At 69.2% G+C, this 55,942-nt stretch carries 48 protein-coding genes and 1 pseudogene (2 of these 49 only partly in view); 28 read left to right on the top strand and 21 right to left on the bottom strand.

Annotated elements, in window-relative coordinates:
* Window positions 1-541: the 3' portion of a GlsB/YeaQ/YmgE family stress response membrane protein gene (locus tag ACN469_RS40205; protein ID WP_498777111.1), read on the top strand. Its footprint begins 212 nt before the window's first position; the window shows 541 of its 753 coding nt (coding positions 213-753); its start codon lies beyond the left edge, outside the window; the stop codon is at window positions 539-541.
* Between the two features lie 94 nt (window positions 542-635).
* Here the strand turns inward: ACN469_RS40205 and ACN469_RS40200 are convergent, their stop codons facing one another.
* Together ACN469_RS40200 and ACN469_RS40195 are read right to left on the bottom strand one after the other, a co-directional pair.
* Window positions 636-2,168, bottom strand: a complete 1,533-nt coding sequence (locus tag ACN469_RS40200; RefSeq protein ID WP_498777109.1) for an MBL fold metallo-hydrolase — start codon at window positions 2,166-2,168, stop codon at window positions 636-638.
* The gene (locus ACN469_RS40195; RefSeq protein ID WP_498777107.1) at window positions 2,165-3,460 is read right to left on the bottom strand and encodes an HD domain-containing protein; all 1,296 of its coding nucleotides are present in this window, start codon (window positions 3,458-3,460) and stop codon (window positions 2,165-2,167) included. Before ACN469_RS40195 ends, ACN469_RS40200 begins: the two co-directional genes overlap by 4 nt.
* A gap of 148 nt (window positions 3,461-3,608) precedes the next feature.
* Between ACN469_RS40195 and ACN469_RS40190 the strand changes: the two genes are divergently transcribed.
* From ACN469_RS40190 to ACN469_RS40180, 3 genes are all read left to right on the top strand, one after another.
* Window positions 3,609-4,688, top strand: coding sequence for a D-alanine--D-alanine ligase family protein (locus ACN469_RS40190; protein WP_498777105.1), 1,080 nt, complete (start codon window positions 3,609-3,611; stop codon window positions 4,686-4,688).
* Window positions 4,600-5,067 (top strand): GNAT family N-acetyltransferase, encoded by a 468-nt coding sequence (locus tag ACN469_RS40185; protein ID WP_498777104.1) that lies wholly within the window; start codon window positions 4,600-4,602, stop codon window positions 5,065-5,067. Before ACN469_RS40190 ends, ACN469_RS40185 begins: the two co-directional genes overlap by 89 nt.
* Window positions 5,068-5,130: 63 nt before the next feature.
* Window positions 5,131-6,636: a transglutaminase-like domain-containing protein gene (locus ACN469_RS40180; protein ID WP_498777102.1), complete on the top strand. Its 1,506-nt coding sequence runs from the start codon at window positions 5,131-5,133 to the stop codon at window positions 6,634-6,636.
* 59 nt (window positions 6,637-6,695) lie between these two features.
* Here the strand turns inward: ACN469_RS40180 and ACN469_RS40175 are convergent, their stop codons facing one another.
* A complete protein-coding gene (locus tag ACN469_RS40175; protein ID WP_498777100.1) occupies window positions 6,696-8,789 on the bottom strand; it encodes a thioredoxin domain-containing protein in 2,094 nt (697 codons plus the stop codon).
* 124 nt (window positions 8,790-8,913) lie between these two features.
* Here ACN469_RS40175 and ACN469_RS40170 point away from each other — a divergent pair, with 124 nt between their 5' ends.
* From ACN469_RS40170 to ACN469_RS40125, 10 genes are all read left to right on the top strand, one after another.
* The gene (locus ACN469_RS40170; RefSeq protein WP_498777099.1) at window positions 8,914-10,284 is read left to right on the top strand and encodes a glycosyltransferase family 39 protein; all 1,371 of its coding nucleotides are present in this window, start codon (window positions 8,914-8,916) and stop codon (window positions 10,282-10,284) included.
* Between the two features lie 84 nt (window positions 10,285-10,368).
* Window positions 10,369-11,070: a C40 family peptidase gene (locus ACN469_RS40165; protein ID WP_498777097.1), complete on the top strand. Its 702-nt coding sequence runs from the start codon at window positions 10,369-10,371 to the stop codon at window positions 11,068-11,070.
* Window positions 11,071-11,140: 70 nt separating this feature from the next.
* Complete coding sequence (locus tag ACN469_RS40160; protein WP_498777095.1) at window positions 11,141-11,683, top strand: DUF350 domain-containing protein; 543 nt, start codon at window positions 11,141-11,143, stop codon at window positions 11,681-11,683.
* Between the two features lie 40 nt (window positions 11,684-11,723).
* Entirely contained in the window at window positions 11,724-12,584 is an 861-nt protein-coding gene (locus ACN469_RS40155; protein ID WP_498777093.1) for a transglutaminase domain-containing protein, read from the top strand.
* Between the two features lie 343 nt (window positions 12,585-12,927).
* Entirely contained in the window at window positions 12,928-15,249 is a 2,322-nt protein-coding gene (locus ACN469_RS40150) for a S8 family serine peptidase (RefSeq protein ID WP_498777091.1), read from the top strand.
* Between the two features lie 129 nt (window positions 15,250-15,378).
* Window positions 15,379-17,292 (top strand): AAA domain-containing protein, encoded by a 1,914-nt coding sequence (locus ACN469_RS40145; protein ID WP_498777089.1) that lies wholly within the window; start codon window positions 15,379-15,381, stop codon window positions 17,290-17,292.
* A gap of 223 nt (window positions 17,293-17,515) precedes the next feature.
* A complete protein-coding gene (locus ACN469_RS40140; protein WP_498777087.1) occupies window positions 17,516-17,695 on the top strand; it encodes a hypothetical protein in 180 nt (59 codons plus the stop codon).
* Window positions 17,696-17,739: 44 nt separating this feature from the next.
* A complete protein-coding gene (locus tag ACN469_RS40135) occupies window positions 17,740-18,597 on the top strand; it encodes an alpha/beta fold hydrolase (RefSeq protein WP_498777085.1) in 858 nt (285 codons plus the stop codon).
* A gap of 219 nt (window positions 18,598-18,816) precedes the next feature.
* Window positions 18,817-21,825, top strand: a complete 3,009-nt coding sequence (locus ACN469_RS40130; protein ID WP_498777083.1) for a choice-of-anchor D domain-containing protein — start codon at window positions 18,817-18,819, stop codon at window positions 21,823-21,825.
* A 116-nt stretch (window positions 21,826-21,941) separates the two neighbouring features.
* Window positions 21,942-23,339, top strand: coding sequence for a serine/threonine protein kinase (locus ACN469_RS40125; RefSeq protein WP_498777081.1), 1,398 nt, complete (start codon window positions 21,942-21,944; stop codon window positions 23,337-23,339).
* A gap of 4 nt (window positions 23,340-23,343) precedes the next feature.
* Here the strand turns inward: ACN469_RS40125 and ACN469_RS40120 are convergent, their stop codons facing one another.
* Genes ACN469_RS40120 through ttcA form a run of 4 tightly spaced genes read right to left on the bottom strand, consistent with a single transcriptional unit; the run spans window position 23,344 to window position 26,271 of the window.
* Window positions 23,344-23,706, bottom strand: coding sequence for a GFA family protein (locus ACN469_RS40120; protein ID WP_498777080.1), 363 nt, complete (start codon window positions 23,704-23,706; stop codon window positions 23,344-23,346).
* A 60-nt stretch (window positions 23,707-23,766) separates the two neighbouring features.
* Entirely contained in the window at window positions 23,767-24,591 is an 825-nt protein-coding gene (locus tag ACN469_RS40115) for a phosphate/phosphite/phosphonate ABC transporter substrate-binding protein (protein ID WP_498777078.1), read from the bottom strand.
* A 13-nt stretch (window positions 24,592-24,604) separates the two neighbouring features.
* Entirely contained in the window at window positions 24,605-25,429 is an 825-nt protein-coding gene (locus tag ACN469_RS40110; protein WP_498777076.1) for a TerB family tellurite resistance protein, read from the bottom strand.
* Window positions 25,408-26,271: a tRNA 2-thiocytidine(32) synthetase TtcA gene (gene ttcA / locus ACN469_RS40105; protein ID WP_498777074.1), complete on the bottom strand. Its 864-nt coding sequence runs from the start codon at window positions 26,269-26,271 to the stop codon at window positions 25,408-25,410. Before ttcA ends, ACN469_RS40110 begins: the two co-directional genes overlap by 22 nt.
* Window positions 26,272-26,336: 65 nt before the next feature.
* Here ttcA and ACN469_RS40100 point away from each other — a divergent pair, with 65 nt between their 5' ends.
* Together ACN469_RS40100 and ACN469_RS40095 are read left to right on the top strand one after the other, a co-directional pair.
* Window positions 26,337-27,506, top strand: a complete 1,170-nt coding sequence (locus tag ACN469_RS40100; RefSeq protein WP_498777072.1) for a ribonuclease D — start codon at window positions 26,337-26,339, stop codon at window positions 27,504-27,506.
* Between the two features lie 130 nt (window positions 27,507-27,636).
* The gene (locus ACN469_RS40095) at window positions 27,637-30,366 is read left to right on the top strand and encodes a M1 family metallopeptidase (protein ID WP_498777070.1); all 2,730 of its coding nucleotides are present in this window, start codon (window positions 27,637-27,639) and stop codon (window positions 30,364-30,366) included.
* Here the strand turns inward: ACN469_RS40095 and ACN469_RS40090 are convergent.
* Window positions 30,360-31,010, bottom strand: coding sequence for an O-methyltransferase (locus tag ACN469_RS40090; protein ID WP_498777068.1), 651 nt, complete (start codon window positions 31,008-31,010; stop codon window positions 30,360-30,362). The two genes, ACN469_RS40095 and ACN469_RS40090, sit on opposite strands and share 7 nt — an antisense overlap.
* Before the next feature lie 94 nt (window positions 31,011-31,104).
* Between ACN469_RS40090 and ACN469_RS40085 the strand changes: the two genes are divergently transcribed.
* On the top strand, window positions 31,105-31,461 hold the full coding sequence (locus ACN469_RS40085) for a four-helix bundle copper-binding protein (RefSeq protein WP_498777066.1): 357 nt from the start codon (window positions 31,105-31,107) through the stop codon (window positions 31,459-31,461).
* 57 nt (window positions 31,462-31,518) lie between these two features.
* Here ACN469_RS40085 and ACN469_RS40080 read toward each other — a convergent pair whose 3' ends face one another.
* A complete protein-coding gene (locus tag ACN469_RS40080) occupies window positions 31,519-33,012 on the bottom strand; it encodes a carboxypeptidase M32 (RefSeq protein ID WP_498777064.1) in 1,494 nt (497 codons plus the stop codon).
* 68 nt (window positions 33,013-33,080) lie between these two features.
* On the opposite strand from ACN469_RS40080, the gene ACN469_RS40075 reads away from it, so the two are divergent.
* Complete coding sequence (locus ACN469_RS40075; protein ID WP_498777062.1) at window positions 33,081-33,623, top strand: hypothetical protein; 543 nt, start codon at window positions 33,081-33,083, stop codon at window positions 33,621-33,623.
* A 10-nt stretch (window positions 33,624-33,633) separates the two neighbouring features.
* Here the strand turns inward: ACN469_RS40075 and ACN469_RS40070 are convergent, their stop codons facing one another.
* The 3 genes from ACN469_RS40070 to ACN469_RS40060 form a co-directional block, all read right to left on the bottom strand.
* Window positions 33,634-35,487: a HEAT repeat domain-containing protein gene (locus tag ACN469_RS40070; protein WP_498777060.1), complete on the bottom strand. Its 1,854-nt coding sequence runs from the start codon at window positions 35,485-35,487 to the stop codon at window positions 33,634-33,636.
* Window positions 35,488-35,511: 24 nt separating this feature from the next.
* A complete protein-coding gene (locus ACN469_RS40065; protein ID WP_498777058.1) occupies window positions 35,512-37,944 on the bottom strand; it encodes a hypothetical protein in 2,433 nt (810 codons plus the stop codon).
* A 194-nt stretch (window positions 37,945-38,138) separates the two neighbouring features.
* Complete coding sequence (locus tag ACN469_RS40060; protein WP_498777056.1) at window positions 38,139-39,764, bottom strand: peptide chain release factor 3; 1,626 nt, start codon at window positions 39,762-39,764, stop codon at window positions 38,139-38,141.
* A gap of 116 nt (window positions 39,765-39,880) precedes the next feature.
* Here ACN469_RS40060 and ACN469_RS40055 point away from each other — a divergent pair, with 116 nt between their 5' ends.
* The 5 genes from ACN469_RS40055 to sitI6 all read left to right on the top strand — a co-directional run bounded on the left by ACN469_RS40055 (window position 39,881) and on the right by sitI6 (window position 42,986).
* Window positions 39,881-40,276 (top strand): RidA family protein, encoded by a 396-nt coding sequence (locus ACN469_RS40055; RefSeq protein WP_498777054.1) that lies wholly within the window; start codon window positions 39,881-39,883, stop codon window positions 40,274-40,276.
* Between the two features lie 81 nt (window positions 40,277-40,357).
* The gene (locus tag ACN469_RS40050; protein WP_498777052.1) at window positions 40,358-41,260 is read left to right on the top strand and encodes a helix-hairpin-helix domain-containing protein; all 903 of its coding nucleotides are present in this window, start codon (window positions 40,358-40,360) and stop codon (window positions 41,258-41,260) included.
* A 44-nt stretch (window positions 41,261-41,304) separates the two neighbouring features.
* A complete protein-coding gene (locus tag ACN469_RS40045; RefSeq protein WP_498777050.1) occupies window positions 41,305-41,475 on the top strand; it encodes an addiction module protein in 171 nt (56 codons plus the stop codon).
* 91 nt (window positions 41,476-41,566) lie between these two features.
* Window positions 41,567-42,238, top strand: coding sequence for a SitA6 family polymorphic toxin lipoprotein (gene sitA6, locus ACN469_RS40040; RefSeq protein WP_498777048.1), 672 nt, complete (start codon window positions 41,567-41,569; stop codon window positions 42,236-42,238).
* 13 nt (window positions 42,239-42,251) lie between these two features.
* Window positions 42,252-42,986 carry a SitI6 family double-CXXCG motif immunity protein gene (gene sitI6 / locus ACN469_RS40035; RefSeq protein ID WP_498777046.1) on the top strand — a complete coding sequence of 245 codons (735 nt, stop codon included), beginning with the start codon at window positions 42,252-42,254 and terminating at the stop codon, window positions 42,984-42,986.
* 51 nt (window positions 42,987-43,037) lie between these two features.
* Here sitI6 and ACN469_RS40030 read toward each other — a convergent pair whose 3' ends face one another.
* The 5 genes and pseudogenes from ACN469_RS40030 to ACN469_RS40010 form a co-directional block, all read right to left on the bottom strand.
* Entirely contained in the window at window positions 43,038-45,218 is a 2,181-nt protein-coding gene (locus ACN469_RS40030; RefSeq protein WP_498777044.1) for a kelch repeat-containing protein, read from the bottom strand.
* Between the two features lie 200 nt (window positions 45,219-45,418).
* Window positions 45,419-46,222, bottom strand: a complete 804-nt coding sequence (locus ACN469_RS40025) for an ABC transporter permease (RefSeq protein WP_498777042.1) — start codon at window positions 46,220-46,222, stop codon at window positions 45,419-45,421.
* 4 nt (window positions 46,223-46,226) lie between these two features.
* Window positions 46,227-47,033 carry an ABC transporter permease gene (locus ACN469_RS40020; RefSeq protein WP_498777040.1) on the bottom strand — a complete coding sequence of 269 codons (807 nt, stop codon included), beginning with the start codon at window positions 47,031-47,033 and terminating at the stop codon, window positions 46,227-46,229.
* A complete protein-coding gene (locus ACN469_RS40015; protein WP_498777326.1) occupies window positions 47,030-47,395 on the bottom strand; it encodes a hypothetical protein in 366 nt (121 codons plus the stop codon). The genes ACN469_RS40020 and ACN469_RS40015 overlap by 4 nt, the downstream gene beginning before the upstream one ends.
* Before the next feature lie 15 nt (window positions 47,396-47,410).
* Window positions 47,411-47,929: pseudogene (locus ACN469_RS40010) on the bottom strand (ABC transporter ATP-binding protein); the annotation flags it as partial.
* Between the two features lie 232 nt (window positions 47,930-48,161).
* Between ACN469_RS40010 and ACN469_RS40005 the strand changes: the two are divergent.
* Window positions 48,162-49,376, top strand: a complete 1,215-nt coding sequence (locus ACN469_RS40005; protein ID WP_498777038.1) for a small ribosomal subunit Rsm22 family protein — start codon at window positions 48,162-48,164, stop codon at window positions 49,374-49,376.
* A 216-nt stretch (window positions 49,377-49,592) separates the two neighbouring features.
* Here ACN469_RS40005 and ACN469_RS40000 read toward each other — a convergent pair whose 3' ends face one another.
* On the bottom strand, window positions 49,593-49,784 hold the full coding sequence (locus ACN469_RS40000; protein WP_498777036.1) for a hypothetical protein: 192 nt from the start codon (window positions 49,782-49,784) through the stop codon (window positions 49,593-49,595).
* Window positions 49,785-50,036: 252 nt separating this feature from the next.
* On the opposite strand from ACN469_RS40000, the gene pip reads away from it, so the two are divergent.
* A complete protein-coding gene (gene pip, locus ACN469_RS39995) occupies window positions 50,037-51,005 on the top strand; it encodes a prolyl aminopeptidase (protein ID WP_498777034.1) in 969 nt (322 codons plus the stop codon).
* Between the two features lie 16 nt (window positions 51,006-51,021).
* Here pip and ACN469_RS39990 read toward each other — a convergent pair whose 3' ends face one another.
* Window positions 51,022-51,894, bottom strand: a complete 873-nt coding sequence (locus ACN469_RS39990; protein WP_498777032.1) for a CPBP family intramembrane glutamic endopeptidase — start codon at window positions 51,892-51,894, stop codon at window positions 51,022-51,024.
* 119 nt (window positions 51,895-52,013) lie between these two features.
* Here ACN469_RS39990 and ACN469_RS39985 point away from each other — a divergent pair, with 119 nt between their 5' ends.
* From ACN469_RS39985 to ACN469_RS39975, 3 genes are all read left to right on the top strand, one after another.
* Window positions 52,014-52,457 (top strand): DUF697 domain-containing protein, encoded by a 444-nt coding sequence (locus tag ACN469_RS39985; RefSeq protein WP_498777030.1) that lies wholly within the window; start codon window positions 52,014-52,016, stop codon window positions 52,455-52,457.
* A gap of 405 nt (window positions 52,458-52,862) precedes the next feature.
* Window positions 52,863-54,059, top strand: a complete 1,197-nt coding sequence (locus ACN469_RS39980) for a DUF2380 domain-containing protein (RefSeq protein ID WP_498777028.1) — start codon at window positions 52,863-52,865, stop codon at window positions 54,057-54,059.
* Window positions 54,056-54,526, top strand: a complete 471-nt coding sequence (locus ACN469_RS39975; protein ID WP_498777026.1) for an NUDIX hydrolase — start codon at window positions 54,056-54,058, stop codon at window positions 54,524-54,526. Before ACN469_RS39980 ends, ACN469_RS39975 begins: the two co-directional genes overlap by 4 nt.
* A 346-nt stretch (window positions 54,527-54,872) precedes the next feature.
* Here the strand turns inward: ACN469_RS39975 and ACN469_RS39970 are convergent, their stop codons facing one another.
* Window positions 54,873-55,706, bottom strand: coding sequence for a YhfC family intramembrane metalloprotease (locus tag ACN469_RS39970; protein WP_498777024.1), 834 nt, complete (start codon window positions 55,704-55,706; stop codon window positions 54,873-54,875).
* A 96-nt stretch (window positions 55,707-55,802) separates the two neighbouring features.
* On the bottom strand, window positions 55,803-55,942 hold the 3' end of the coding sequence (locus ACN469_RS39965) for a M20/M25/M40 family metallo-hydrolase (protein ID WP_498777022.1). Its footprint extends 1,252 nt past the window's final position; only the last 140 of its 1,392 coding nucleotides appear in the window; the start codon falls outside the window, past its right edge — the gene reads right to left on this strand; the stop codon is at window positions 55,803-55,805.

Raw genomic sequence — 55,942 nt, 5'->3', positions numbered from 1 at the left:
CCCCGAAGTCACAGAGCAGGCCAAGCCGAGTCGCAAGGTCGCCGTGGAAGACCCGGTGCCCCGCGTCGCGGTGGAGTTCGTGGGAGGAACCGCGGGCGGAATCGCGGGCGGGGCCGTGGGCCTCGTCGTGGGTTACCTGCTCGGCGCGCCCACGGTGGGCTGTGACGAGTGTCAGGTCGTCTCGCTGGTGGGAGGACTCACCGGCGTGGTCATCGGCATCCCCGCCGGCACCTGGGCGGGCGGGCGGCTCATGGACGGCAAGGGCACGCTGCTCGCCACCGTCGGAGGAAGTCTGGTCGGCTGGGGTGGCGCGCTCCTGGGCTCGCTCATCCTCGGGGCCAACGACGACGACAAGGCGCTCGCCGCGCTGCTGCTGCTGCTCCCCGTCGCGGGCGCCACCACGGGCTACGAGCTGTCCCATCAGTCACAGCGCCCGGTGTCACCGCCCGCTCAGACGCGGCATGACTCCGGCGTGCGGGTGCTGCCCGTCGCGGGGATGACCGAGCACGGCCCACGACTGGGGCTGATCGGGCGATTCTAAGAGCCGCACCGCTGGCTCACGCTCCGTCGCGGGGATGACCGAGCACGGTCCACGGCTGGGGCTGATAGGGCGGTTCTGAGGCCGCCCCTCCGACTCACGCTCCGACGCGGAAGTACTGCAGCGACTCCTCGCGCACGTGACCTTCGGCCATCAGCTTCTCCAGCGTGGCCAGCGCGCTGCGCTCCGCCACCGGGTGCATCAACGGCGGCGTGTCCGCATAGGCCCGCTCCACCAACTGGGCCAACGTGATTCCCTCGGGAGACACCGCCGCGAGGATGAGCGCCTCGCGCTGGGCTCGGTGGTTCAGATACTCCTGGAGCTTCGCGGGCCCGTCCGGCAACGGCTGTCCATGCGCGGGATACAGCGTGCCCACGGGCCAGTCGCGCAGCCGGGCGAGCTGCGTCAGGTAGTCGCGCATGTTGCCCTCGGGCGGGTCGATGACGATGGAGCCCACGCCGGCCACCATGTCACCCACCACCGCCGCGCGGCTGCGCTCGTCCACGAGGCAGACATGGCCCCGCGCATGTCCGGGCGTGTGCAGCACCCGCCAGCGCTGGGGCACCTCTCCCGCCAACTCCAGCACCTCGCCGTCCTCCAGCAGTCGCTCGACGGGGAAGTCCAGCCACTCCGCCGTCTTCGCATGGCACCACAGCGGAATGCCCAGCCGCTCCTTCACCGCGCGCGCTCCGCCCACGTGGTCGCCGTGGTGATGCGTCAGCACCACCGCCACCGGCTTGAACCCGTCCGCCTTCAGGCTCGACACCAGCGACAGCAGCTTCGCGTACTGCTTCACATCCCCGGAGCCCGGGTCCACCAGCAGCAGCTCGCCGTTGCCCAGCACATACGCGTTGGTGTGCGTGGCCGGCGGCAGCGTGGGCGTCTCCAGCGCCACCACACGCACGCCCTGCTGGAACTCGACGCGCTGGGCAATGAAGCCCGGGCAGTACGGCGGCGTCGTCAGCCGCGCCCTCGCGTCCGCCTCGTCGGTGAACGTGCCCAGGACCTGGAGCGCATGCACCGCTGGCGGGTGCAACAGCGCGGTGCCGTCCGCCCAGCGCCCCAGCGCCAGCGAGGGCGATACCCACGCGCCCTCCGACAGCTCTCCGGGCCACAGCTCCGTGCGGGCATGCGGCGGCAGCTCCACCAGATAGAAGTGCGTGTCGAAGCGCACCGGCACCGCGTGCGGGGTAATCCACCGCCCCGCGGCGCGGAAGTCATCGGCGCGCAGCGTCAGGCCCTCGTCCCGCAGCAGCTCGCCCCACCCGCGCTGTCCCGCGAGCAGCGCCTTGCGCAGCGCGTCCTGCTTCTCTTGCGAGAGCGCCTCGGCGCCCTCGGCCACCAGCACACCGGCCTCCTCGAACAGCTCGCGCGCGGCGGCCGAGCGCAACGCGGCCTCCTCCCCACTGGCACCCCGCACCGGGACCTCCGCGTCCGCCGCGTCCAGCTTGCCGCCAGGGAACGCGTAGAAGCCGCCCGCGAAGGCCAGCGCCTTGCCGCGCTTCACCCAGTACACCTCCACGCCCGGACCCACGCGGCGGTAGAGCAGCGCCACCGCGGAGGCGCGCGGCTCGACGGGGACATGGCTCAGGTCCAGACCGAGGCCCAGACCGGGAAGACGCTCACTCATGATTGCACCGCCTGACCGAGGAGCTGGCCCATCAGCTCGTGCGCTGCTTCCGACTGGTCCGGCCGCACGAACAAGCGCGTGAGGCGGACCGCGCCACTGTAGCGCTGGTACAGCGCGGTGTAGCGCGCCACCTCCGTCAACCGTCCGGTGGACGCGTCGATGATGAAGAGGCTCGGCCCCGTGCCCGTCGGCCCGGAGGCGTACTTGCTGAGCACGTTCACCGACTCCACGACGTAGTGCTCGAAGCCCGACGAGACGAGCGCGCTGCGCAGCACGTCCAGGTCGTACCCGGTATCGCGCTCCGTGTACTGCGCCAGCAGCTTGAAGCCCTGACGGGTGATGATGCGCTGCGCCCACTTGTTGCGAGAGCGGCGCAGCGTGTACCAGAGCGCCGAGTCGTCACAGAGCAGGAAGTCCTCCGGGTCCGACGGAATCTCGAACTCGCCGGGCGACTCCTCGTAGTAGCGCCGCAGCATGTAGTCGAAGCTCACCGACGTGTGGTGCAGGTAGACCGAGACGAACATGTGGTAGCGGCTGAGGAGGAAGTCCTCGAAGGCGAACGCCGCCGCCCGGCTCAGCGCGAGGTAGGCCCGCCCGTCCTTCACCGCCGGGTTCAGGTTGCCGATGATCCAATCCATGTCGTACCGGCCGTAGTTGACCCCCGTGTAGAAGGAGTCGCGCAGCAGGTAGTCCATGCGGTCCGCGTCCAGCTCGCCGGAGACGATGGCGCGCAAGAGCGGCGACCAGTCCACGCCGTCCCACGTGAAGCCCGGGTCCTTGGGCGGACGGGCTCCCGAAATCAGCGCCACCGCCGCCATGGGGGTGATGCCCAGCGCCCCGAACTCCCGCTCGATGATGGGCGTCAGCGAGCTGTCGAGCAGGATCTTCGCCGTGTAGTCCTCATGCGTCGCCTGCTCGCCCTCCGCCACCGAGTCCAGCCAGCCGGGCAGGCGCAGCAGTGAACGCTTCGGGGCGATGCGCTCGGAGGCGTGCGACAGCGGCATGTGGCCCAGGTCATGGCAGAGGACGGCCAGACGCACCGCGGTGCAGAAGCGCTCGCGCACGTCCTCGGGGAGCGAGGAGCGGGAGGCCACCGCGCCGAACACCCGCGAGGCGACGTGCATGGCGCCCAGGGAGTGGATGTGTCGGGTGTGCGTGGCGCCAGGGAAGGCCAGGTCGCCGAAGCCGAGCTGCCGCACGTAGCGCAGCCGCTGATAGTGGCGGCTGTCGATGACGGCCTTCTCCGACTCGCTCACCGGGATGGTGCCGTGGATGGGGTCGCGGATGCGCATGGTGCCCTTTCCATACTCCTGAGTACCCCTATCGGAGGTAGTCCACCGTACCGCAAGCCCTTCCGGGAGGTAGCCCAGGAGGTAACCAACCGTCACCTGTGGACTGGGCTCGGAACGGGGGACGTGCTAACCCTCCCGCCACCTCCGAATGCACCTCATTCTGCTGCACAACCGCGACCACGAGCTCCTCCAGGATGACCCGGGACGGGAGGCCCGAGAGGACGTGGTGCGGGTCGCCGCGGCGCTCTCGGAGGCCCTCACCCACGGCGACACCGTCGCCGAGCCACTGGCCATCGAGGGTGACCGGCTGGACTTCGTGGACATCCTGCGGCGCCGGCAGCCGGACCTCGTCGTCAACCTGTGCGAGTCGCTCGCCGCCGACAGCCGGGGAGAGATGGCGGTCCCCTGCCTGCTGGATGCGCTGGGCCTGGCCTACACCGGCTCGTCCGCCCTCTCGCTCGGGCTCGCGCTGCACAAGCCCAAGGCGAAGGAGCTGCTCAGCGCGCGCGGCGTGTCCACGCCCGCCTTCCGCGTGGTGGAGCGACTGGAGGACGCGCTGGCGGTGGACCTGCCCTGGCCCCTCATCGTCAAGCCCGCGCGCGAGGACGCCAGCATGGGCGTGACGGGAGACTCCGTCGTCTACGAGCGCGCCGCGCTGGTGCGCGCCTGCGAGATGGTGCTGCGCGAGTTCCACCAGCCCGCGCTCGTGGAGCAGTTCATCCCCGGCCGCGAAATCTACGTGCCGCTGTTGGGAAACCAGCCGCGCCGTGCGCTGCCGTTGACTGAAATCCACTTCGGTCGGACCTTCGAGGACCGGCCGAACATCGTGTCGTACAGCGCCAAGTGGGAGGAGGGCTCTCCCGAGTACCGGGATACGCCCGCCGGGCCGTGCCAGGTGGATGCGGCGCTGGAAGCTCGTTGTGTGCAGGTCGCGCTGGAAGCCTTTGCAGCGCTCGACTGTCAGGACTATGGACGGGTCGACCTTCGGGTGTCTCCGGAGGGTGTGCCCTACGTCATCGATATCAACCCCAACTGCGACCTCCATCCGGGAGCAGGGTTCGCCAGGGCCGCGGCTGCCGCGGGCCTGGACTACCCAGCCCTCGCCGCCCGACTGGTGGAAGTCGCTTCCGAAAGAGCCCATGGACATCCGTCCCATCGAAGGAAAGGATCGGGAGCCGCTCGCCGCTCTGATTCGAAAGATCGAAACCTTCTCGCCGCAGGAGGTTGAGGTCGCCATCGAGCTGGTCGGCATCGCGCTTACGCCGGGCAACACGGACTACTCCGTCGTTGTCGCGGACCGGGACGGCCAGCTGGTCGGCTACATCTGTTACGGCCCCACGCCGATGACGGAGGACAGCTACGACCTGTACTGGATTGCGTCCGCTCCGGACGTCCGCGGTCAGGGCGTGGGCGCGGCGCTGGTGTCCAACATGGAGGGTGACCTGCGTCGTCGCAACGGCCGGCTCATCCGCGTGGAGACGAGCGCCACGGAGGCCTACGGGCCCACGCGCGGCTTCTACGCGTCCATGAAGTACGGCGAGGAAGCGCGCATCCGCGACTTCTACAAGGTGGGGGACGACCTCATCATCCTCACCAAGCGGCTGTAGGCCACCGCACGGGGTGTGGGGCGGTTGAAGACTTTGACCGCCTCCCCCGTTAGAAGGGGCGTGATGACTCGCACGCCCCGACCGATGTTCCTGGCCCTCGCGTCCCTGTGCGCCCTGCTGGCGGGCGCCCCCGCCGCCTGGGCCGGTGCTCCCGCGGCCTCCAAGGCCGTCACCGCCCCCACCAACGTGTCCGATGTGGTGAAGGCCCCTCGCCCTCAAGGTGGGGAGTTCTTCGGCCTTTACCTCATGGACAAGAAGGTGGGCTGGCTCTTCACGGACCTGGTGGTGATGCCCGGCGAGCCCGCGCGGGTGAAGAGCATCAACCAGCTCGTGTTCAAGGCCCTCGTGGGGACGCGACTGTCGGAGCGCAACCACCGCGAGGAGCGCATCTACGAGGCGAAGCCCGGCGGCCGGCTGCTGTCGTTCAGCGTGGTGCAGCGGGGCGACGGTGGAGACCAGACGCTGGAGGGAACCACCACGCCGGAGGGCGGAATGAGCGTGGTGCGCAAGCGCCTGGGCCACGCGGACGAGGTGCTGCCCGTGCTGCCCGCGACGAAGGAGCGCGTCGAGGACGTGGACCAGGCGCGCGTGGCGCTGGCTCGCAAGGCGAAGGTGGACGGCTTCGTGCTGGATGGCATGGACCTGGAGACGTACGGCCTCAGCACCACCGTGGAGCCCGCCGAGCAGCGGACGGTGAATGGCGTGAAGGTGAAGCTGGGCAAGGCCAGCAGCATTTCGCAGAAGGAGAACGTGCCGGTGGTCTCCTACGTCACCCAGCGCGGGGAGATGGTGCTGGTGGACTTCGGCCAGACGATGCAGGCGCGCAAGGAGACGGAGGCCGTCGCCAAGCGCATGGACCTGGTGGAGGTGTTTGGCCTCACCCGCGTGGTGCTGCCCAAGCCGCTGCCGGAGTCCGCGCGGGCGGTGCCCGGCAACGTGAAGCTGGTGGTGACGGGGCTGCCGGAGAAGTTCCGCGTGGAGACGTACCGGCAGAAGTTCGCCGCGCGGCCGGATGGGAGCGTGGAGGTGACGTTGCAGGCCGCGGCGCCCTCGGCGACGGCGCGCAAGCCGCGTCCCGTGGCGGACCCGGACGGAGGGAAGAACCTCAAGTCCGACCTCATCGTGGAGAGCGATGCCCCGGCCATCCGCGAGCAGTCGAAGAAGATTGTCGGTGACGAGAAGGACGCGTACCGCGCGGCGCAGAAGGTGAACACGTGGGTGGCCACGCATCTGGAGAAGGACTACGGCGCCAGCGCGGACCGGGCCACGGATGTGCTGCGCCAGAAGCGCGGGGACTGCACGGAGCACTCGCTGTTGTCGGTGGCGCTCTTGCGCGCGGCGGGCATCCCCGCTCGGCGCGTGGACGGCGTCATCTACATGGTGAACCAGGACGGCGTGCCCGCGCTCTACTGGCACGAGTGGGTGGAGGCGTTCGTGGGCGAGTGGACGCAGCTGGACCCGACGTTCAACCAGCCCGTCGCGGACGCCACGCACTTCGCCTTCGGCTATGAGGGGAACGCCGAAATCACGCCCCTCATCGGCACGCTGAAGGTGACCGAGGTCAAGTAGGCCTCGGCTCGAAGGTGCCTCACGGAAGCGCGCGGGCCCCGCCGGCCCGCGCTCGCCGCTCAGCCCTGAGAGGGCGTCTCCACCAGACGCTCGGCCAATTCCTTCGCGTCCGTGCGAGGCCGCTCGCAAGCGAAGCCTCGGCACAGGTACGCGGCGCCCTGACCGCCCACGGGCTCGCGTCCCTCGAACAACTCCTTGAGCAGCGCGGGCGCGGGCTTGCCCTCCTCCTTCCAGCCGAAGGCGAAGGTCGGCGAGTACACGTGGTTCGCCGCGCTCAAGAGCGGCGCCACCGCGTCACGTGAGCCCGCGAACGTCACCCCCGCCGCGCCGTCCAGCAGCGAGTCCGCCGCGAGCCCCAGGTAGCCATAGCCCATCGCATTGGCCACCAGTCCCTCGCGCATCTTCCCCACGTACTTCGCCGGCAGCTCCAGGTGGCGCTCGTTGCCCGTGAGCGCCGCCAGCGCCACCTGCGCCTCCGTCAGCGTGGACGCACCGGACGGAAACGCGTTGTCGAACAGGCCATACGTCGCCACCACCAGGTCCTTCTGGCCGCGAGGCGCGGTGAAGTACGCCCGCTTCTCCTCGTCCCAGAACAGCTCCACCGCGCGCCTCACCAGCGCCTCGGCCGCCTCCAGGTACTTCACGTCGAACGTCACCTGATAGAGCGCGGTGAGCCCCGAGGCCAGGTCTCCGTAGTCCTCGAGGAAGCCGTCGATGCGAGCCTGGCCCTCCTGGTACGAGCGCGCCAGCCGCGTCCCGTCCCACATCTTCGCCAGCACGAAGTCCGCGGCGGACACCGCGAGCTTCGTCCAGTCCGGACGCTCGAACACACGCGCGGCCAGCGCCAGCCCGCGAATCATCAACCCGTTCCAACCCGCCAGGAGCTTGTCGTCGCGGCCCGGCTTCACCCGCCGCTCGCGCGCCTCGAACAACGCCCGCCGAGCCTCCGCCAGCTCGCGCTCCACCTCCTCCACCGGAAGCCCGCGCTCGCGCGCCAGCAGCTCCGCCGGCACCACGACCTCCAGCACGGTGGCGCCGTGCTCGAAGTTGCCCTGCGGCGTGACGCGGAAGTGGCGCGTCACCAGCTCCGCGCGCTCCGGAGACAGCACCGCCTGGAGTTCCTCGGGACGCCACACGAAGAACTTCCCTTCCTCCCCTTCGCTGTCCGCGTCCTGCGCCGCGTAGAAGGCGCCGCCCGCGTCCGTCATCTCGCGGCGCACGTACTCCACCGACTCCTCCACCACCTTGCGCCACAGCGGCCGGGGCTCCACCTGCTGCGCCTCCGCGTACAGGTGCACGAGCTGCGCGTTGTCGTAGAGCATCTTCTCGAAGTGCGGCACCAACCAGCGCGCATCCACCGAGTAGCGATGGAAGCCGCCGCCGAGCTGGTCATAGATGCCACCCAGCGCCATGCGCTCCAGCGTGAGGAACACCGCGTCCCGCAGCGGCGCGCCGCCTCCGCGTCTCCATGCGCGCAGCAGCAGGGAGAAGTTCATCGGGTTGGGGAACTTGGGCGCGCCGCCGAAGCCGCCATGCACCAGGTCCACCTGCTGCACCATGCGCTTGCCCATCGCCACCACGTCCGCCGCGGTCAACACGCCGGGCGCCGCATCCAGGCCATACGCGGCCAGCTCGCCCAGCCCCTCCTCGAACTGCTCGGCCTGCCGCTTCACTTCCTCGCGCTTGTTCTCCCACGTGTCCCGCAGGGCCATCAGCAGCCGGGGGAAGCCGGGGCGGCCGTAGCGGTCCTCGGGCGGAAAGTAGGTGCCGCCATAGAAGGGCTTCAGGTCCGGCGTGAGGAACACCGTCAGCGGCCAGCCCCCGCCCTGCCCCAAGAGCTGCACCACGCCCTGATAGATCTGGTCCAGGTCCGGCCGCTCCTCGCGGTCCACCTTGATGTTGATGAAGCCCTCGTTCATCAGCCGCGCCGTCTCGGGCGACTCGAAGGACTCGTGCGCCATCACGTGACACCAATGGCACGCGGAGTAGCCCACGGAGAGCAGGATGGGCTTGTCCTCCGCGCGCGCTCGCGCGAGCGCCTCGTCCCCCCAGGCATACCAGTCCACGGGATTGCCGGCGTGCTGGCGCAGGTACGGCGACGGCTCCTGGGCCAGGCGGTTGGAGGAGCCAGACGACGGAGGGTGGGAGGACATGCGGACTCCAAGCGAGGGACGACGTCGGCACGGCATATGGAGCCCGGGAAAACAGGGCAAGCCCCAAGGGTACAACCCTCCACTGGAGAACGGGAGCGAGGTACGCTGGCCCCAAGACGTGAGCATGGTTTCCCTCGCCCCCGCCCCGCCCACCCCCGTCGGCCTCGCCCTCAAGACGTGTCTCGCCCTCGTCGGCGTGGCCCTCGTCGTGCGGACCGCGCTCGCGCTGGGCACCGACGTCTACTTCGACACCGCCTACTACTGGCAATGGGCGCAGCGGCTCGACTGGGGCTACTACGACCATCCGCCGCTCATCGCCTGGCTCATCGCCGCGCTCGGCATCCACGGCACCGCGGTCCTGTGCGGCGTCGGCACCCTGGCCGCCGTGTGGGGCCTGGCTCGCGATGTGTACCAGAGTCGTGAAGCGGCCTGGCGCGCGGCGGCCCTGTGGAGCGCGGTGCCCGGGGGCATGGTGGCCGGCGTCTGGGCCACGCCCGACTCCGCGCTGCTCTTGTTCTGGACACTGGCGCTGTGGGCGCTGTGGCGCGAGCGCTGGCTGTGGGCGGGGCTCGCCTCGGGCCTCGCGCTGCTGGCCAAGTTCCCCGCGGTGCTGCTGGGCGTGGCCTTCCTCATCACCGCGCTGAAACGCAAGCGCCTGCCCCGGGGCGCCTGGGGCACGGGCGCGCTGGCCCTGTTGTTCCTCGCGCCGGTGCTGCTCTGGAACGCGCGGCACGAGTGGGTGGGCATCGCCTTCCAGCTCCGACATGGCCTCGAGGGCCAGGGTGGGTGGAAGACGCTGGGCGAGTTCGTCGGAGGCCAGTTCGCCTTCGGGGGCCCTGTCCTCTTCCCGCTCGCGCTGGTGTACGCCTTCAGGGGCCCTCGCGAGCAGCTCCTCCTGCGCATGGCGGCCCTCGTGCCGCTGTTGTTCTTCGGCTACGCGTCGTCGCGCGCGCGAGGCGAGGTCAACTGGACGACCATGGCCTACCTCTCCGTGTGCATCGGCGTGGCGGGCATGCGGCGACCCTGGCAGCGCGCGGCGGCGTTCTCTGGCCTCGCGGTGGTGCTCGCGGTGACGCTGCACCTGTTCTTCCCCATGGTGAGCTTCAAGCGCGATACGGCCCTGTGGCGCATGCATGGCTGGGAGGTGCTGAGCGCGCTCTCCGCCCCGGAGAAGCTCTTTCCCCAGATGAAGCCCGGGGACGTGGTCGCCGTGTACGCCGGCAACTACCAGCTCGCCTCCCAGATTGCCCGCTACGCCCGAGTCCCCGTGGGAACCGCGGGCCTGGTGCGCTTCAGCCAGTACGACGTGTGGCCCGAGCCTGTCGTCCCTCCGGGAAAAGATGTGCTCTGGGTGGAAGAGGACGGACCGCTCCCGCCCGCGGCGTTGACGGACCGCTTCGAGGTGATGGAGGAGCTCGCTGAGCTGGAAGGAACTTTCCAGGGCCGCCGTCTGCATTACTTCCGGGTGTGGTGGGTGCGGGGCAAAAAGCCCTGACCACCCTGGAGGGCATGGCAACTTCCAATCGCAGTCATCGATAACCAGGGAAACCGTTTTCGCTCAGTAAGCGGGGTCCCCCTCATGTCGACTGTGTCCAGTGCGGCTTCGCGCCGTGTCGCCACCACGTCGTCCGCCGCTTCGTCCACGCCTCCCACCGTGCGCCAGGGCTCCAAGGGTCCCACGGTGACCACGCTGCAGAAGAAGCTGGCCGCCGCGGGCTTCAGCCCTGGCCCCATCGACGGGGACTTCGGGCCGAAGACGCGCGCCGCGGTGCTGTCCTTCCAGAAGGCGAAGGGCCTGAAGCAAGACGGAATCGTGGGCCCGAAGACGTGGGGCGCGCTGAGCGCCGGGGGCGCGAAGCCGCCGTCCAAGCCGCCGCAACAGGGGACGAAGGGCACCGCGGAAGCCTTTGTCCAGAAGGCGCTCGCGCAAAAGGGAGACAGGTATGTCTTTGGCGCGGAGACCAACCTGAACGACCCCAACCCGTCGAAGTTCGACTGCTCGGAGCTGGTGCAGTGGGCCGCGCACCAGGCGGGCGTCTCCGTCCCCGACGGCACGATGAACCAGGTGCCGTACTTCAAGCAGAAGGGCACCACCATCTCCGTCAACGAGGCCCTGCGCACGCGCGGCGCGCTGCTGTTCCGGCCCGGCCACGTGGCCATCAGCCTGGGCGACGGGCGCACCATCGAGGCGAAGGGCAGCGCCTACGGCGTGGGCATCTTCAACGCCAACGGGCGTGGCTGGACGTCCGGCGCGCTCATCCCCGGCCTCAAGTACGGGTGAGCCGGGCACGGCGGGTCAGGACGTGTAGAGTGCGGCCTCCGGCGCGCCCATGGCGCCGGAAGTGCTCCGCATGGACCTCACCCTCCTCCTCGTCGGTCTCCTCAAAGTGGTGCTGGGCGGCCTTATCGCCGCGCTCGGCATCTGGCTCGCGCTGCGTGGCCTGAGCCGCATCCTCGGCACCAACCCGGTGGAGGAGCTGCGCCAGGGCAACACCGCCGCCGGCATCGTCCACGCCACCAGCCTCGTGTCGCTGGGCCTGCTCGTGCAGCACGCGGTGCAGGCCACGTCGGACGCGGTGGACCTCACCGTGCGCGCGCAGCCCTTCCATCCGTTGATGGCGGGCAAGCTGCTCGCCGTGGCTGCGCTGCACGTGGGCCTGTCGCTGGGCGTCGGCGTCGCGGTGCTCGCGCTGGGCATCCTCCTGTTCGACCGGATGACCCCCGGCATCGATGAGCTGGCGGAGGTGCGCAAGGGCAACCTGGCCGCCGCGCTCATCCTCTCCGCCATCCTGCTGGTGCTCGCGCTCCTGACGGCGCCAGGGCTCCAGGCCGCGCTCAACGGGCTCATCCCCTTCCCCCAGCTCCCCGAGGGAACGATGCTCGCTCCCGGGTGACGCGAGGGGGCCCGTCGCGACCATGTCCACCAGCTCCGGCATGAAGACACTCTTCAAGCTGCTGCTCGGGCTGCTCGGCGCGGCGAGCTGCCTGTGCTGCTGCGGCCTGGGGATGATGAGCCAGCTCGCGGAGCTGAACGTGCGCTCGCCCGTGCCGGGCCTTCCAGTGGGCGAGGGCGCGGGCGCGGTGGAGCTGGGCACCGTGCTCATCCCCGCCGACGCGTCGCCCTCACGCGCCCAGACGTATGACTGGAAGGTTGCGACCCTCCACCCTCCGGGAAACCGGCTGACGTACGGCCTGGGCGACACACTGGACGCGTGGCTGGAGGACCAGCACAAGGCCTTCGGGCGCAGGCTGCGCTACCGCTCTCTCGGCGGGGAGCGCTTCACGTATCAGCCTCCGCGCGGCTGCTCGGCCGACATGCGGTGCATCTACGAGGAGCTGATTCGCAGCAACGAGGGGCCGGTGAAGGCGCTGGGCGAGCGCTTCGTCGCGTCCGTGCGAGAGCGCAAGCTGGACTCCGCGCAGGCCGCGCAGCTCATCCTCAACTTCGTGCAGCGCATCCACTACGAGCTGCCCACCGACGAGCCCTTCGGCATCATCCCCCCGGCGCTGGTGCCCGCGCGCAACAAGGGCGACTGCGACTCCAAGGCGGTGCTCGCGGTGATGCTGCTGCGGCAGGTGGGCATCGACGCGGTGATTCTCTACTCGGACCCGCTGGCCCACGCGGCGGTGGGCGTGGGGCTGCCGGGCACGGGCACCCGCATGCGCCATGGCGGACGCACCTACCAGTACGCTGAAGTCACGGCCGAGGGCTGGCCGGTGGGCATGATTCCGCCCAAGTACGACAAGCCCCGGCTGTGGCGGGTGATGGCGCTGGAGTCCAGCACCTCCGGCTAGCGCGCCTCCGACGAGGACGCTGCGAGTACGTCGCGCATCGTGCGTGAAGGACACCGTCCGCCCGTCCAGCTCGCGCGCGGCCTGCGCCCGCCCACTCCTGGCACGGGAGACCTCCGAGGGCAGGCCGCTCCAGGCGCGCGCGTCTACCCAAGCCTTGGCGAGATGTGAGGCGTTGCACAGCCCGCGCGCCCCGCACCGCGATTGTGTTGCCCTGAACCGATTGTCTCGATTAACAATTAAATCTCGAATTACGCAAATTCAAGAGCTGTCGTAATCCGCCGCTCGCACTGGAGCAGGTCGCGGCGGACGCAACACGAAGCGCAACCCGAACAGGAGACACCGAATGGAAACCCCCTTCTCGTCGTATGCGGGACGCTGGCGTCGGCTCTCTGTCATGGCCCTGGGCTGGGGCCTCATCGCACCGTTGCCGGTGCTCGCGGCGTCGAAGTCGCCGTCACGCGCCGGAGTCGAGCGCGCGGCGTCGCTCCCCGCTCGCCTCGTCGACACGCAGGCCGCGAGCGCGGCACGTCCCGCCACGGGCCTCGCCGCCAAGGTGAGCGGCCGTCACACGCTCGTGACAGGCGCGGGCCACGTGTTCCACCGCACGGACAACACCGTCCATGGGCTGCGGACGCTCGGCGTCCCGAAGACGCAACTCCAACTCCATGTCTGGGAAGAGGAAGGCGCGGACGGAAAGCGCCAGGACTTCTTCGCCTACAGCCGGGGCGGCACGGAGCTGGTGGGCCGCGCCATGGCCACCACCCACGAGGTGCGCCTGGCGCACGTGGCGTTCGACCCGCTGCGCGGGCAGCTGCCCCTCGTCGCGGGCCTGCTGGCGGCGGACGCGGAGAACACGCTGTCGCTCGTGCAGCTCCAGGCGACGCCGCTGCCGGAGCTGCGGGAGGCCCTGGAGCGAGAGGGCGGCAAGGTGCTGCGCTTCCTCACGGACCACACCTTCCTGGTGGAGATGAACGCGGACACCCGCAAGCGCGTGGCGGAGCTGCCCTTCGTGCGCTGGGTGGGGCCGTACCATCCCGAGTACCGCGTGGAGGACTTCCTGCGCGAGTCCCTGACGGGTCGCTCGGCGCGGCTGGAGCCGCAGCGCTACTCCATCATGGTGGGCGAGCGCGGCGCGGCCCGGCAGGGTGAGGTCGCGGAGACGGTGCGCAAGCTGGGCGGCACCGTGGAGCTCATCGAAGCGGGTGGCCTGCGCGTGGAGGCCACGCTCACCCAGCCGCAGCTCGAGCGGCTCGTGCGCTCCAATGCGGTGCAGTACATCGACCGCTGGGGTGGGCCGGGTGAAGTGGACATGAACAACGTGCGCCAGGTGGGCGGCGCCAACCACCTGGAGACGTACGAGGGCTGGACGGGCCAGGGCGTGCGCGGGGAAATCTTCGACACCGAGCTGCGCACGACGCACCAGGAGTGGCCCACCCCGCCCCTCATCCACAGCACGTCCGCCACCGGCAGCGCGCACGGTACCAGCTGCTACAGCATCAACTTCGCCAAGGGCGTGGACGCCAACGCGCGGGGCCTGCTGCCCGACGGCCAGGGCATCTTCTTCCTCTACAGCCAGTCCAGCCAGTTCGGCGGCCCCAAGTCCCGCTACGACATCAACCGCGAGCTGACGGACCCGGCCGGCCCGTACCGCGCCGTGTTCCAGACGTCGAGCGTGGGCAGCACGCTGGGCACCGCGTACACCACCATCTCCGCCGAGGTGGACGACTACCTGTTCCAGCAGCCCATCCTCAGCACCCAGTCGCAGAGCAACGCCGGCACGCGCAACTCGCGGCCCCAGGCGTGGGCGAAGAACATCGTCTCCGTGGGCGGCTTCTACCACTACGACAACGCCAACCCCGGAGATGACCGGTGGAACGGCGGCGCCAGCATCGGCCCGGCGGCCGACGGTCGCATCAAGCCGGACCTCTCGTTCTTCTATGACGCGGTCCGCTCGGCCAACAACACGAGCAACACGTCGTATTACAACTTCAGCGGCACCAGCGCGGCCACGCCGCAGACGGCGGGCCACTTCGGCCTCCTGTTCCAGATGTGGCACGAGGGCGTGTGGGCCGGCTTCGGTGGCGGGGTGGACGTCTTCGCCAGCCGCCCGAAGATGGCCACCGCCAAGGCGCTGATGATCAACCAGGCGTCCCGCTACGAGTGGACCCTGGGCGGCACCAACGGCGACCTGACGCGCGTGCGCCAGGGTTGGGGCCACGCGAACCTGGCGCGCCTGCACACGCGCGCCGCGGAGACGAGCATCATCAACGAGACGGACAACCTGCTGCCCCTGGGCATCAACTCCTACTCCGTCGCCGTCCCCCAGGGTCAGAAGGAGTTCAACGTCACCCTCGTCTACACGGACCCGGCGGGCACGGTGGGCGCAGCCCAGGCGCGCATCAATGACCTGTCGGTGCGCGTGACGTCGCCGTCGGGCGTCATCTACTGGGGCAACAACGGGCTGTCCGCGGGCAACGTCTCCACGCCCGGCGGCACCTCCAACACGGTGGACACCGTGGAGAACGTCTTCGTCCGTGAGCCCGAGGAAGGCAAGTGGACGGTGGAAGTGCTGGGCGACCAGATTGTCCAGGACACGAACCCGGCGACGCGCGCCATCGACGCCCTGTACGCGCTCGTGGTGAGCGGCGGCCTCATCCAGCCGTAGTCGTCCCCCGACGTCGGGAAGGGCCGGTGCTCCAGCTCCAACACGGGGCACCGGCCCGCCGCCCACCGTGAGACACGGCGGCGCCCGAGACACTGGCCGTCGCCGCGTCCGGGTGGCATGACAGGGCCCATGGCCCGTGACGTCTCCTTCTTCGACCAGCTCGGCTCACTGCTCTCCAAGGAGCGCGAGGCCGAGAAAGCCCGCCTGGCCACCCTCGCCGAGGGCCTGTCCCTCCACGAGCGCGAGGAGCAGGGCCTGTCCGTCCTCGACTTGGAGACGGTGGAGGAGGCGGTCGGCCTGGGTGGCCGCGTCCTGCTCACCCTGGCCCGGGCCGACCGCGCGCGGCTGCCTTCACGACTGCACAACGGCGACCTCGTGGCGGTGTTCCCCCGCCGCGCCGAGGTGAGCGAGCCCGCCAAGGCGCTCATCTCTCGCGCCAGCGCCACGCGCCTCCAGCTCGCCTTCGACCGCTCGCCGCCGCCGTACGTGCACGAGGGTCTGCTGCGACTGGACGTCGTCCCCAACGACATCACCTACGAGCGGATGCGCAACGGGCTCCAGCGCGTGAAGGCGATGGACAAGGGCCTGGAGCGCCGCAAGCGCGAAGTCCTCCTGGGCAACGAGCCTCCGCGCAGCGACACGCCCCGTCCCTTCGAGGCCGGCCGTCCCCTCAACCCGGAGCAGCTGGACGCGGTGGGACGCGCGCTCGCCGCCGAGGACTTCTTCCTGGTCCACGGCCCGCCGGGCACCGGCAAGTCCACCGTGCTGGCGGAGGTCGCCGCCCAGGCAGTGGCCCGGGGCCAGCGCCTGTTGTGCACCGCCGCGAGCAACGCCGCCGTCGACCACCTGCTCGACTTGTGTCTGGCCCAGGGCCTGCGAGCGATTCGCGTGGGCCACCCCGCCCGCGTCGCCGCCCGGCTCCAGGAGCACACGCTGGACATCGTGGTGGAGGAGCACCCGGACCGCATCATCTCCAGGGACCTCTTCGACGAGGCGTTCTCCCTCATGGGCTACGCGCGGCGCCAGCGCACCCAGGGCCGCAGCCGCGAGCGCTTCTCCAACGCACGCGCCTCCACGACGGAGGCCAAGGCGATGCTCGACGAGGCCCGCGCGCTGGAGCGCAAGGCGGTGCGCGCCGTGCTGGCCAACGCGGACGTCGTCTGCGTCACGCTCGCCAGCCTCGAGTCCAACGTGCTCTCCGGCGAGAAGTTCGACCTGGCGCTGCTCGACGAGGCCACCCAGGCCACCGAGCCGCTCGCCCTGCTCGGTGTCCTGCGCGCGCCCATCATCATCCTCGCCGGAGACCCGCAGCAGCTGCCCCCCACCGTGCTGTCCCAGGAGGCCGCGCGCGCGGGCCTCGCGGTGAGCCTCTTCGAGCGGCTGCTCGCGGACCACGGCGACGGCGTCAAGCGCATGCTGCGCGAGCAGTACCGGATGAACACGCGCATCATGGACTTCCCCTCGCGCGAGATGTACGGCGGCGAGCTTCGCGCCCACCCCTCCGTCGCCGACCGCACGCTCGCGGACGTCCTGCCTCCCGACACCCAGCTGGACGCCCCGCCCGTCCTCTTCCTCGACACCGCGGGCAAGGGCTTCGACGAGGAGGTGGAGCCCACCACCCGCAGCCTCTTCAACACCGGCGAGGCGGACCTCATCGAGGCCCGCGCCCGCGCGCTGCTCGCGGCCGGACTGTCCCAGCGGGAGCTCGCGGTGATTACGCCCTACAGCGCCCAGGCCCACCGCCTGCGCGAGCGCCTGGAGTCCTTCGCCCCCGACGTCGAGGTGGACACCGTGGACGCGTTCCAGGGCCGGGAGAAGGACGCCATCCTCGTCTCCCTCACCCGCTCCAACAGCGAAGGCCAGGTCGGCTTCCTCAACGACTTGCGCCGGATGAACGTCGCCCTCACCCGCGCCCGCCGGCACCTCTTCGTCGTGGGCGACTCCGCCACCCTCAGCGGTCACCCCTTCTACGCGCGCTTCATCGAAGGAACTCAAACGACCGAGGGCTACCGCTCCGCCTGGGAGTGGCCAGACGCCCTCTGAAACATCCAATCCCTCTCAGTGATAAGGTCCCAAGCGACCCAGCCCTGGGGTACTACGCAAGGACTGTCAGGGTCATGATCCAAAATTTGTCGCAAGGGCGAACCAAATTTGTCACCTGACCCTACCCATGCGGGGCGCAGGGTCCGGATTTCAGGCATTTGGCTCCAAACCCGTTGTCGGGCACGAGACGTGCTTGTGCCCCAGGGTGGGGAGGAACCGCCACATGTCTCAGCGGCCGAATGTCACGAAGGAAAACGACGTCTGGGTACTCCGTATCGAGAAGGAGAACGGGAGGGTCCAGGAGTATCGCTGCGCGACGGAGAATCAGGCGCGACAGCTCGCGCTGGTGATGTCCAAGCCCGATACCGGGGGGCCGCCGAGGGCTCCCACGCCGCCGCGCTAGAGACAGGACAGGCGCTGGGGTAAGCCACGGGGAAGGAGCCTCCCGTGTCCACCTCGCTCGAATCCCGCTTCGTCGACGCCCAGGGTCTGCGCCTTCACGTGCGCTGGCGCCCGGGCGCCGACACCGCGCCCGCCGTGCTGTTCCTCCATGGCTGGCTGGACCACTCCCACAGCTTCGACGGTGTCCTCGAGCACGTGCCCGCCGACTGGCGCGTGGCGCTGCTCGACTTCCGGGGCATGGGGCAGAGCGCGCACGCGCCGCCCGAGGCCCACTACCAGTCCGGCGACCACCTCCTGGATATCGAAGCCGCGCTGGACGGGCTGGGGCTGCCGCGCGCGCACCTGGTGGGCCACTCGCTGGGCGGCATCGTCGCGCTGACGTACGCGGCCGTGCGGCCGGAGCGGGTGCTCGGCCTGTCGCTCATCGAAAGCCTGGGCCCCACCGGCGGCCCGCCCGAAGTGGCCGTGGCGCGGCTGCGAGGTTTCCTGAATGACTCGCGCCGGCCCCCGAATCGCAAGCGCTACCCGGACGTCGCGTCCGCCGCCGCGCGCCTGCGCGAAAACAACCCCTCCTTGCCGGAGGCCGCCGCCTTGCATCTGGCCCGGCATGGCACCGAGCCATACGAAGGGGGGGTGGCCTTCACGTTCGACTCACGACACCGTCGTCGCTTCGCGCAGGGGTACGACGAAGCACAGTGGCTCGCCCTCCAGGCCGCCCTCACCTGCCCGGTGCAGCTCATCCGCGGTCAGGACGGCCTGTGGCCTGATGCCCCGAAGCTGGATGCGCGGGTGGCGGCCCTGCGCACCCTCGTCGCACCGGCGCTGATGATTCCTGGTGGACATCACGTGCACCTGGAGCAGCCCGCCGAAGTCGCCCGCGCGCTGCGCGACTTCATCCGCTGAAGGCCCCGCACCGGTCAGAACACCTGGAAAACTCTTTCACCTTCCAGGGTAACTCCGTTCCACATGACGCCCGCGGCGGCGACTGCGCATCCCAACCCCTTGAATTCAGGACACCGTCATCGTCCTTTCGGTTGGTATGCGAATTGGATCAGAGAGCGTCGGCGGATCACGCACCGGACCCAGACGGGTGCGTGTGGGGAGAAGGGTGAGGAGCGGACAATGGGGATGGGGTTGAGGGGGCGAGTCCTTGCCTTGGCGGTGCTCGTCGCCACCGGACTGGTTGGCTGCCACGAGGGGAATGAGACCCGCGCGGTGCAGGCCACGGCGGTGGTGGACATGGACGTGCTCGACTTCGGCGACGTGCCGGTGGGCGAGTGGCGGGAGCGAGAGGTGCGCATCCGCAATGTCGGCTATGTGCCCTTCTTCGCCATCGAGGCGCTGCCAATCATCGGCAACCCCTCGTATGAGGTGGAGCTGGCGGATGGCGGCGGCCGGGTGATGCCGGGCGAGTCGCATCTGGTGCGCGTGCGCTTCCACCCGCTGGGTGAGGGCGTGACGGAGGAGACTGTCTATGTCTCCACGGACGCGAACCAGGGCGCTCAGGCGCAGGTGCGCGTGACGGGCATGGGCACGCCCACGCAAATCATCATCGACCCGCCGTTGCTCGACTACGAGACGCTGGAGGTGGACAGCGAGCGCAACCTGGAGGTCACCGTCACCAATCCGGTGGACCTGCCGCTGACGCTCGCGGTGCGCGGCAACTGGCCGGACCCGTTCACGGCGGACACCATCACCATCCCGCCGATGTCCTCGCGCAAGGTGAGCACGCAGTACCTGCCGCGCGCGCTGGGAGCCATGGACGCGCGGCTGGAGGTGCGCTCGTGCGAGACGTGCACGGCGACGGTGGTGGACCTCAAGGGCAACTCGGTGGCCACCGCCTTCGTGTTCGACCCGGCGCCGGTGCCGTTCGACTTGATTCCAGTGCATGAGCGCACGCAGTCCTTCACGCGGGCGCGCAACATCACCTGGCGGCCCGTCACCATCTCGCAGCTCGTCACCAGCGACCACGCCTTCGTGCCGCTCTCCAAGCCGGAGGGCTCCACGGTGGCGCCGGGCGAGGTGGTGGAGCTGAAGATGGAGTTCGCCGCGCGCTTCTCCGGCCCCAACGTGGGCGACCTCAAGGTGAACTACGCGTCCGACAAGCCCCGGCAGTCGGAGGTCATCCTGGACGCGCGCGGCGGCCGGCCCACCCTGGCGGTGACGCCGGTGGCGCTGGACTTCGGCGAGCTGCCGGTGGGCGGCAAGGTGGAGAAGGTCATCCGCATCACCAACGCGGGCACCAACGGCTCGCTGCGCTTCGTGGGCGTGGCGTCGGACGGCGCCAGCAACCAGTTCAGCGTGGACGTGCCCACACGCGGAACGCAGCGCTATCCGTGGACGGCGGGCGCGTGGCCGGAGTTCGACTCCGGCGGCCTGGAAATCGCGCCGGGCAACGACGCCCTGGAGCTGAAGGTCTACTTCGAGCCGACGTCGGAGGGCAGCTTCCAGGCGCGGCTGCGCGTGCGCTCGGACGACATCTTCAACCCGGAGCGAGTGGTCATCCTGACAGGCCGGGCGCGCACCAGCGGGCCGTGCGTGTACGAGCTGTTGCCCCAGCCGGTGATGGACTTCGGCAACGTGGTGCCGGGTCGAGGCGCGGTGCTGGGCTTCTACTTCCGCAACCCGGGCCGCGCGGAGTGCGCGGTGAAGGACGTGCACATCTCCAACGACGCGAAGGGCGCCTTCTTCATGCCGGGCGGCAAGCTCACCGGCGGCGTGGTGCTCTACGACACGGCCTTCAGCGCCATGGTGGCCTTCCGGCCCTCGGCCGAGGGTGAGTACACGGGCGAGCTGAAGCTCACGGTGAACAACCCGGCGGCGCCCACGGTGACGCTGCCCCTCAAGGGCGTGTCCAAGGCGAGCTGCCTGGTCGCCACGCCCTCGTACGTGGACTTCGGGCCCATCCGGTACGACTGCGCCGCGGCGCCGCGCAAGACGTACATCTCCAACCGGTGCAGCGAGCCCATCACCGTGACGGGCGCCGACATCGGCAATGGCACGAGCACCCAGTTCTCGCTGCTGACGCCCGTCACCCAGCCGCGCACGCTGCTGGCTGGCGAGGGCTTCGAGCTGGAGGTGGACTACGCGCGCAACGTGCTGGGTCAGCACTACACGCCCATGTACCTGCGCTCCTCGAGCGACGCCTCGCCCTTCCTGGTGCCGCTGATTGGCGAGACGAACCACGAGGGCATCCAGGTGGACCGCTACACGCAGGGCACCGACAGCCAGCTCGACGTGCTCTTCGTGGTCTCCAACACGACGACGATGGACCCGTACCAGGAGCGCCTGAAGTCGGCGATTCCCGGCTGGCTGGACTACGCGCGGCAGCAGAACGTGGACGTGCGCGTGGGTGTCACCAGCACGGGCCTGGTGCAGCGCGGGCCGCAGTGTGGTGGTGGTGCCAACGGTGGCGAGGCCGGACGCCTGTTCCCGGTGGACGGCAGCCGCGCGCGGGTGCTCTCCAGCAACAGCCCCAACGCGGCGGCGGGGCTGCAGGCCAACATCGACGTGGGCCTGTGCCACAACCTGGTGCAGGGCCTGGAGACGATGCGCCAGGCGCTCTCCGCGCCGCTGTCCGAGCAGACGGACGACCCGCGCACCGCGCAGCCCAACGACGGCAATTGGGGCTTCACCCGGCCGGCGGCGCGCATGGCGGTGGTGGTACTGGCGGACGAGGACGACAACTCGGGCTTCGTGCCGGACAGCTACATCCAGTTCCTCCAGACGCTGAAGGGCACGGGCATGTCACACCGCAGCCAGCTCTACGCGCTGGTGCCCACCGACAACCGCTGCACCACGGCCGGCGGCGACGCGGACCGCTTCGCGGAAGTCGCGCGGGGCACGGGCGGCCGGGCGGAGTCCATCTGCGAGGGCGACTACCGGCCCCTCCTGGACTCGGTCATCCAGCGCGCCGGCGACTTGCAGGCGGACTTCCCGCTCACGGCCCAGCCCGCGGGCGCCGCGGAGATGACGGTGCGCGTGCAGGGCCAGCCGGTGCCGGAGGCCCAGTGGACGTATGACGGGGCCGCGAACACCATCGTCTTCGGGGGCGCGGCGGTGCCGAGGCCCGGGCAGACGGTGGAGGTGCGCTACCGCAGCGTCTGCAAGGTACCTCCCACCGCTCCCTGAGGTTGCCTGAGGTACAGCGCCCCGCATCCACCTGGATGCGGGGCGCTGTCGTGTCGGGGAAATGACGCGGCGCGGGCTTCCGCACGTGGCCCCGGCACGGCTATCGTGGCGCCGACGTGGAGACATTCGGCCGCTACGAGCTGTTGCGGAAAATCGCCATCGGCGGGATGGGCGCCGTCTATCTCGCTCGGCAGAAGGGGCCGGTGGGCTTCCAGAAGCTGCTGGTGGTGAAGCGGCTGTTGCCCCACCTGTCCGAGGACGACGAGTTCATCGAGATGTTCCTCGACGAGGGGCGCATCGCCGCGCACCTCAACCACCCGAACATCGCCCAGATTTACGACTTGGGTGACGTGGACGGGCAGTACTTCATCGCCATGGAGTACGTGCATGGCGAGGCGGTGGGGCCCCTGGGACTCAGGGCCCAGCAGCGCAAGCTGGCGATACCGCTGGCGCTCAAGTGCCGCATCATCGCGGACGCGGCGGCGGGGCTGGATGCGGCGCACAACGCGCGCAGTCCGTCGGGCCGCAAGCTGGCGCTGATCCACCGGGACGTGTCACCGCAGAACGTGCTCGTCGGCTACAACGGCGGCGTCAAGCTCATCGACTTCGGGGTGGCGAAGGCGTCCGGGAAGTTCTCCCAGACGGTGGTCGGCACCATCAAGGGCAAGCACGCGTACATGTCCCCGGAGCAGGCGCGGGGCGAGCCGTTGGACCACCGCTCCGACATCTTCGGGCTGGGCACGGTGTTCTACGAGCTCTTGACGCACCAGCGCCTGTTCAAGCGGGACACGGAGATCGCCACGCTCAAGGCGGTGGTGGGGACGAAGATTGTCCCGCCGTCGGAGATATCGGCGGACATCCCGAAGGAGCTGGACGCGATTGTGCTCAAGGCGCTGGCACGCAAGCGCGACGAGCGCTTCTCGTCGGCGGGGGAAGTGCAGCTCGCGCTGGATGAGCTCCTCGTGCAGCACAAGCTGCACGCGACGCCGGCGCACCTCGCGGCCTTCATGCAGGACACGTATTCGGAGGAGCTGGAGGAGGAGCGGCTCGCCGCCGAGCCCACCGTCATCCACTACGACCCGCGCCTCGCCGCCCGACAGCAGGCCGCGGCGGCAGCGGCGGCGGCGGGTGACACGGGCAATCATGCGCAGAAGGCCGCGCCGCGAGCGGCGCCCGTGCCTCCGCGCAAGCCAAGCGCCTCCTCACCCTCGGCGCCGGCCCTGCCCGCCAAGACGCCAGGAGGCGTGTCCGCGTCATCGACCACGCCCATGGGGCCTCGGCGCGCGGGAGCGGTCTCCTCCACGACGGCCGCGCCCGTTCCGCGAGGCCAGGGCACCAACGGCGGCTCGCCCGCTCCGGCGGCTCCGGCCAGGGGAGGCACGGGCTCCGGCAAGGCGCCCTCGCCTCCTCCCGGACGAACAGGTACCGCGAGGCCCGCCGCCGACAGCGGCTCCGCGCCCAAGCGCGTGCCGCCGCGCGGCGGAAGCTCTCACGGCGAGCCGGAAGACAAGTAGCCGCTCAGCGGCTCCGGCCGTCGAACTGCATCGTCTTCACGGTGCCCAGGTCCAGGTCATCCAGGCAGCGCACGTTGATGGCGGCCATCTCGCTGCCATCCGGCCCGGTGCCACGCGCGAAGGAGCGCACGCCACACTTCGAGCAGAAGAGGTGGTGGATGACGTTCTTGTTGAACTGGTAGTCCGTGAGGGCCGGCTCTCCGGAGCGCAGCGTGAACTCGGACACCGGGACGAAGCTCAACATGGAGCCCGTCTTCTGACAGATGGAACAGTTACACGTCACCACGGGCTGGGAGAGGTCCAGCTTCACCTCGTACCGCACCTGCCCACAGTGACATCCGCCCGCGTAGCTCTTGAGGTCGCTCATGCGCGGCATCCTGCACCGACACCCCGGAGCCACCCACGCGAAATCGCGCGCCGCGACGCGCTACAGGCTCGCGAGCGCCACGCGGTACAGCGCGCGGTAGCCCATGCGCGGTGAGGGCTCGAAGCGCTCCGCGTTGAAGATGTCCTTCAACAGCGACACGCCATCCGCCGAGGACTGCAAGCCCAGCAGCGTCGACTCCAGCGCCGTCACCAGCTGCGGCTGAAGCCCCATGGCCACCGGCACCCCGTCATTGGGCGCCTCGTCCGTGTACGCAATCAGCTCGAAGCGGCGCCCCGCGCCCGCGCCCAGCACATCCTCCACGCCCGTGCTGTACGTCAGCCCCGTGGAAGACGGCGGGCAGAAGACGCTCGCCACGTCCGCCTTGCCGTCCAGCACCGACTCCAGCGCGCCCTGGTACGAGCCCGTGAAGTGCTGCGCGAAGAAGGCCCGCGCGGGCTCCAGCCCCTGCGCCTTCAGGTACGCGGTGGGCAACAGGTAGCCCGCCACCGAATCCCGGTCCACCCACGCCGCCGTGGTGCCCTTGAGGCGCTCCACCGTCAGCCCCGCCCCCGCCCGGCACACCAGCGCCGAGCGATAGGAGGACATGCCCCGGCGCACCCCGCGCACCACCACCCGCACGCCCATGGCCTCCATCCGCGCACAGACGAAGGGAGGCGCCCAGGCCGCGTCCGCGCGCCCGGAGAGCAAGTCCTTGGCGAGCGTCTCGTAGCTGGACGCGACGCTCACCTCCACCAGCTTGCCCAGCGCCCTTTGGAGAAAGGCCGCCAGCCGGTCCGCGCGCTCCCGCGCCATCTCGCTGCCCAGGGACGGCGGCAGCCCGAAACGGAAGGAGTGCCTGGAGGTGGAAGGGACTTGAAGGGTCATGCTGCCCCCCTGATTACCCCTCCCTGCCCAGTCGCGCCACTTCGTCGTCTGCCAGACCGAACGTCGCCTGGAGCATGTCCAGGATGCGCTGCTCCGGAAGACTGGGCTCGCCCCCTGCGTGGGCGATTTTCGTGGCCAGCCGGAACGCCTTCACCCGCTGGGTGTGCGTCGTCAGGCCGTGGGTCAGCACCTGGAGTCGCTGGGGCAGCCCCTCGGCGGACAGCGCCGCCACCGACTCGCTCACGAAGCTCTGCGCGCGCTCGGGGCTGACGTTCTCGAAGAGGGGGTCCGCCGCGAAGCTCTCCACCAGCGCCCGGGCCTCGGCCTCCTTCAGCCGCCCGTCCGCCGCGCTCACCAGCACCATGACCTCCGCGTACAGCCGCTCCAGCGGCTCACCCAGGGCCTCCGCCAGGCTGCCACCGTTCTCGATGACGTCGATGATTTGAGCGACCTCGTCCTCGGAGATGCCCAGCGCGGCCTGGAACGTCTTGAGCAGCCCCAATTCCGTGCGCGTGGCCCGCTGGTCCGCCAGCGCCACCGCCGCCGCCAGACCGAAGGCCAGCATCCGGTTCTTGTGGTCCGGCAGCCGGCGACGCAGCGACGCGAGCACGTCCTCCAGGTCGCGCGCCTCGGACAGCCGCGCGGCGCTGGTCTCCACCAGCGCGTTGAGTTCCTCCGGACGCGTGCCCTCGAACTCCGGCCGCTCCAGCACGCGGCTGAGCAACGTCTGCATCTCCCGCTGAGACACACGGCCGTCGGCCATCGCCGCCAGCAACATCGCCTCCACCAGCGCGGCGTTACGCTCCTTGCGCGCGCTCACTGCCTGCTCTCGAGCCATGGACTGGCTCCCCCTTGCGTGTCCTGCGTGTCTTGAGTGGGCGCCACCGCCACCTCCGCCTCGCTCGCGTTCAGCGGGTCGGGGTTGAGCGCCCTGTCCATCAGGTGCGACGGCCGCACGTTGGCCATCGCGTTGAGAAGGCTCTGCCGGACGTTGGGAATCTCCTTGCCCAGGTCCTCCACCAGCCGCTGCATCCGCTTGCGCTGGAGGTTCTCCTGCGTGCCGCACAAGTCGCAGGGGATGATGGGGAAGGCCTTCAGCTCCGCGAACTTCGCGATGTCCTTCTCCGGCGCGTAGCACAGCGGCCGGATGACCACGTTGCGCCCATCATCGCTCTTGAGCAAGGGCGGCATCGCCTTGATGGAGCCGGCGAAGAACATGTTGAGGAGCAGCGTGTGGATGAGGTCGTCGCGGTGGTGGCCCAGGGCAATCTTGGTGCACCCCAGCTCCACCGCCGCCGTGTAGAGGATGCCTCGCCGCATGCGCGAGCACACCGAGCACTGCGTCTTGCCGGGCGGCGTCTTCTCCAGGACGATGCTGTACGTGTCCTCCTTGAGGAGCTTGTACGGGTAGCCCTCCCGCTGGAAGTACTCCTCCAGGATGTGTCCCGGAAATCCAGGATGTCCCTGGTCCAGGTTCACCGCGAGCAGGTCGAACTTCACCGGCGCGCGGCGCTGCAGCTCCCGGAGCAGGTAGAGCATGGTGTAGGAGTCCTTGCCTCCGGACACACCCACCATGATGCGGTCCCCGTCCTCGATGAGGCGGTGGTCCGCGATGGCCCGGCCCATGTGGCCAAGCAGACTCTTTTCCAAGCGCTGGACGTCATTCATCGGCGTGGCCATCCTAGCGGCGGCCCGGGAAAAAACACGTCATTCAGGCGGTCCGGTCCGCTAGCCTGCTCAGCTCGATGCCTACCTACCCGCAGGGTGACGTGGACGTGGTGGATTCCGCTGGGGCCCAGAGCGCCCTCCAGAAGCTGGAGGTGGCCCGCGAGCTGGCCGTGGACCTGGAGGCCGACTCCATGCACGCCTTCCGCGCCCGGTTGTGCTTCCTCCAGGTCGCCACCGACGAGGACGTGTTCCTCTTCGACACGCTCCAGCCCGGCGTGGAGGCCCGGCTGCTCGCCCCACTGCTGGCCGACCCGGAGCGCACCAAGTACTTCCACGCGGCCCAGGGGGATTTGCAGTTCCTGGCCGAGGGCGGGGTGCGGGTGCGGGGCCTGTTCGACACGCACCGGGCCGCGACACTGCTGGGCTGGCCCAAGGTCGGACTGGCGGACGTGGCCCGGGAGAAGCTGGGCGTGGAGCTGCCGAAGGAGCATCAGCAGTCCGACTTCTCGCTGCGCCCCCTGCCCCCGGGCATGCACACCTACATCGCCAACGACGTGCGCTACCTGTGCGAGCTGGGCCGGCAGGTGCGCGAGTCGTGCCGCGAGGCGGGCATCCTGGAAGAGGTGGTGCTGGACTGCGACCGGCTCTGTGACGAGGCCGTGGCGCGGCCCGACGTGGGCGCGGACTTCAAGCCCAAGCTGCCGCGCTCGGGGCTGTCCCCCACGCAGCTGACGCTGGCGAACGCCATCGCCCACGCGCTGCACCGCAAGCGGCTGGAGTGGGCGGAGCAGGAGAACGTCCCCATGGGGCGCATGCTCTCCAACATGGCGCTGGCGGACATCGCCACGCGGCTGCCCACCACGCCCAAGGACCTGGCGCGCGCGGCGGGGGTGCGAGGCTCCTTCGTGCGCTCCCATGGTGAAGAGGTGCTCGCCATCGTCCGCGTGCAGTTGGAGAAGTCGCGCAACGGAGAGCTGCCCCAGGAGCGCGAGAACAAGGGCCCCAAGGACACCAACCGCCGCAAGCGCGAGGACGCGCTCAAGGCGTTCCGCGTGGAGAAGGCCACCGAGCGCAAGGTGACGCCCAGCGTGGTGCTCACCAACCCGCTGATGGACGCGCTGCTCGCGCAGCCGCCCCGGAACGTGGAGGAGCTGGCCCAGGTGCCCTACTTCGGTGACAAGCGGCTGCAGCTCTATGGCCCCGCGCTCATCGAGCTGCTCGCCGCCTTCCCCGTCGTCGGTGGCTGAGCGCCGCATCGCGCTGTCACGCCACCGCGTCACATCTGACACCGCATCGAAGCGCTACCGTCTCCCGGGCGGCGGTGGTGGAATGCCTCCCGTCACGAGTCGCCCTTGGACTGGCGGACGGAGCTTCTCGATGCGGTTCGGACACCCTGGCGCGGTCATCGTCCTGCTGCTGGCGCTCCTCCACACGGGCTGCGTCAGCGGCTCGCGTGAAGCGGCCTCGCTGGCGCCCTCACCCGTCGCGCGAGCACGCGTCGTCCCAGCCCCCGTCGAGGACCCCAGTGTCCTCTCGCCCCCGGGCCTGCGACTGGACTGGACCGCCCGGCCCACGCGGCAGACGGTGACGCTGGAGCTGGACCCGCGGAAGGAGACCTTCCGAGGCACGGTGGACGTGGAGCTGTCCCTGTCCGCGCCCACGCGCACGCTGTGGCTGCACGCCTCCGAGCTGACGGTGAGCCAGAGCCACTTCCAGGTGGGCGACACGCGCGTGTCCACGGAGGCGCTGCCCGTCGGAGGAGACCTGCTCGCCTTCGTCGCGCGCGAGCCGCTGCCCGCAGGCCACGTCACGCTGCACGTCGAGTACTCCGGCCGCGCGTACGACAAGGAGGACAGCGGCGTCTTCCGCGAGCAGGAGAACGGGAGTTGGTACGCGATGACGCAGTTCCAGCCGCTGTACGCGCGGCGCGCCTTCCCGTGCTTCGACGAGCCCGCCTTCAAGATTCCCTGGGCGCTGACCTTGCGCGTGCGCGCGGAGGACTCCGCCTTCGCCAACACGCCCGTGCGCGCCGAGGAGGCGGGGACGGACGGTTGGAAGACGGTGCGCTTCCAGACGACGCAGCCTCTGCCCACGTACCTGGTGGCCTTCGCGGTGGGCCCCTTCGAGGCGGTGGACGCGGGGCGGGCCGGACAGAACGGCGTGCCCGTGCGCGTCGTCGTGCCCAAGGGCCGCGCGGCGGAGACGAGCTGGGCCGCGTCCGTCACCCCGCCGCTGCTCGCGGAATTGGAGACGTGGTTCGGCACGCCCTACCCCTACGCGAAGCTGGATGTGCTCGCGGTGCCGGGGGTGCTGGGCGGAGCGATGGAGCACCCGGGCCTCATCACCTTCGGCGCGCCGCTGGTGCTCGCCGAGCCCGGGAAGGACACCGTGTGGCGCCAGCGCGGCTTCGCGGAGACGCAGGCGCACGAACTGGCGCACCAGTGGTTCGGCAACCTCGTCACCCCCGCGTGGTGGGACGACCTGTGGCTCAACGAGTCCTTCGCGGACTGGCTCGCCTTCAAGGTGGTGAAGCGGTGGCGTCCGGAGTGGCGCGGAGACATCCGCCGCGTGGAGGCCCGAGGCCACGCCATGCGCGAGGACTGGCTCGTCACCGCGCGCAGCATCCGCCAGCCCATCGAAGCGCCCGGGGACATCCACAGCGCCTTCGACGGCATCACCTACGGCAAGGGCGCCGCGGTGCTCGCCATGTTCGAGTCCTGGGTGGGCGCCGACGCCTTCCAGCGCGGCGTGCGCCACTACCTCCAGGCGCATGCGCGCGGCACCGCCACCACCGAGGACTTCTTCCAGGCGCTCTCGATTGAGGCCGGCCGGGACGTCGCGCCCGTCTTCTCCTCGTTCCTGGACCAGCCCGGCGTGCCGCTGGTGGCGATGACGCTCCAGTGCCCCAAGGACGGCCCGCCGCGCCTCGCGTTGGAGCAGCGCAGATACCTGCCGCTCGGCGCGAAGCCAGCGGAGGACTCGCGGCCCTGGCAGGTGCCGCTGTGCGTGCGCTACGCCGTGGGCCCGAAGGAGGGCCGCGTCTGCACGGTGCTCACCGAGCCCACGGGCTCGCTGGAGCTGACCGAGGCGAAGGGCTGCCCGGACTGGGTCCACCCGAACGCGGACGCGCGCGGCTACTACCACGCGCTCCTGCGCGGAGATGGGATGGAGCGGCTGACGCGTCAGGGCGGCCGGCAGCTCACCATTCCGGAGCGACTGGTGCTGATGGCGGACGCGCAGGCGCTGCTCTCCAGCGGCGAGCTGGACGTGAGCCAGGCCCTCACGCTGGTGACGCGGCTGGGCGAAGGGGACCCGGACCTGGTGAACAGCGCGGCGGGCGTGGTGGGCAGCGTGCACACGGACCTGGTTCCTGTCTCGCTGCGTGCGCACCGGGCGCGCTTCGTGCGCGGACTCTTTGGAAGCCGCGCGCGCTCGGTGGGCTTCGTGTCCCGGCCCGGCGAGAGTGAAGACCTGCGGCTGATGCGCCCCACGCTGATGTGGATGGCGGCCAACGAGGGCGAGGACCCGAAGCTGCGCGCGGAGGCCCGGCGCCTCACGCTGCGCTGGCTCGAGGACCGGGCCTCTCTTCCTCGGGAGGACACGGCCACCGTGCTCCAGTCCGCCGCGGTGGCGGGAGACGCGGCCCTGCACCAACGGCTGCGAGACGCCGCCCGCACCGCCACCACCGAGCAGGAGCGCGGACTGCTCTTCGGCGCGCTGGGCGGCTTCCGCGACGCGACGCTCGCTCGCGCCAGCCTGGAGCTGCTCCTGGACGCGAAGGTGGACACGCGCGAGGCGCTGGCCATCCTCTTCAGCCAGCTCGCGGAGACGCACACGCGCGAGGTGGCGTTCCGCTTCCTGCGCGAGCACTTCGACACCCTGCGCGAGCGGCTGCCGAGGGACATCTCCACGTGGCTGCTGTCGAGCGGCGGCTTCTTCTGCGACGCCGCGCACCGCGACGAGGTGGAGCGCTTCTTCGCCCCACGCGCCCGCGACTTCGAGGGCGGAGAGCGCGCGCTGGCGCAGTCCCTGGAGCGCGTGGACCAGTGCATCGCCCAGCGCGAGGCCCTTCGGCCCGGGCTGACGCGCTTCCTCGCGCGCTACTGAGTCAGCCGCTTGCGCGCGAGCATCATCCCGTCGCGCACCGTCAGCAGCACGGGCTCCACGCGCGCATCCGCGGCGACCTTCGCGTTGAAGTCCACCACCGCGTGGTCCTGCGCGGACTCGGGGCTCAGCACGCGCCCGGACCACAGCACGTTGTCCGCGACGAGCAGCCCTCCGGGGCGCACCAGCGGCACCACCGCGTCCCAGTACGCGCTGTAGCTCCCCTTGTCCGCGTCGATGAAGACGAGGTCGAACGGGCCCCGCAACGTCTTCAGGGTTTCCAAGGCAGGCCCGAGTCGGAGCTGGATTTTCCGGCCATTCGGACTGCGCGCGAAGAAGGAGCGGGCAATCTCGGCCGTCTCCGGGTTGATGTCGCAGGTGATGAGCTCTCCGTCGTCGGAGAGCCCGTCCGCCATCATCAACGCCGAGTATCCCGTGAAGGTCCCGATTTCCAAGACGCGCTTCGCACTCGTGAGCGAGACGAGCATTCTCAGGAAGGCGCCTTCGACGGGCCCGACCTGCATACCCGGAGAAGACGTGCGCGCCTGGGTGATGTCCTTGAGTTCCTCGAAGAGTGGCGCGGGCGCAGCGGTGTGAGCGCGGGCATAATTTTCGATTTCGTCAGGGACGAGCGTGAGCTTGGGCATGGTGACCGTTTAACATCTGGCATCGCATGCCTCACTTCCAGTTGCCCCCCTGCTTGGCGTGCATACCCTGGTTAGCGGTTCGGAGGTGCGAGCGATGACGGGAGCGAGACTGGGTGGTGCTCGCGCGGACGTGTCGCGCTGCATTGATGCGAGCCTCCAGTGCCAGGCGTCCTGCGAGGCGGGCATGGCGAGGCTGGTGGCGCAGGGACAGCCGTTGAGCAGCGCCTCCGTGCGCGTGCTGCGGCAGTGCGCGGAGCTGTGCGAGCTCAACGTGCGCGCGCTGCGCAAGGACAGCCGGCTGTCGCGGCGCACCACCAGCCTGTGCTTCGAGCTGAGCAGCCTCGTCGCGCGCACCGCATGGCTGGACGCGGATGATCCAGGCTCGTACACGCTCGCGAAGGACGCGCTGCGGCTGGCCCGCTCCTGCCACCCGCTCCTGTTCTCGTTCTGAGCGGAGTTGCCGCAAGGGCGAGCGGCCCACTCCGCTCGCCCGCGTCCGCGGCGAACCTCAGAGCGTGACGCCGTAGAGCGCGCCGTACTTCTCGCGCAGGTACCCGAGGAAGTCCGCGTCGGTGAGGCCCTGTCCCGTGACTTCGCGCACCCGCGCCTCCGCTGGCAGCCGGAAGCCCTGGCGGTGGATGCGCTCACGCAGCCAGTCGCGCAGCGGCAGCATCTTCCCCTGGCGAAGCTGTCCGTCCAGATCCGGCAGCTCCCGCGCGGCGACGCGGTAGAGCGAGGCCGAGTAGAGGTTGCCCAGCGAGTACGTCGGGAAGTAGCCCAGCTCACCCCAGGCCCAGTGGATGTCCTGGAGCACGCCCTGCGTGTCGTCGGGCGGCGTGACGCCGAGGTAGCGCTCCATGCGCTCGTTCCACGCGGCGGGCAGGTCCGCGAGTGGAAGCTCGTCGCGAATCAGCAGCAGCTCCAGTTCGTAGCGCACGGCGATGTGGAGGTTGTACGTCACCTCGTCGGACTCGGTGCGGATGAGCGACGGGCGCACGTCGTTGACGACGGCGTGGAACGCGTCCAGGTCCACGTGGGCCAGCGCGTCGGGGAAGCTCGCGCGCAGCAGCGGGAAGTAGTGCTCCCAGAAGGGGCGACCTCGTCCCACCATGTTCTCCCAGAGCCGGGACTGCGACTCGTGCAGCCCCATGGACGGAGAGGCCGCCAGCGGCGTGCGGTGGTGCTCGGGCGCGAAGCCCTGCTCGAACAGGCCGTGCCCCGCCTCGTGGATGGTGCTGAAGAGGGCGGGCAGCGGGTTCGACTCGTCGACATGCGTCGTGAGCCTCACGTCGAGCGGGTGCGTGCCCCCGGTGAAGGGGTGGATGCTCAAATCCTGCCGGCCCGCCTCCAGGTCGAAGCCCAGGTCCGCGAGCAACCGCAGCGTGAAGCGAAACTGCGCGTCCTTGTCGAAGCGATGCCCGTCGAAGTGGGCCGGCACCTGTCGCTTCACGCCCATGAGCTTGCCCACCATGGGGATGAGCTGTTCGCGCAGCGTGGTCAGCACCGGGGTGAGCCGGGCGACGCGCATGCCGGGCTCGTAGCCCTCCAGCAAGGCGTCGTAGCGCTCGCCAGCGTGGCCGTACGCGTCCGCCTGTTCGCGGCGCAGCTCCAGGAGGCGCTGGAGGGCGGGCTGGAAGCGGGCGAAGCGGCGCTCCTTGCGGGCCTCGCGCCACGCCTGGAGGCCATGGCTCTGGGCCTCGGCCAGGGCGCGGACGAGGGCGGAGGGCACGCACACCTCGCGCTCCCGCTCGCGCTGGAGGATGGCCACCATGGCGCGCTCGTCGTCGGTCAGGCCCGCCTCGGTGGCGGCCTTGGCCAGCGCGTCCCCCAGCCGAGGGTCCACGAGGCGCTCGTGGTGGATGCCCTGCAGGGTGGAGAGCTGATGGGCGCGCGCGGAGCCGGCCTTGGCGGGCAGGTACGTCTCCTGGTCCCACGTGGCGAGGCCAATGAGCCCCTGGAGGTCCTTCAGCTCCTGCATCCGGGAAAGCAGCCAGGTATCCATGAAGTCTCTATAACCCGCCTCACCCCGGGCTTTCGCGGAGAGGAGCACAAGGGTATGAGGGCCGGGCAATGGCCAATGTCCTTCAGTACTTCATGAGTCCCGACGACGAGCTCGCCTTCTTCCGCTTCCTGGAGCGCTTCGTGCTGGAGGTGTACCCCCGGCGCGTTCCAGCGGACTGGACGACGTTCCGCGCCCACCAGGACAACATGGGGCGGCTGCCCGAGGAGGAGATGTACCTGGTGGCCAGCGATCTGGGCCCCGCCATCGTCGACAAGATGAAGCGCGGCCCGGACAAGGGCTACTGGCGCGTGGACGAGGTGCGCTCGCCCGTCATCTTCCTGGAGCGCTGCCGCACCAACGAGGAGGGCGAGCTGCTCAGCGGTCAGCTCTGGGCGGAGCTGGACATCACCGCGCAGACGGGCCGGAAGAACGCGGCGCCGGACCGCTTCCGGCGCCTGTTCATGGACATCGAGGAGCACGTGAAGAAGACGTTCCGGCGCGGCCAGCCGAAGGACTTCTTCGTCGGCCCCAAGGCGGCCCGCCTCTACAAGGAAGGCCTCGTCCTGCGCGACTCCGCGTTCCGGGGCGGCATCGTGAACGTCTACAAGTAGCGCGCTCGCCTCAGGTCCCCAGCAGGCCGCGGATGCGCGTGAGGACTTGCCGGTCCCGGACGTCCTGCGTGAGCAGGTGACTCAGCAGCTCGCGCACCACGTCCGGCTCCGATTCCAGGTACGGAGCCACCAGCGACACGAACACGTGGTAGTTCTCCACCTTCACCCCGCCGTTCAGCGCCAGGTCCCGCAGGTCCATCAGCAGCCCCGTGTCCAGCGGGCGCCGGCCCAGGGACTCCAACGCCGTGGCCTGCACGGGCTGCTGGGTGTCCGCCGCCAGGGACAACAAGGTCATCGTGGCCTCCGGCGTCGCGATCTTCCGCAGCGCCTTCGCGGAGGCACGACGCACCTCGGGGCTCGTCGCGCTCGCGTAGCCCGCGATGACCTCGGCCTGCTCGACGACCCCTGCGTTGCCCAGCGCCATCAGGAAGTGAGCCTGCTCTTCCGGGGCCTTCGACGCGCGGAGGTCGTCAGCCAGCCGCTGCACCGCCGCCCAGGCCTCGGGTGACTTCTCCTGCCGGTAGAGCGCCCCCGCCGTCGAGCCCAGCGTGTACGTGCTGGCGACGCGCAGCTCGCCCTCCGTGGACGCGTAGGTCTTCTCCGCGAAGCGCACCGTGTCCGACGTGGGATTGGTCACCAGGGACAGCCGCCCGAGCAACATGCCGTACCGCGCATCCCCAGTGGCCTCTCGTGAGGACAGCGCCTGGACGAGCGCGGCCTGCGCCTCGGGCGTGCCCGTGCCGGCCAGCAAATCCAAGAGCAACGCGCGCCCCTTCACCTGGAGCGTCGGCCGCCGGAAGAGCTCCACCAGCCGCGCGCACAGCTCCGGCTGCTGCTCCAAGAGGCCAGTGGCCTGGAGCAGGAAGTGGTTGTGGTCCGGCAGCGTGCCGACGTTGGCGAACTGCTCGAGCAGCGTGAAGAGGCGGTCGGCCGTCATGCCATCCACCTGCTGCGTCAACATCCGCGCCCGCACCTTCGGGTCCACCACCATCGTCCCCGGCGCCAGGCGCTGGAACACGGCGGCGACCACCGGGGCCTCTTCTTCCTCGAAGTGGCCCGTGGCACCCCGGACCAGGCTCACCCGGACATGCGAGGCCGCGGACACGTTGCCGTCCGTCCCCAGGCGCTCCACGGTCTCCTCACCGTCCACCCGGTCCAGCACGCCCTCGCGAGCCACGTCCGCCTCGAAGCGCGAGTCGAGTCTCACCGTGCCGCCCTGCCCCATCCCGCGAAGCTCCACGTACTCCACGCGGCGCTTGAGCAGCCGCACCGCCTCCGCGTCCTCGTCCCGCCGCGAGTACTCCGTCCGAGCGCGGCCCCGCGAGGTCGGCTCCTCGACCGACCACGTGGCCCCCTCACGGAGCACCACCTGGAGCTCGCCCACCAGCGACTGCACGGTGTTCTTGAACAGCGACGGGTCATCCTCGCGGAAGGAGACCGCGCGCACGACGCCATCCGGGTCCACCTCCAGCAGGGCCTCCCGGCCGCTGAACACCGCGTCCACGGAGGAGGCATCCGGGAGCAGCTCCTGCCCGAGGACCCGCAGCGAGTGCTGGCTCAGGTTCTCCAAGCGCAGGCCCACCCGCTGCACCGAGCCCTGCGCGCCATGGCCACGAAGCACCAGGTCCCCCGTGAGGTGCACCTCACCCGCCAGGGAGGCTTGTTTCCCCTGGCCGGCGAGCTGGACGCGGCTGTCGGCCGTGTAGTCCAGGCGATACGTCCAGCTCCGCCCCGGCGGGAAGCGGAACTGGAGGGGTCCTGCGACGGGAGACGCCCTGGGCTCATGACCCAAACCCACCCAGGCGGCTGTGCAGAGGAGCAGTGCCAGCACGGCACCACCGATGAGAGTCTTTCGCGTGTTCATGGACGTCTCCCGTCGTGACTGTGATTAAAGCGCGCGCAGGTCGGCGACCAGCACGGAGACGTTCCTGTCGAACAGCTTCACGTTGTCGTGGATGCCGTCCCAGCTCACGATGGTCGCCTCGAACTCCTCCTCCAGGGGCCAGATGCCCACCTCCAGATAGGCGGCGATGCTCCCGGAGAGGAACGTGAACTTGAGGTCGGCCTTGCCCGCCATCCCGAGCGTGAAGGCGGAAGCGCCGTTCGCGCCGTAGTTCAGGCCGACCGTGGCCTCGACGGGGACGGAGGCATGCACGAGCTGGAGCTTGCCCTTGATGCCCGCCTCGACGATGAACAGGTCGACGCCTGCGTACAGCTCTCCATCCACCTTCGCATAGGGCTCAATCTTCCCCGCGAGGCTGATGGAGTTCACCCGGCACCCGGTGGACCCAATCGGAGTCACCTTGTGCTCACCGCCCACGCTGTAGTCGAGCCCCACCACTCCCGCCACCTTGGCGCCCAGCGTGACGGGCACCACCACGATGACGAACGTCGTCTCCACATTGACCAGGGTCGCGGACTTTGACTGCGAGCCTGACACCAGGTTGAACTGGCCTGCGACCAGGTCCCTGTGCACATCCAACACGGGGATGGTGTTGTCGAGGACGTCCAGGTCGACATCGGCGCGGGTGTCGGAGATCCTCGCCTCGGCATGGACCAGCTGGACGCTCGTGCTGAACGCGCGACCGGTGGCGTCGAAGCGACCGTAGACCTCCGGGGACATGGCGCAATCACTCGCTGTCACGTTCTTGATTTCGGTGGACACCTGGTAGTCGGCGGTGGCGCCGAACGTCTCATCCCCCAGGCTGTAGCTGTCACCCGCATCCCACTTCATGCGAAGGGCCGCCGTGTAGGGGTCCCGCACCGCGCCCGTCGCCGCGGACAGGGCATTGAGATAGGTGTCCCGGCGCGGGAAGTAGGTCTCGAGAACGGAGGGCCGCGTCGTGTAGTCCTGCGCGGGGAAGTTCACCTTGCCAGCAATCACCAGGGCCTTGCTCTTGAGCGCCGCGAAGTCGTCGTTGGTGTAGTCCACGCACTTCTGGAAGGCCTGCTCACGGGGCGTCTGATACAGGTTCAACACCCGCTGGGCAAAGCGCTTGGGAGACCAGTCACACGGCGCGGGCGCGGTGCCGCTCTGGAAGGCGAGGCAGCCACGCGACTGCGCAGTAACCAGCGCCGCTTCGATGGCGGCATCCAGCGCCACCAGCGAATAGGCCATGCCCACCAGCGGGTTCACCGGGTCCTCGTCGTCCAACATGGCGCCCTGCGCCGCGCCAGCCTGCAACGTCCCGGGCAGCGGCCGGTACTGATTGCCAACCTCGGACTGGATGGTGGAGACCAGCTGCGCCCGTTGCCGGAGCAGCGAGGCGAAGTCCGACTTCATGCGCTCCAGCGCGTACATCTCCTCGTCCAGCACGGCCGCGTTTCGCTGGCCCATGGACTTATGCCAGCTCCAGCTCTCGTTGTAGTAGTTGGCGCCCTGGCTGAGCGTGGTGCGCATGGCCGTGGGGAGGACGGTGCCATACAGGTTCATCGTCCGGCCCGCGCTCTTCAGGACGATGCGGGCTCCGCCACGGACGCCCGGCATGACGGCCGCCTTGTCCTCGGTGCCCTGGTTGATGGTGATCTTGGCATTACTCACGTCCGCCGGCACCGTGAAGAACTCGTTCTTGGGCAGCCCCGTGGGGAAGGTGATGGACGGCTGGAAGGCCGTGGCATCCCTGCCCCGCTGAGTCGGGTTGGAGATGCCTCGCGTGCCAATGGCTGACACCGGGACGGGGTTGCCATTCACGGCGACGCCGTACGCGATGTTGTAGATGGCGCGGTAGTCGGTCCCCGCCGCGGCGATGGCATCCTCGAAGACGCTGTAGTCGTAGTACTTCTCGAAGACGTACTCGGCGCAAGAGTTGATGACGTTGCCACTGTTCTCCCAGCCCGTGCGCTGCTGGGAGCGGCTGAGCTTCACCCGGGACGCGAACGGCGTCGTGGCCGGGAAGTAGGCCTGAGCCCGATGCACCGTCCCCAGGTAGAAGCCCGACAGGCCGCTGAGGTTCAGGGTGTTGGCATCATCCTTCAGGAAGGCCACCGACTTCGTCGCGGCATCCGGAGCGACGACCTGCCCCGCCGCGTTCAGCGTGGGCGGCACCACCACCGTGCGCTGGCCCATCCCCGCCGCCGCGCTGGTCGCCGCGTTCTTGATGAGCGTGTTACAGGCCGCATTGGGATTGGTATCCGCGGCCATGCGTGCGATTTTCGCACAGAACAAGACAGGGTTCTGACAGTCCGCCAGCGTCGGCGTGTAGTCCGCGCACAGGTTGGGGATGGGGGTGATGGGAGGGACGGCGGCGAAGGCAGGGACGGCGGACACGACAAGACCCAACGCGGAAAGACTCTCCGCGAGGCGGCGACGCAGCAATGACATGGCTGTCTCTTTCGAATTGAAAGGGGTTGTCCTTCCAACGCGACCCAGTCGTTTTCTGCGCTGCCGATTTATTCCGTGATTTTCAAAAGCGCTTCGAGCGTGCGCCGCCTGGGCCCGGAGGAGTCAAACCAGACCTCCCCTGGGTACGCCCGGCGGCGTCTTATTACAGCTCAAGAATCGCTTCGGTACCGCGCTCAGCTCCCCGTGGCGCTGGAGGTCAGCTTGCGCAGCATGGGCGCCTCGTTGAGGAACTTCAGGTCCGGGTGTTTGTCTTCGGCGTGCTGGAGGGCCCAGTCGTCGCGGAAGAGGACCAGCGGCAGGCCGTCGCGGTCCTGCACCGTCTGACGGTTGCCTTCCCAGTCGAAGGACTTGGGGTCGAAGTTGGCCCCCACCACCCAGCGCGCGTGGCTGAAGGGCAGCCGGTCCAGGGCAATCTTCGCCCCGTACTCGTGCTCGAGCCGGTACTGGAGGACCTCGAACTGGAGCGCGCCCACCACGCCGACGATGGGGTCCTTCATGCCCATGGCGAGCTGCTGGAAGATCTGCACGGTGCCCTCTTCCGAGAGCTGCTCCAGGCCCTTCTCCATCTGCTTGCGGCGCAGCGGGTCCTTGGAGCGCACCACGGCGAAGTACTCGGGGCTGAAGCGCGGCACGCCCTCGAACTCCACGTCGGTGCCCTCGGCGAGCGTGTCGCCGATGCGGTACTGCCCCGGGTCGAACAGGCCGATGACGTCTCCGGGCCAGGCGTCTTCAATCGCGGTGCGCTCGGCGGCCAGGAACTGGCTCGGCTTGGCCAGGCGCACTTCCTTGCCCAGCCGCGAGTGGAACGCGTTCATGCCCTTCACATACCGGCCGCTCACCACGCGCATGAAGGCGATGCGGTCTCTGTGGGAGGGGTCCATGTTCGCCTGAATCTTGAACACGAAGCCGGCGAACTTGGGGTTGTTGGGCTCGCGCGGGCCCAGCGTCGTCTGACGCGAGGTGGGCGCGGGGGCCAGGTCCAGGAAGGCGTCGAGGAACGGGCGCACGCCGAAGTTCGTCATCGCGCTGCCGAAGAACATGGGCGTCAGCTGGCCTGAGTCGCTCTTCTCGCGGGTGAACTCGTCACCGCCGATGTCGAGCAGCTCGATTTCCTCGTGGAGCCTGGCCAGCTCCGACTCGGTGAGCACGGACTTGATGTCTTCGGAGTCGATGGGGATTGAGCGCTCGCCGACCTCCGACTCGCCGTGGGAGCCCTCGGCGGAGAAGACGTGGACGACGCGGGCCTGCCGGTCATAGACGCCGCGGAACTCCGGCCCCATGCCGATGGGCCAGTTCATCGGGTAGGAGCGGATGCCGAGCACCTGCTCCAGCTCGTTCATCAGCTCGAGCGGCTCGCGGCCGTAGCGGTCCAGCTTGTTGACGAAGGTGAAGATGGGGATGCCGCGCAGGCGGCACACCTTGAAGAGCTTCTTCGTCTGCGGCTCGACGCCCTTGGCGGCGTCGATGAGCATCACCGCCGCGTCGGCCGCGGCGAGGGTGCGGTAGGTGTCCTCGGAGAAGTCCTGGTGGCCCGGGGTGTCCAGCAGGTTGACGGCGTGGTCCCGGTACACGAACTGGAGGACGGACGAGGTGACGGAGATGCCGCGCTCCTTCTCCAGCTCCATCCAGTCGCTGGTGGCGTGGCGCCGCGCGCGCTTGGCCTTGACGCTGCCGGCAAGGTGGATGGCGCCGCCGTACAGCAGCAGCTTCTCCGTCAGCGTCGTTTTGCCCGCGTCGGGGTGGGAGATGATCGCGAAGGTGCGCCGCCGGGCGACCTCCCTGTCGAGCTCGTTCGTCATGACCCGGGGCCAACTACCACGGGCCGTGTTTCCTTGCAGCCAGCAAGGAGCCCCTGGCGGTCCGGCCGAGGCCCGTGGGAGGGTCCGCCCACACTTTCTCGCCTTCGGAGGCAGCCATGCAGCGGACCCATCACTCCACGGGTACCCCCTGGGAGCCCCGTGTGGGCTACTCGCGAGCGGTGCGGGTGGGGCCCTTCGTCTCGGTCTCCGGTACCACGGCCACGGACGCCGCGGGTCAGGTCGTCGGGGCGGGGGATGCCTACCTGCAAGCCGTCCAGACGCTGCGCAACATCGAATCCGCGCTCCAGGCGGTGGGCGCGAGCCTGAAGGATGTGGTGCGGACGCGGATGTACGTCACGGACATCTCCCGCTGGGAGGAGGTGGGCCGGGCGCACGGAGAGTTCTTCGCCAGCATCCGGCCGGTGACGTCGATGGTGGAGGTGAGCAAGCTCATCTCCCCGGAGATGCTGGTGGAAATCGAGGCGGACGCCATCGTCGCGGACGCTCCCTGAGGGACTGGCGCTCGCCTGCCTGCCCGGTGGGTGGTGCCGGGGTGGTCGCCATGCGTCCGACGCTCCAAGTTCCGAGGAACCATGGGCGTCGGATGGAAGGACAACATCGGCATCGCGGATGCCTTGGAGCGGGTGGCGGACCTGCTGGAGGGGCAGGACGCGATGCCCTTCCGGATTTCCGCCTACCGCAAGGCGGCGGGGACGATTGGCCAGTGGCCGGAGTCCGTGGCGGAGCTGCTGGCGTCGAAGGGCGAGGCGGGGCTGCGGGAGCTGCCGGGGGTGGGCAAGAGCATCGCCGCGGCGGTGGCGGAGCTGGTGCGCACGGGGCAGCTCGGGTTGTTGCAGCGCCTGGAGGATGAGTCCTCGCCCGAGCAGTTGCTCGCCAGTGTGCCGGGCATCGGACCAGAGCTGGCGCGGCGGATTCACGAGGAGCTGGGAGTGCGCTCGCTGGAGGAGCTGGAGCAGGCGGCGCACGACGGAAGGCTCGAGGCGGTGGAGGGCTTCGGACCGCGCCGCGGGCAGCAGGTGCGCGACTTGCTCGAGGCGCGGCTGGGGAGGAACCGGCGAGGAGCGGCGCGCAAGAGCGCGAGTCAGGACGAGGGGCCTCGGCCGGAGGTGGGGTTGTTGCTGCGGGTGGACGAGGAGTACCGCCGTAAGGCGGACGCGGGCGAGCTGCGGACCATCGCGCCTCGGAGGTTCAATCCCTCAGGTGAGGCGTGGTTGCCGGTGATGCGGCGCACGCTGGATGGGTGGAACGTGCGGGCGCTGTTCTCCAACACGGCGATGGCACACCAGCAGAACGCGACGCATGACTGGGTGGTGCTGTACTTCGACCAGGAGGGCGACGAGGGACAGTGCACCCTCGTCACCGCGCACGGTGGACCGCTGGACGGTCGGCGCGTCGTGAGAGGCCGCGAGACGGAGTGCCTGGCCTATTACGGCGTGGAGTCCGAGGAGGCGGAGGCGCCTCGACCTGGTGCGTGAAGTCCCTGCTGCCAACGGCGGCGACGGCGAGTAGGTTTCACCTCATGGCCACCAAGGATGAGTTGCTCACCCTCGATGAGGAGCCCGCTCAGGAGGACTCCGATTCAGGGTGGTCGCAAGAGCTGGAGCGTCGCGCCACGGACATCCGTGAAGGCCGCGTCGAGACAGTCCCCTGGGAGGACGTGGAGCGTCAGGTTGCCGCTCGCCTGAAGTAGCGACGCGCAGCATCCGCCTCTCATCACCAGGAAGCCCAGGCGCAACTGCACGCAAAGCTCCGGCAAGTCTGAATGCTACGCTTCGCGGCGCATGCGAATTGCTCGAGGTCTCTGGCTTTTGTGGGTCGTCCACGCGCTGGGCTGCGCTTCCGCTTCACAGCACCCGATTCATCGCGCTTGGGACGAAGCCGAGGTGGAGGAGTGCGCTCGCCCCGAGGAGGATCGCTGCGTCACGGTCCTGTGTTCGGATGACATGTGTGGCCTCTACCGTTGTGAGGACCTGCCCAGCGAAATCGAGCGGGTGCGCTTTCCTCCGGCACGCCCCCCTGCCGCCGCTGCCGCACCAGGCAGTGGCCCCCGCAGGAACTGGGGTAATCGCCAGGGACTCCCTCGCGGGGCCGTCATGGTCTTCCCTCACTGGAATGGCGCGCCCGATCGCGTCATTCCACCTACGCACCAGCTCACGCCAGGACGCTGGGAGAAGCACCACATCTTCCCTCAGGCAGAGGACCTCGCGAGATGGTTCGAGCGACAGGGCGTGAAGATCCACGACTACACGATGCCCATCCCCCGTGACCTCCATCGCCGCATTCATGGGAACGACGGTCGTGGGGGTCCTTGGAACAAGGCCTGGCGCCAGTATCGAGACCTGAATCAGAGCGCGAGCCCCGAGGACATCTACAAGCACGCGGGCGAACTCATCCACCGATTCCAGCTCATCGGTGGCCCCGTTCAGCCCTACTATTCTCGCCCGGGAGCATGAGGGCTTCGAACACATGACTCGGTATTTCTGGCTGCGGGAGGACGAGGCCGCGACGAGCGTCTTCAACGGCTCGTTCGACGGGGCTCTCAAGTGGGCCCTGCCCGGTGCGAAGTGCCCGGAGTGCGGCGTGACCTGGAGTTCGTGGGGTCACCACTACCCTTGCGTGGACCTGTCCTCACTGCCCGAGCACACTCTTTTCGAGCGGCCCCGCCCCGAGCCCTTCACTGAGTTCGCGCGGCTGCGAGCCCAGGTGCGCCCCCTGGCCCCAACGAATTCGGAGCTGCCACCTGGCACTGAGTTTGGCCCCAGGGTTGGCCGCGCCTCGGGAGCATTCGGCCCGTTCACATGGCAAGGGACTTCGATTCTGCTCGTGCGCCGCGACGCGCTGGAGCAACTCCAGGCGCAGGGCCTCCGTGGATTGACAGGCTGCCGGACAGAGCTGCGGTTTCGTCAGAAGACCGCGCCCGAGCTGCTCGATCTCCAAATCGAGCCACGCGGTCGACTCCATCCCGACTGCATTCCGCCGGACGTGCCACCGCCCTGCCCGACCTGTGGTCGCTTCGCGCTCTCGCGACCCGATGAGCCCATCCTCGATGCCAACTCCATGCCCTCGGACGTGGACCTGTTCCGGGTCGGCAACTTCGCGACGATGCTCATCGGCACCCTGCGCTTCATGGAGGCAGTGCGCCACCTGGAGTTGCCCGGCATCGCCTTCCACGAGCTGCCAGTCCACTCCGCCGTGAGTTGATGCCCCTCCCGCCCGCGTCCACGTCGGGACGCGGGCGGAAGAGCCCTGACGTCAGAGCGCGGGTGTGTACAGCTCCGCGGAGGACAGCGCGCCGCTGGTCCCCAGTCCTCCCGCGACGAGCACCCGTCCGGAGATGGCCAGCCGAGTCACGGTGGCGCTCGACAACGCGTTGGACATGGTGCCCGCGGACGTCCACTGGCCCAGCGCCGGGTCGAACACCTCCGTCGTGGACAGCAGCCCCGTGGCGGCCCCGGCATCCCCGCCCAGCACCAGCACGCGGCCCGAGGACAACACGGAGGCCAGCGCCCCGTAGCGACTGCTCGTCATGGGCGCCACCGTCGTCCAGCCGCCCTGCGCGGGGTCATAGATTTCGGCCGTGGCCAGCGCTCCGCCCAAGCCCCATCCACCCGCGACCAGCACCTTGCCGCCCGGCAACGCCACCGCGATGTGCCCATAACGCGTGCCCGCCATGGAGCCCGTCTGCGTCCACTGGCCCGTGTGCATGTCGTAGAGCTCGGCGGTCGCCGTGTCTCCGGAAGGCGTGGTGCCGCCCACCACCAGCACCTTCCCGGACAGCAACATCGTCGCGGTGTGATTGACGCGACGCACGCTCATCGTGCCCGTGGCGCGCCACGTCCCGGAGGGCGGGTCATACAGCTCCGCCGTGGCCAGGATGCTGCTGAAGCTGGAGGACATCCGTCCGCCCGTCACCAGCACCTGCCCGGACTCCAGCAACGTCGTGGTGTGCCGCGAGCGATTCCCCGCCATCGCCCCAGTGCTGGTCCACTGCCCGGTGGCCAGGTCATACACCTCCGCGGACGACAGGTACGACGACGAGGTGGCCTGCCCGCCCGCCACCAGCACGTTGCCCGAGGGCAGCTCCGCCGCGCCATGCAGGAAGCGCGGCGTGACGAGGCTTCCTGTCTGCGTCCACGTCACCAGGTGCTCGTCATACAGCTCCGCGCCCGACAGGGCGCTGCTCCCGGTGCTCGTCCCTCCCGCCACCAGCACCTTTCCCGAGTCGAGCAGCGTCACCGTGTGGTGATACCGCGCCGTCGACATGGTGGCCGTGGGGCGCCAGGGCGGCGTGGGCACCGAGAACCGCTCGGCCGAGGAGGCACCCTGCGTGCCCTCCGCGCTGCCGCCCGTGACGAACACCTCGCCCTGGAGCAACAACGTGGCCGTGTGTCCCAGCCGGCTCGCGCTCATCGGCGGAGTCGCGCTCCACCGCACCAACGACGGGTCGAAGATGGTCGCGGTCTGCAGATACGGACTGTTGCCGTCCGTGCCGCCCGTGACGAGCACCTCGCCCGAGTGCAGCAGCGTGGCCGTGTGCTGCGCCCGCTCTCCCGGCAGCAGCTGCGCCACCGGCGCCCAGCTGCCAGCGCTGGGGTCATACAGCTCCGAGGTCCGCGAGGCGGTGAACTCGTCGAGGAAGCCGCCCGCCACCAGCACCTTGCCGGACAACAGCCGCGTCGCGCTGTGCCCCGCGCGCGCGCTGAGCAGGCTCGCCACCTGTGTCCACAGCCCGGTGCTCGGCTCATACAGCTCCACGTCATTGACGTACTCACCCCGAGGCCCGACGCGGCCTCCGGTGACCATCACCTTCCCGTTGCCCAGCAGCGTCGCCGTGTGCCCGACGCGCGGCCTGCGCAGCCCGCCCGTGGGGGACCACGTCCCCGCCGCCGGGTCATAGAGTCGTGCAGTGGACAGTCCCGTGCTCGCGCCGTTCTCTCCGCCCACCACCAGCACCTTCCCGTTCGACAGCAACGTCGCCGTGTGTCCGGAGCACAGCGTGTCGAGGAGCCCCGTCGCCGCCCAGGTCCCCGTGCTGGGGTCATACAGCTCCGCGGTGCCCGTGGCGGACGCGCCAGAGTCGCCGCCAGCGACGAGCACCTTGCCGTTGTTCAGGAGCGTCGCGGTGTGTCTGCGTCGCGCGGCCCCCAGCGTGCCTCCGGACAGCCAGCGCACGCCCTTCGAGTCATACAGCTCCGCGTTCGCCGAGGACTGCCCGCCCACCACCAACACATTCCCGGTGCGCAGCAGTGTCGCGGTGTGGTCCATCCGCTGGAGCGACATGCTCGGCGTGGGCGTCCAACCCTGGCTCGCCACGTCCAAGCCCGCAGCGCTCTCCGCTTCCGACGCTTCTGCAAATTCCTCGTGTGAGCATCCCGCGAGGACGAGCGCCGTCACAAGCGCGGCCAGGCGGCCGAGCCCGATACATCGATTCATGGGTGGGGGTCCTTTCCCTTCGGGGGGTGTGCGCCCGACGAGCCGCACGCAGCGGCCCTTACCCCAGCCCCGAGGAAGGAGGCCAATTCGGCACCTGAAAAATTACGTCGACACCGCCTGAAACAGGTGGGGTTGATACACCCCACCACTGAGTCAGCAAGCGCTCGACAGCCCGGAAGGCTCGGGTGACGTGAGAGGGATTAGCTGCTGGCCGAGGTGTAGTGGCCGATGGAGCGAATCCAGACGCGCCGCGCCACCCACGCGAAGGCGGCGGAGCCCACCACCGCGCCCACCAGCGACAGCGCCGGCAGCCGGCCCAGCATGGCCTGCGCGGGGAAGGTGGTCATCAAGGCGAGGGGAATCACGTACGTGAAGACGAGCGTCAGCGCGCCCTTCGCCACGCCCTTGAACATGGACGAGGGCCAGCGCGCGAAGTCGAAGATGGACGTGAAGAGGTAGGTGAGGTTGTCCACCCGGACGACGAAGAACGCGGCGCTCACCGTCAATATCCACAGCGAATACAGGAGCAGCGTGCTGGTGCACAGCAGCAGCAGCGACGTCAGGAGCCCCAGCGCGGAAGGCCCGCGTCCCAGGAGCATGAAGGCGTAGATGAAGAGGCCCAGACCGGTGAGCACGTTGAAGGCGCGCCACGGCAGGAAGCGCTGCGTGGACACGAGGAACTGCGCGTCCGCGGGCTTGAGCAGCACGAAGTCCAGCGTGCCCTTGCGGATGTGCTCCACCACGCCGGTGAGGCTGGGGTTGATGGCGCCCTCGAGGATGCCTTGCAGCAGGGTGAACCAGCCCACGACGAGCAGCGCCTCGCCGAAGCTCCAGCCTTCGACTTCCGGCCGGCTGCCGTAGACGACGAACAGCGGCGCCAGCGCGGTGAAGACCCAGCACAGCGACGTGAAGCCGTCGGTGAAGAAGTCCATCCGGTACTGGAGCGCATGGAGCCCGGACGCCTTGAGCTGTACCGCCAGCAGTCGCAGATATCGCCGCACCATGCCCCTATCCTCCGAACGCCGCGAAGCGCTTCACGCCCTGCTTCCAGAGCCCCACCGCGAGCGCGCCCATCCCCAGCACCCACGCCCACTGCCTCGCCACCAGGCCCAGCGCGGTGGGCAGGTCATGCATGTTCGTCATCAACTCCACCGGCAGCCCCATCTGGTAGCGGAAGGGCAGCCAGTCGATGACCGCGCGCACGCCCTCGGGCAGGAACTCCACCGGGTACATGTAGCCGGAGCAGACGAAGAAGAGGACCATCCACACCTCCATCAGCTTCTGGCTGCTGTCGAGGAAGAGGCTCAGCGCGCCGATGGCCACGTTGGCCAGGAAGGTGATGGCCCAGCCGCCCAGCATCGCGACGAGGAACAGCCCCCACTGCCACGCGTGCTGGGGCACCGCCTTGTCCGCGCCCACCAGCGCGATGCTCAAGAACACCACGGGCAAGGCCACGACAAGGCGCATGGGGAAGCCCGCCACGTTGTCGGACGCATAGCCCCAGAGGGGCGAGATGGGACGCAAAAGCCGCATCGCCAGCGTGCCCTGCTTCACCTCCCAGTTGATGAGCCACGCGGCCCACGCGCTGGTGAGCTGGCGTATCGCGAAGGTGGCCAGGAAGTAGCCCACGAAGTCCGCCTGGCCGAAGTTGCCCACCGGGGCGCTCTTGGCCACCGCCATCCACAGCACCATGTTGACCAGCGGCATGGTGGTGGACAGCACCCAGACGAACATCTCCGCCCGGTAGGCCACCGACTCCGCGAAGCTCACGCGCAGCATGGTGGGCAGGGCCCGCAGCAGACCTCGGGCACTCATGCCGGCACCGACTCGGCGGCGTGCTGCCTGCGGGCCTTGGTCTCCGCGAACAGCTCGCTCATGACCTCTTCCAGGGGCGCGTTCTCCACGGTCAAATCCATCACCGGCAGCCCGGACAGGGCGCGGGAGATGGTGGCGTTGACGGCGTCCTGCTTCACCTGGAGCACCGCGGTGCCCGCTTCGTGCGTCACCAGCTTGCCCAGGGGCTCCAGGCGCGAGGCGTCCACCTCTTCCGACAGCCGCAGCACCACGCGCTTCTCCGGGCGCACGCGCTGCACCAGCGCCTCCAGGCTTCCGTCGTAGGACAAGAGGCCCTTGTCGATGACGATGACGCGCGGGCAGAGGGCCGCCACGTCGTCCATGTAGTGGCTGGTGAGGATGAGCGTGGCGCCGTACTTCTCGTTGTAGTCCTTGATGAACGTGCGCATGGTGGCCTGCATGGACACGTCCAGGCCGATGGTGGGCTCGTCCAGGAACAGCACGCGGGGCCGGTGGATGAGGGCCGCGGCCAGCTCGCACTTCATCCGCTCCCCCAGGGAGAGCTGGCGCGTCGGCTTGCCGATGAGGTCGCCAAGCTCCAGCAGCCCCACCAGCTCGTCCAACGTCTGCTTGTATTGGAGCGCGGGCACGTCGTAGATGGCGCGGTTGAGCTCGAAGGTCTCCGCCGGAGGCAAGTCCCACAAGAGCTGCTGCTTCTGCCCCATGACGAGCATGATTTTCTTGAGGAACGCCTCCTCGCGCAGGCGAGGCACGTGCCCGTCCACGCGGACCTCGCCCTCGGAGGGGTGCAAGAGGCCGGAGAGGACCTTGAGCGTCGTCGTCTTGCCGGCGCCATTGGGGCCCAGGAAGCCCACGCGCTCTCCCGGACGGATGTCGAAGGAGATGCCGTCCACCGCCTTCACGGAGGTGTAGGTACGATGGAAGAGCGAGCGGAGGGCCGCCTTGAGGCCTGGCGGGCGCTTGTGGACTTTGTAGTGCTTGCGCAGCCCGTGGACGGAGATCATGTGCGACAAGGGTTTAACGCGGACGTCCCCGGGTGGCGACCGTGGAGTTGAGCAAGTGGCGGGGTGACAACCGGTTGGCATGGGCGGCTTCCGGGAGCGGCCCCTTGGTCGAAGGCTTGGCGGGATGAGCAACGGATACAGCAAGGACCTGGAGCGGTGGATGCCGCGGCTCATCGCCGTGTGGCGAGCGTCGCGCGGCAAGGGTGACGGGCCGGAGGGGCGACTGACGCCCCAGGAAGTGAAGGAAGTGGGCGCCGGCGTGCGCCAGCTCTCGATGGGCTTGACGCGGGAGCGTCAGCTCGCCGGGGCGCGTTACATGGACGACCCGAAGCTCCTGGGCGCCTACCTGCTCTTCTACTGGCCGGTCTCCTACGCGCAGGCCCGGCAGGTGCTGGGGGAGCTGCCGAACCGGCCCCGGCAGGTGCTGGATTTGGGCAGCGGCCCGGGTCCGGTGGCCTTCGCGGCGCTGGACGCGGGTGGGAAGGAAGTGACGGCGGCGGACCGCAGCAAGGCCGCGCTCAACCTGGCGCGCGCGTTGGCGACGGAGGCCGGCGAGGCGCTGGCCACCCGGGAGTGGGACCCGACGAAGAAGGCCGCCGTGCTGCCGGAGGGGCAGTACGACCTGATTACGATGGGCCACGTCATCAACGAGCTGTACGGCACGGGGGACAGCGCGACGACGCCTCGGGCGGCGCTGCTCGAGGCGGCGCTGGCGAAGGTGAAGCGCGGTGGGAGCCTGCTGGTGATGGAGCCCGCGCTGCGGGAGACGAGCCGAGGGCTGCTGCACGTGCGCGACGCGATGGTGGCGCGAGGCTACGCGGTGCGCGCGCCGTGCATGTACCGCGGGGCGTGTCCGGCGCTGGTGAAGGAGACCGACTGGTGCCATGCCGAGCGGCCCTGGCCCATGCCTCGCGTCGTGGAGGAGCTGGCGCGCGCGGCGAGCCTGCACAAGGAAGCGCTGAAGATGAGCTACCTGATACTGGCGCCCAAGGGTGAGGAGTGGCCGGAGCCGCCGCCGGGCCGGCTGTTCCGCATCGTCTCCGAGCCGCTGGAGGGCAAGGGACGGCACCGCTACATCGGCTGCGGGCCAGAAGGCCGTGTGGGTCTGGCGATGCAGGAGCGGCACCGCAATGAGAAGAACGAGCGGTTCCTCCAGTTGAGCCGGGGTGACGTCATCGCGGTGACGGAGACGGAGCCCAAGGGCGACGGCCTGGCGCTGAGCGATGTCTCCGAGGTGCGGATGGTGGCGCCCGCGGGCAAGGGCGTGCCACCGCCGCCTCCGAAGGAGGACGCGCCCGCGAACCCGGGAACCAGCCCGAGCCCCGGCGCGCCCTCCTGACGCGGAGGAGTCGCCGGCTCCGACACGGCCGGCGACACAGTGCCTCCACGTGAATGTGAGTCGCGCGGGCTCCCTCCAGCCCGCGACCTGCGGCCTTCCGCGCGCTCGGTGCGTCGCGCGGTGAGGGGCGGCCTTCAATGCCGCGCGCGAACCACGAGTCGCGCGATGACCCTCGATGCGCGGCCCCGCACGAGAATCGTGCAGGGGCTCACGCACTCAAACGCGGGCCTGAGAGTAGGTTCCCGTGAGGACATCGCGCATGTGGCGGAAGGACTTCACGCTGTCCTTCGCCGCGCTCACCGCGCCTTGAACCAGGACGGTGGCCTGGATGCGGACCAGCGCGAGGCGGCGGGGCGCGACGTCGGCATCGGTCTTCCGAGGGGGGTTCATCAGGGAAGCGAGGTTCATGGAACGCTCCGGGGTGTGGGGCGACGCGAAGCAGCATCCACCCCTCCCGCAACCTCCACGTTGAGCCCGGGCAACATCGTCGTCACATCGTGCTCGGGCCGCCTTCGTTGTGTGCGGCATGTGCCCTGCCTGACAGTCTCCTCCCCAGGCAAGAGGCCACGCGAACATCCCTGGGCGGTGACGCGTGGGCGGGCCAGCGAGGAGGAACCGGTCTGCTAGCGTGAGAGGCTCTCTCGCTGCCCTGGAAGGCGCATGTCCGTTCCGTCCTCGCCGTCGCGGACGCTGTATCCCCCACTGGAGCCCTACCGCATCGGCCGCTTGAGGGTCTCCATGCTCCACGAGCTGTACTTCGAGGAGTGTGGCAACCCGAAGGGCAAGCCCGTGGTCTTCGTCCATGGTGGCCCGGGAGGAGGCACGGACGCGAAGCAGCGGCGGTTCTTCGACCCGGCGGCCTATCGCATCGTCCTCTTCGACCAGCGAGGCTGTGGCCGGAGCACGCCGCACGCGAGCCTGGAGGAGAACACCACCTGGGACCTGGTGGCGGACATGGAGCGTCTGCGCGAGCACCTGGGCATCGAGCGCTGGCAGCTCTTCGGCGGCTCCTGGGGCAGCACGCTGTCGCTGGCCTACGCGCAGGCGCATCCGGAGCGCGTCACGGAGTTGGTGCTGCGCGGCATCTTCCTCCTGCGCAAGCAGGAGCTGGACTGGTTCTACCAGCGCGGCGCGAGCGCCCTGTTCCCCGACGCGTGGGAGCACTACCTGGCGCCCATTCCCCAGGAGGAACAGCGTGACTTGCTGAGCGCGTATCACCGGCGCCTCACGAGCGCGGACGCTGCCACGCGACACGAGGCCGCGCGGGCCTGGAGCGTATGGGAAGCGCGGACCAGCTACCTGCACCCCAATCCGGAGTTGGTGGCGCGCAACGGCGCGGACGACTTCGCCCTCGCCTTCGCGCGCATCGAGTGTCACTACTTCATCAACCGTGGGTTCCTGCGCTCGGACACGCAGCTGCTCGATGACGTGCCGCGCATCCGTCACCTCCCCGCGGTCATCGTCCAGGGTCGCTACGACGTGGTGTGCCCGCCGGAGAGCGCGTGGGCGCTGCATCAGGTGTGGCCGGAGGCGGAGCTGGTCATCGTTCCGGATGCGGGACACTCGGCGAACGAGCCGGGCACGACGTCCGCGCTGGTGGAGGCCACGGACCGGTTCCGTCCGCGTTGAGCCGGGGCCCAGGCCCTCAGGCCCCCTGGCCCAGCAGCGCGGCAGGCACCTCGCCCTGACGCGAGCCCTTCCAGCGCACCAGGGCCAGGGTGAACAGGCTCAGCACGACGATGCTGACGATGGAGGCCTCCAGCCCATAGCTGCCTCCGGTGAGCCACTCGGGCCGGTCGTGGAAGACAGGGGTCCACGCGCCCTTCGATTCTTCGCCGCTCACGCCGAAGCCCAGCAGGGCCAGCATCCCGTTCCAGCCCAGGTGCACGCCCACGGGAAGCGCGAGTCCTCCCGTGCGCAGGTAGCAGAGCCCCAACAACCATCCCGCCAGCAAGATGTTGGTCATCGCCACCGCGAGCGCCCCTCCAGCCATGTCGGGGAAGGAGTGGGCCAGACAGAAGACGACCGCGAACACGAGCTGCGTCCAGTTGGGCCCCAGGCCCCGGAGGGCGCGCTGGAAGGCATAGCCGCGGAACAGCGTCTCCTCGAACAAGGCCACCCCGAGCATGAACCAGGCGGCCTTGAGGAGCCCCCCCGCGCCGTTGTGCGTCGCTCGCTCCAGATGAAATCCATCCAGTGCGAAGACGATGGCGGCCACGACTGTCACCAGCACCACGCCACCCGCGAGCCCGAGCCCCAAGTCACGGCCCGAGCGCCGTGCCGAGGAAACTCCGAGCGAGGACAAGCGCTCGCCCTCGAAACGAAGGCACAGCCAGCTCGAGATGAGGACTCCGAAAAAGGCGCAGAGCGGCTCCGGAAGGACTTGTCGCCACCCCAGGGGCAACTGGCGCTGGAGGACGAGGAACGGCGCCACGAGGCCCACGCACAACGCGATGAAGCCCAGGGCCCTCCAGCCGTTGCGCAGACGCCGCTCACTGTCGATGAAGAGGGTTTTCATGGGGATGTCCTTCCTACGCTCCACGGCGCTTTGATTGCCGCCCGCGCGTGTCGCTCCCTCTTTCGGAGCACGGCCAGAGTCCTTAAGGTGGGTGCGAACGACTGCCCGGGAGTACGTCCATGTCCGCAGAGAAGACCGCGCGAAGCTGGGTCGAGGAGAGCGCCCTGCGCGCCGCTGGTGCCGCCGCGATTCCCATCCCGGTGCCGGGTGCGCACACGGCGCTCACGTCCGCCATCGAGGCGTACATGATCTACCACGTGGCTGGCATCTACGGAGAGAAGCTCAGCCTGGGAGAGTCGCTCGGACTGGTGCCCACGCTGGGCGCGGGCATCGTCGCGCGCAAGGCGGCCAGCAGCATCGTCGGAGAGACGGTGGGCTGGATTCCCGTGGCGGGCTGGCTGCTCAAGGGGGCCGCCAGCGGAGGCACCGCGTTCGCCATGGGCGTGGCGGCGGTGACGTACTTCGAGAAGAAGTACCCGGGCCGAGAAGCGATTCCGTTCGACACCATGTCCATCAAGGACTGGGTGAAGGCCGCGCTCGCGCAGCTGGGCATCAAGAAGTAGCCACGGGATAGGGGTCCACGGCCCACAGGCATCTCCTCGTGGACGCCTTTCGCGTTTGAAACCGCCCGCTCCTGCTGTGGAATGAGGACTCCGCCAGTCGCCTATGGGCGGAGCTGGGGGTGGGCCCTGCGTACGAACGTCGTGCTGTTGAGTCTGGTGATGCTGGTGACGGGCTGTGCCACCCAGTCGCCCGCCTCCGGTGCGGGGAGGTCCCTGCGGCATTCGCAACGGGACGCCGCGCTGTTGGAGTCTTCGCGGGACGGCTTGGCGGATGACTCCAGTCCGCGCCATTCCAGCGCACGGGAACGACGCCAGCACCTTCGCGAGAATGAGGCGGAGGTCATCGCGGAAAGCCAGCAGAGAGCCGCGGAGACTCGTCAAGCCGTCATCGAGGCGGCTGACGAGGTGAAGAGCTCCACGGAGGTGCTCGCCAGTGACCTCCCCAAGCTCGCCGCGCACACGCGGGGCCTTGGTGGAAACGCCGACATCTTCTCCGGCTACTTCGACTACGGCTCGAATCAGCTTCCCTGGCTCCGTGGCGCACTCCGAGGCACGGCCACGCTCGTTGAGGCCTCCGATTCTGTGGACGACCCGGACATGGCGGTGGCCCTCCTCAAGATGACAGGGCCTCGCCTCCAGGCAACCATGGCTGGCGCCATGTTGTTGGCGTCCTGGTTCGACTTCCTCCAGCTCGCCGATGCCCTGCTCCAACAGTGCCCGTCCTACAGCGTGGAGCAGTTGCTCACGGACATGGAGCGCGTTCAGAAGCGGCTGGAGCCCTCGTTGACGGCGCTCTCCTCGCTGGAGCCAGGGCGGGTGGAGGCCACGGCCGCTGCGATGCCCGAGTTGATGGGCCAGCTGACCCAGGAGTTCAGCACCATTCGCGAGGGTGCGCGCTTGGCAACCGAGCGTGTAGGGCAAGTCGTCGCGGTGGCACAGTTCCTCGAAATGGTGGCCATGGTTTCGGCGCTGCGCGTGTCACTTCCCCGGCTGCCTCCCTCGGGGCCTGTCCTGATGGGCGCGCGACTCGCGGTGAGTCCGGGTGGAGTGATGGCGGGCTCGCACCTGGTCGTCTCCGCGGAGTGGGTGGAGATGATGCGACGGCTCGTCCAGGCGGGAGTCATCTCCATGCCGGTCGCCAGCGCGGCTGTCCGTGTCCACGCCGGACAGGTGCTGATGGCTCAATCGCACCGGGACTTGCCCAAGGGCGTGCGTGAAGCCTTGGGCGACAGTCCCGAGGTGCGCGGCATGCACGAGACGGGAAGAGCCGGGGCGGGCATGTCCGAGGCGCCAAAGCACCACGTCATGCCGCAAGAGCACCGTGAATGGTTCGAGCAGCGCGGCTTCAAGGGCGCCATGGACATCGACCAGTTCTGTGTCCGGATGGAGAAATCACACCACGAGGCCATTCACGGAGGCGGCAACTGGAAGCTCGGTCGCACGTGGCCCAAGGAATGGAATCAGATGATTATGCGAGTGCTACGTGATGCCGAGACCGAAGCTGGCCAGAAGTTGACTCGGGACGAGGTCTTGAAAGTCGTCTCGCAGAACATGAAGGATTACGACATTCCGATGAACTTCACTCGAGGTAGCAGGCGATGACCGACGGGCGTTCCTGGCAAGGTAACTGGAAGGCGCGTCTCTACGAGCGGGTCCGCGCGCGCGGTTACGACTCCCTCACCGCATTTGCCGAGGCACGCCCTACCGCATCGTTGGTCGAGTTGGCCGAGGAACTGGGAAAGGACGACCTCGCGGGTGTGCAGGTCTTCACTGGGCTGGTCGCCGAAGCGGAGCGAAGCAAGAAGGTCACCAGGCTGGTGCGCGGGCAGTTCGTGCGTGAATTGTCCCAGCACCTTCCTGATGGGTGGCCGGCCGCACAGGATGAGACCCATCGTTTCGATGTCGCCCACGCCCTGGCGCGCTGGAGCAGCTACACGCCCGAGACGCATGAGGAGCGAGTACGACAGGCAAGGCGAGCCCTCCGTGCAACACCACCTCCTACTGGCTGGCGCCCACTCGGTCCCGACGACGAGCTGCTCCGCACGCTCCTGCCTGACGACGAAGTCTGACCCAACCCCAGTCCACGGCTCGGAATTACGACGCAGTCGCAATGGCCACAGGGCTGTCAGAAATCCTCATCAGGTTTGACAACCAACTTTCCAACTCACTACCATCGACACGCGGAAACCAAACAAACACCCAAAGGAAAACATCATGAGAATGGCAACCATCCTGCTTGCCATGGCCACGGGCCTATTGACCGCTTGCGCCTCAACTTCCACACAGGAAGAGTGCAAGGAGGAGGCAACTGTCGCTGCTGCTCCCTCTTCGTGCGAGTGCGATAACGATGGGTGCTGTTCAGGGCTGATTTGTCCCTATATCGACCCGGACTGTAGCTGACCCAGCGCCCTCGCCTCAGGGACTGGCGACGGCAACAGCCTGAGGCGAGGCCACACCTCCCTCCCGCGCCACCTCGTCCCTCCGGAAGTGGACGATGATGGCGAGCCCCACGAGCGCGGTCACCGTCACCACACCCTCCGCCGCCAGGGGCCCCCACACCTGCCCCACCGCCACCGCCACGAGGTTGGCGAGGCCATGGAACCCCACGGCCAGCCAGTACCACCGGATGCTCCCGCGCACGTAGCGCTGCAACACCAGCACCGACAAGGCGACTTGCAGCACCATGGCGCCCACCCGCTCGTACGCGCCCAGCAGCGGCTCCCACCAGCGCATCGCCGCGAAGGTCGCCTTCATCTTCACCACCTCCGCCACCTGCTCCGGCGGGAGCGGCAGCGTCGACGGGTCCAGGTTCGCCAACGCCACCATGTTGAGGAGCCCCAGCACCACCAGGCCTCCCACGAGCAGCACGGACTCCAACCCTCCATGGCCCACGCCAAATCCCACCGCGTCACGCCAGCGCCGGTAGGCCTGCAACGGACGCGCGAAGACCCACAGTCGCGCCGTCTCCTCGAAGAGCCCCGCGGTGAGACACAGCACCACCATCATGACGTTGCGAAGAAACTCAGAGCTCTTGAGCTCGTCACGCAGCGCGTACTGAAGCGCCTGCGTCAAGGGCAACCGGGTGAGGAGCTGGGACACCGCGAACGCCAGCGCCCCCCACCCCACCACCGTCCAGGCCACTCCCAGTCGACGCCGAGCCCACAGCACCACGGCCATCGGCATCAGCACCACGAACGCGAGGGTGACCAGGCTCCCGGCCACCACTCCCGTGTCCACTCCCTTGAACATCGCGCGCCTCCCCTCTCAAAGCTCGTCGCCCTCATGAGGTAAGCACGGCTCCAACGTCCCAAAAAACCCACCGGAGCGAAGCCGGTGACTCGCGCCTCAGCGCGCCGTGAGCGCGCTCGCCAGCTCCTCGTAGAGATGGATGGCGCTGCGGATGGACTTCTCCCAATCCCCCACATGCAGGCTCTCGTTCTCCGAGTGGGCATAGGTATACGGGTCCTCCACGCCGATGAGCAGCG

The sequence above is a fragment of the Corallococcus terminator genome (assembly GCF_049194865.1).
Taxonomy (GTDB): domain Bacteria; phylum Myxococcota; class Myxococcia; order Myxococcales; family Myxococcaceae; genus Myxococcus; species Myxococcus terminator_A.
Note: the sequence above shows the minus strand (reverse complement) of the source record. Positions and strands in the feature narration are given on the sequence as shown.

Excerpts from the sequence above, each read along its gene's own strand:
- ACN469_RS40150 (WP_498777091.1), top strand. The coding sequence starts at position 12,928 with ATGGAAACCCCCTTCTCGTCGTATGCGGGACGCTGGCGTCGGCTCTCT.
- ACN469_RS40045 (WP_498777050.1), top strand. The coding sequence starts at position 41,305 with ATGGCCACCAAGGATGAGTTGCTCACCCTCGATGAGGAGCCCGCTCAG.
- ACN469_RS40110 (WP_498777076.1), bottom strand. The coding sequence starts at position 25,429 with ATGGCTCGAGAGCAGGCAGTGAGCGCGCGCAAGGAGCGTAACGCCGCG.
- ACN469_RS39985 (WP_498777030.1), top strand. The coding sequence starts at position 52,014 with ATGTCCGCAGAGAAGACCGCGCGAAGCTGGGTCGAGGAGAGCGCCCTG.
- ACN469_RS40015 (WP_498777326.1), bottom strand. The coding sequence starts at position 47,395 with ATGGACGACGTGGCGGCCCTCTGCCCGCGCGTCATCGTCATCGACAAG.
- ACN469_RS40180 (WP_498777102.1), top strand. The coding sequence starts at position 5,131 with ATGACTCGCACGCCCCGACCGATGTTCCTGGCCCTCGCGTCCCTGTGC.
- sitA6 (WP_498777048.1), top strand. The coding sequence starts at position 41,567 with ATGCGAATTGCTCGAGGTCTCTGGCTTTTGTGGGTCGTCCACGCGCTG.
- ACN469_RS40130 (WP_498777083.1), top strand. The coding sequence starts at position 18,817 with ATGGGGATGGGGTTGAGGGGGCGAGTCCTTGCCTTGGCGGTGCTCGTC.
- ACN469_RS40115 (WP_498777078.1), bottom strand. The coding sequence starts at position 24,591 with ATGACCCTTCAAGTCCCTTCCACCTCCAGGCACTCCTTCCGTTTCGGG.
- ACN469_RS40050 (WP_498777052.1), top strand. The coding sequence starts at position 40,358 with ATGGGCGTCGGATGGAAGGACAACATCGGCATCGCGGATGCCTTGGAG.
- ACN469_RS40185 (WP_498777104.1), top strand. The coding sequence starts at position 4,600 with ATGGACATCCGTCCCATCGAAGGAAAGGATCGGGAGCCGCTCGCCGCT.
- ACN469_RS40155 (WP_498777093.1), top strand. The coding sequence starts at position 11,724 with ATGAAGACACTCTTCAAGCTGCTGCTCGGGCTGCTCGGCGCGGCGAGC.
- ttcA (WP_498777074.1), bottom strand. The coding sequence starts at position 26,271 with ATGGCCACGCCGATGAATGACGTCCAGCGCTTGGAAAAGAGTCTGCTT.
- ACN469_RS40175 (WP_498777100.1), bottom strand. The coding sequence starts at position 8,789 with ATGTCCTCCCACCCTCCGTCGTCTGGCTCCTCCAACCGCCTGGCCCAG.
- ACN469_RS40090 (WP_498777068.1), bottom strand. The coding sequence starts at position 31,010 with ATGCCCAAGCTCACGCTCGTCCCTGACGAAATCGAAAATTATGCCCGC.
- ACN469_RS40145 (WP_498777089.1), top strand. The coding sequence starts at position 15,379 with ATGGCCCGTGACGTCTCCTTCTTCGACCAGCTCGGCTCACTGCTCTCC.
- ACN469_RS40160 (WP_498777095.1), top strand. The coding sequence starts at position 11,141 with ATGGACCTCACCCTCCTCCTCGTCGGTCTCCTCAAAGTGGTGCTGGGC.
- ACN469_RS40085 (WP_498777066.1), top strand. The coding sequence starts at position 31,105 with ATGACGGGAGCGAGACTGGGTGGTGCTCGCGCGGACGTGTCGCGCTGC.
- ACN469_RS40195 (WP_498777107.1), bottom strand. The coding sequence starts at position 3,460 with ATGCGCATCCGCGACCCCATCCACGGCACCATCCCGGTGAGCGAGTCG.
- ACN469_RS40075 (WP_498777062.1), top strand. The coding sequence starts at position 33,081 with ATGGCCAATGTCCTTCAGTACTTCATGAGTCCCGACGACGAGCTCGCC.
- ACN469_RS40030 (WP_498777044.1), bottom strand. The coding sequence starts at position 45,218 with ATGAATCGATGTATCGGGCTCGGCCGCCTGGCCGCGCTTGTGACGGCG.
- ACN469_RS40100 (WP_498777072.1), top strand. The coding sequence starts at position 26,337 with ATGCCTACCTACCCGCAGGGTGACGTGGACGTGGTGGATTCCGCTGGG.
- pip (WP_498777034.1), top strand. The coding sequence starts at position 50,037 with ATGTCCGTTCCGTCCTCGCCGTCGCGGACGCTGTATCCCCCACTGGAG.
- ACN469_RS40005 (WP_498777038.1), top strand. The coding sequence starts at position 48,162 with ATGAGCAACGGATACAGCAAGGACCTGGAGCGGTGGATGCCGCGGCTC.
- ACN469_RS40190 (WP_498777105.1), top strand. The coding sequence starts at position 3,609 with ATGCACCTCATTCTGCTGCACAACCGCGACCACGAGCTCCTCCAGGAT.
- ACN469_RS39990 (WP_498777032.1), bottom strand. The coding sequence starts at position 51,894 with ATGAAAACCCTCTTCATCGACAGTGAGCGGCGTCTGCGCAACGGCTGG.
- ACN469_RS40055 (WP_498777054.1), top strand. The coding sequence starts at position 39,881 with ATGCAGCGGACCCATCACTCCACGGGTACCCCCTGGGAGCCCCGTGTG.
- ACN469_RS40165 (WP_498777097.1), top strand. The coding sequence starts at position 10,369 with ATGTCGACTGTGTCCAGTGCGGCTTCGCGCCGTGTCGCCACCACGTCG.
- ACN469_RS40065 (WP_498777058.1), bottom strand. The coding sequence starts at position 37,944 with ATGTCATTGCTGCGTCGCCGCCTCGCGGAGAGTCTTTCCGCGTTGGGT.
- ACN469_RS40060 (WP_498777056.1), bottom strand. The coding sequence starts at position 39,764 with ATGACGAACGAGCTCGACAGGGAGGTCGCCCGGCGGCGCACCTTCGCG.
- ACN469_RS40200 (WP_498777109.1), bottom strand. The coding sequence starts at position 2,168 with ATGAGTGAGCGTCTTCCCGGTCTGGGCCTCGGTCTGGACCTGAGCCAT.
- ACN469_RS40025 (WP_498777042.1), bottom strand. The coding sequence starts at position 46,222 with ATGGTGCGGCGATATCTGCGACTGCTGGCGGTACAGCTCAAGGCGTCC.
- sitI6 (WP_498777046.1), top strand. The coding sequence starts at position 42,252 with ATGACTCGGTATTTCTGGCTGCGGGAGGACGAGGCCGCGACGAGCGTC.
- ACN469_RS40000 (WP_498777036.1), bottom strand. The coding sequence starts at position 49,784 with ATGAACCTCGCTTCCCTGATGAACCCCCCTCGGAAGACCGATGCCGAC.
- ACN469_RS40140 (WP_498777087.1), top strand. The coding sequence starts at position 17,516 with ATGTCTCAGCGGCCGAATGTCACGAAGGAAAACGACGTCTGGGTACTC.
- ACN469_RS40170 (WP_498777099.1), top strand. The coding sequence starts at position 8,914 with ATGGTTTCCCTCGCCCCCGCCCCGCCCACCCCCGTCGGCCTCGCCCTC.
- ACN469_RS39975 (WP_498777026.1), top strand. The coding sequence starts at position 54,056 with ATGACCGACGGGCGTTCCTGGCAAGGTAACTGGAAGGCGCGTCTCTAC.
- ACN469_RS40020 (WP_498777040.1), bottom strand. The coding sequence starts at position 47,033 with ATGAGTGCCCGAGGTCTGCTGCGGGCCCTGCCCACCATGCTGCGCGTG.
- ACN469_RS40080 (WP_498777064.1), bottom strand. The coding sequence starts at position 33,012 with ATGGATACCTGGCTGCTTTCCCGGATGCAGGAGCTGAAGGACCTCCAG.
- ACN469_RS39970 (WP_498777024.1), bottom strand. The coding sequence starts at position 55,706 with ATGTTCAAGGGAGTGGACACGGGAGTGGTGGCCGGGAGCCTGGTCACC.
- ACN469_RS40070 (WP_498777060.1), bottom strand. The coding sequence starts at position 35,487 with ATGAACACGCGAAAGACTCTCATCGGTGGTGCCGTGCTGGCACTGCTC.
- ACN469_RS40120 (WP_498777080.1), bottom strand. The coding sequence starts at position 23,706 with ATGAGCGACCTCAAGAGCTACGCGGGCGGATGTCACTGTGGGCAGGTG.
- ACN469_RS40095 (WP_498777070.1), top strand. The coding sequence starts at position 27,637 with ATGCGGTTCGGACACCCTGGCGCGGTCATCGTCCTGCTGCTGGCGCTC.